We start from the raw sequence: 55,882 nt of genomic DNA on the forward strand, positions 1-55,882 counted from the left end.
AGGGCTTTTCGCGCAATCTCGGGGTGCGGCTGTCGCTCGCCGGCACGAGCGCGGACGGTACGTCGAGGGGGCTGACGGCAGGAACGGACGGCTCCGTGTACGATCTGTCGGCCCGTCCGATCTCCGGCTTCGATGCCGCGACCGCCGGCCTCACGCTGTTCGCGGCGCGCGCGACGCGGCTGCTGAATATCGAGCTATCGGCGCTCGAATCCGAGGGACATGGGAAAATCGTGTCGAGCCCGCGGGTCGTCACGGCGGACCGGATGAAGGCGATCGTCGAGCAGGGCACCGAGCTGCCGTATCAGGCGAAGGTCGGCCAGGGCGTATCGGGCGTGCAGTTTCGCCGCGCGACGCTCAAACTGGAGGTCGAGCCGCAGATCATGCCGGATGGCCGGGTGGTGCTCGATCTCGACGTCGCGAAGGACAGCGTCGGCGAGCAGACCGACGCCGGGCCCGCGATCAACACCAAGCACGTGCAAACGCGCGTCGAGGTCGAGGATGGTGGTACGGTGTCGATCGGCGGAATTTACGAGACCGACGACCGGGACGACGTCGAGCGGGTGCCCATTCTTGGCAAAATACCGGTTCTGGGCGCTTTGTTCCGCAATCGGACTCATCGCGACACGCGCAGCGAACTGGCTGTTTTCATCACGCCGCGGGTGGTGCGGGAAAATTAGGGCATATAGGGCACGCTTGCGCCGCCGTTCGCCGGCGGTGCGCAGGCTCGACAAGGCAGCCGCTTTGCCAGTAAGCTGCGGCACGAACTACACCGGATTAGCCAGAGGACACCGTTGCAAGCGCGGGACGCACACGCCAATGTTTTTTTCGTAGGGCTCATGGGGGCAGGAAAAACCACTGTGGGTCGGGCGGTTGCGCGCCGTCTCGAGCGCCCGTTCTTCGATTCCGACCATGAAATCGAGGCGCGCACGGGCGCGCGCATTCCCGTGATCTTCGAGCTCGAGGGCGAAGCGGGTTTTCGCGATCGCGAAGCGAGCGTGATCTCCGATCTGACCGGACGCGACAATATCGTGCTCGCGACCGGTGGCGGCGCGGTGCTGCGGCCGGAAAACCGCGAAGCGCTGAAAAGCCGCGGCCTCGTGATCTATCTGCGCGCCAATCCGCATGACCTGTGGCTGCGTACGCGGCGCGACAAGAATCGCCCGCTGCTGCAAACGGAAGACCCCAAGGCGCGCCTGGAAGCGCTCTACGAAGTGCGCGATCCGCTGTACCGCGAATGCGCGCACTTCGTGATTGAAACCGGCCGGCCGTCGGTCAACGGACTCGTCAACATGGTTCTGATGCAGCTCGAGATGGCCGGCGTCGCCAAACATCCTGCGTCATAATGGACCGTATGATTACCGTCAACGTCGAACTGGGCGAGCGCGCCTACCCCATCCATATCGGTGCCGACCTGATCGGCCAGACCGAGCTGTTCGCGCCGCACATCGCCGGCAACTCGGTCACGATCGTCACCAATACCACCGTCGACCCGCTTTACGGCGACAAGCTGCGCGCGGCGCTCGCGCCGCTGAACAAGCAGGTGTCCACAGTCGTTCTGCCGGACGGCGAAGCGCACAAGAATCTGCAGACGCTGAATCTGATCTTCGACGCGCTGCTCGGCTCGCGTGCCGACCGCAAGACCACGCTGATCGCGCTCGGCGGCGGCGTGATCGGCGACATGACCGGGTTTGCCGCGGCCTGCTACATGCGCGGCGTGCCGTTCATCCAGGTGCCGACCACGTTGCTGTCACAGGTGGATTCGTCGGTCGGCGGCAAGACCGGCATCAATCATCCGCTCGGCAAGAACATGATCGGCGCGTTCTACCAGCCGCAGGCGGTGATCGCCGACATCGGCGCGTTGCGTACGCTGCCCGGGCGCGAACTCGCGGCGGGCGTCGCCGAGGTCATCAAAACCGGCGCGATCGCCGACGCCGGTTTCTTTAGCTGGATCGAGGCCAATATCGAGGCTTTGAACCGCTGCGAACCGGAAGCATTGACCGAGGCGGTCAAGCGCTCGTGCGAGATCAAGGCGGCGGTCGTGGCGCAGGACGAGCGCGAAGGTGGTCTGCGCGCGATTCTCAACTTCGGCCACACGTTCGGCCATGCGATCGAAGCCGGACTCGGCTATGGCGAGTGGCTGCACGGCGAGGCAGTCGGCTGCGGAATGGTGATGGCGGCGGATCTGTCGGTGAGGCTTGGCCATCTCGATGAAGCGTCGCGCAAGCGGCTCGTCGACGTCGTGCTTGCCGCGCATCTGCCCACTCGCGCTCCCGCGCTCGGCGCGGACCGCTATGTCGAACTGATGCAGATCGACAAGAAAGCGGAAGGCGGTGCGATCAAGTTCATTCTGCTGAAGCGTTTCGGTGAAACACTGATCACCCGGGCGCCCGACGCCGACGTAAATGCAACGCTGGCCGCCGCCGTCTAGATCCACCACGGCCCTGCAGCCACGCTTTACGCACCCGCGTCACGAGGCGCCGCCCATGTTTCGGAGAACCCGGTGACCGACAGGCGCAGCGACGATATCCAGCTTGACTCGACGAGCGAGCGCGCAGCCGCCGGGAATGGCGCCATCGGCGCTGCCGCCGTCGCCACACCGGCCGTCCCCGCACCGACCCAGCAGGCGCTCGAAGCGCATCTCGCGCCGTACGCGGCCCATTCGAGCCAATCGCGTGGGCGTCGCTATCCGGAAACCGCGCCGAGTGCGCGCACCGAGTTTCAGCGCGACCGCGACCGCATCGTCCACTCCACCGCATTCCGCCGGCTCGAATACAAGACTCAGGTATTCGTCAATCACGAGGGCGATCTGTTTCGCACCCGGCTCACCCATAGTCTCGAAGTTGCGCAGATCGCGCGCTCGGTCGCGCGCAATCTGCGCGTCAACGAAGATCTCGTCGAAGCGATTTCGCTGGCACACGATCTCGGCCATACGCCGTTCGGCCATGCCGGGCAGGATGCGTTGAACGAATGCATGCGCGAGCATGGCGGGTTCGAGCACAACCTGCAGAGTCTTGCGGTCGTCGACGAACTTGAGGAGCACTACGGAGCCTTCAATGGCCTGAACCTGTGCTTCGAGACGCGCGAGGGCATTCTCAAGCATTGCTCGCGCGACAATGCGCGCCGGCTCGGCGAATTGGGCGAGCGCTTTCTCGAAGGGCGTCAGCCGTCGCTCGAAGCGCAGATCGCCAACGTCGCCGACGAAATCGCGTACAACAATCATGATGTCGACGACGGTCTGCGCTCCGGTCTGTTGACACTCGAGCAACTCGCCGAAGTGGAGCTCTGGCAAACGCACTGCGAGGCGGCGCGCAGCGACTACCCGCAGATCGAAGGGCGTCGGCTGATTCACGAGACGGTGCGGCGCGTGATCAATACGCTGATCGTCGATCTGATCGAGACGACGCGGGCCAATCTCGCGCGCTACACGCCGGCGTCGCTCGACGACGTTCGCGCGGCGCCCCCGCTTGTCGCGCACAGCGATGCGATCGCCGCGCAGGCTGCGGCGCTCAAGCGCTTTCTGTTCAGAAACATGTACCGCCACTATCGCGTGATGCGCATGGCCAACAAGGCACGCCGCGTCGTGGTCGGTCTGTTCGACGCGTTCACCGACGACCCGCGGCTGCTGCCGCCGGACTATCAGTCGACCGATGGGACGCGCCAGCCGCGTCTGATCGCGCATTACATCGCGGGGATGACCGATCGCTACGCGCTGAAGGAGTATCGGCGCCTGTTCGTGATCGACGATAACTAGGCGCTAGCGGCGGCTGGACGTGCGGCAAGGAGTGTGACGGTCAACGTCGCCGTATCGAAGCTGCCGTCGCGTCCCCTTGCCAACAGCATCAAACCGCGCAAGCCCGCGTCACCGCGAGCGCGACGCGAACAGCGCTCCCGCTATCAGCGCAAGCCCGCCGACGATCGCAATCGTCTGCCACGGATTTTCATGCACGTAGTGATCGGCGTCCGAGATCGCGACGCCCGCGCGGTCGCGCATCGCGTCGCGCGTTTCGTTCAGCCGCTCGCGCGCGGCGTCCAGCTGCTTGCGCAGCCTGCCGCGCAAGGCCACGGCGTCGGCCTGCGTGCCGTCGGCCAAAGTCGATTCGAGTTCCGACAGCAGGGTGCGCAACTCGACCGCGATATCTTCGGCCGCATGGCGGCTATGGCGAGCGATGCGCCGCGCACGGCGACTCGCGCTGGTCCAGGATTCGCCGAGGGCGTCTCGCGTATTTGGAAGTGCTGTCATGGTCGCTCCGTCGATGAGTTGAAAGGCCCCGCGCATCGTCGCGCGGACACGCTATGCGCAGACGTAGTATCACGTCGCAGCGTAGGAAACGCCATCTGAACGCAACTTCGATGCCAAGCGCCGCATCGCCCGCGACCTGCCATGCGCGCGGCTCGCGACAGGATGAGCGTGCCCGTCTCGTCGCCAGATATTGCACACTGGCGCGCCGAATCCGCGTCAAATTTACAAACGCCGATGCCGGATGACGCTGCCGTTCCGATGCAACGGAGATGCCAAACGAAAACGCCGTCATCGGCTCGATGACGGCGTTCGCCAGGGCGCGAAAATTCGACTACCCTAATTCAAGCCACCCGCTCTCGCGAAGCGTTAGAAACGGTAACCGATATTGACGTAGGTGACGATCGGGTTCAGCTTGATCTTGGTCTGCGATTGCACGGTCAGCGTGCCGACCGGGGTGGTCGATGCCGAACTGAGTTTCGCGGTCGTACTGAGCGGCAGGTACGAGACCGACACGCCGGCGAACCAGTGCTGATTGAAGGAGTAATGGAAGCCCGCATTAAACACAGGTTCCCACGAACTATCCGTCGACACACTGGTCGGACCATGCAGAACGTTGGCTTCGAATGCGCTGTTGGTAATCTGCTGGTCGGTGAACCAGATGCGGCTCACACCGATACCGAGATACGGACGGAACGCGGCGGTCGGCTCGTTGAAGTAGTACTTGAACAGCAGAGTCGGGCTCCACTGTTTGGCCTCCCCGATCTTGCCGAACTGCGCAAGGCTGCCCGTGCCGGACAGGTCGAACGTAGGGGGGACGCCAATGACGAATTCAGTCGCGATGTGGTCGGTGATGAAATAGCCGGCGGTGAAACCGATGGTGTCGGCGGAACTCAGCGAGGCGCCGGTGTTGGGTTCGGTGATGTTGGTTGGGCTACCGCCAATGCTGGTTATGGTCAGCGGGTCGCTGCTCGATTGGGGCGCCAGATGGAACCAGCCCGTCGTGACGTAAATGCTGCCGGCCGATTGTGCGTGTGCTGCCGTACTCATGCAGGCAAGCACTGCCATCCCCGTTACGGCCTGTTTTAATTTCATATGTGCTCCTCCAAAAAAGGCCCGCTCATTATGACTACAACGTTTGAAACAAACCATACGCGGCGGTTAGAGTTTTCTCCCTAAGCGCCGCGTGGTTTCTGGCTTCGCCGTATGGCGCCGAACCTTGCGCGCATGCGGATCTTCGGACCTTCGGGTATATACCAACGCGACTATTGGACACTCCAGCATGGCACGGCTTGCACGTCTTTATGTCCCCGACCAGCCGCAGCACGTCATCCTCCGCGGGCTCGATCAGCAGCCCGCTTTCGTCGACGACCAGGACTACGAGCTCTTCATCGACTGTCTGAAGGCGGCTTCCCGGGACCATCACCTTTCCATCCACGCTTACGCCTTGATGCCGGGCGCCGTGCAACTGCTCGTCACGCCCACCGAGGAGTCGAGCCTGCCCAAGGCGATGCAGGCCGTCGGGCGGCGCTACGTCGCGCACTTCAACCGGCGCTACGCGCGTCGCGGCACTTTGTGGGAGGGCCGTTATCGGGCCACGGTGATCGAGGGTGAGCGTTACTTCCTGCTTGCTAGCCGGGTCGTCGAAATGTGTCCGGTGCGCCTGCAGCTGGTCAACGCGGCCGAGGATTATCGCTGGTCGAGCTATCGTCATCACATCGGCCTCACCCTCGACAGCCTGATCACGGATCACCCCCTCTACTGGTCGCTCGGCAATACGCCATTCGAGCGACAGCGCGCCTACCGTGAACTGTGCGAGCAGCCGCTCGACGAGCGCGAGGCAAGCCAGCTCCAGCAAGCCACGTTGAAAGGCTGGGTGCTCGGCAGCGACACTTACCGCGAATGGGCGGCGCGCGCCGCGAACCGGCGGGTGTCACCTCTGCCGCGTGGCCGGCCGCGCAAGGTCCGCGAGACGCCGCATACGCAGTGAGGCGGCGGCGAGGCGACACCCCGGCGCCCTCGATAAAGCCGCTTTAAATCCGAAGAAAGCGTTTTGCATCAATGGGCTGCATGAAGACGGCATTTCATATGCCGTTTTCTTTTGCCCCAAAATGATATGGCACCAATAAAAAATAGCCGCAATGCACCAATTTGATAATCGGGGGCGGATCACAAGGTTTTATTTGCTATTTCCTTGATTCGTCGCGTATATTCCGATTTCCGACGCTTTTCATCCCGCGCAGTCCGGCTGCGAGAAGAGCGCCGTCGTGGTCGCGAAGCGCACTGCGGCAAAAAAACAATGGTTTAACGGCCTGTCCGGCCTCCTCACAGACGGTGTCCCCATGAACGACCACCAGCAACCGATTCACCCGGTTCCCGCCGCCCAAGGTCTGTACGACCCGCAAAACGAGCATGACGCCTGCGGCGTCGGCTTCGTCGCCCACATCAAGGGCCAGAAGAGTCACGAAATCATCCAGCAGGGTCTGAAGATTCTCGAGAACCTCGACCACCGGGGCGCCGTCGGCGCCGATCCGCTGATGGGCGACGGCGCGGGCATCCTGATCCAGATTCCGGACGGCTTCTATCGCGAGGAGATGGCCAAGCAGGGCGTGACGCTGCCGCCGGCTGGCGAATACGGCGTCGGCATGATCTTCCTGCCGAAGGAGCACGCGTCGCGCATCGCCTGCGAACAGGAGCTCGAGCGCACGGTGAAGGCCGAAGGTCAGGTCGTGCTCGGCTGGCGCGACGTGCCGGTCGACCACGCCATGCCGATCTCGCCGACCGTCAAGGCAAGCGAGCCGCTGATCCGCCAGATCTTCATCGGCCGCGGCAAGGACATCATGGTGACCGACGCGCTCGAGCGGAAGCTGTACATTATCCGCAAGACCGCGAGCCACCGCATCCAGGCGCTCAAGCTCAAGCACGGCAAGGAATATTTCGTGCCGTCGTGCTCGGCGCGCACGGTCGTCTACAAGGGTCTGCTGCTTGCGGGCCAGGTCGGCGTGTACTACCGCGACCTGCAGGACGACCGCACCATCTCGGCGCTCGCTCTCGTGCACCAGCGCTTCTCGACCAACACGTTCCCGGCGTGGGAACTGGCTCACCCGTACCGCATGATCGCCCACAACGGCGAAATCAACACGGTGAAGGGCAACGTCAACTGGCTGAACGCGCGTACCGGCGCGATCGCCTCGCACGTGCTCGGCGACGACCTGCCGAAGCTGTGGCCGCTGATCTATCCGGGGCAATCGGATACGGCATCGTTCGACAACTGTCTCGAACTGCTGGTGATGGCCGGCTACCCGCTCGTCCACGCGATGATGATGATGATTCCGGAAGCCTGGGAACAGCACACGCTGATGGACGAGAACCGCAAGGCGTTCTACGAATACCACGCCGCGATGATGGAGCCGTGGGACGGCCCCGCCGCGATCGCGTTCACCGACGGCCGCCAGATCGGCGCGACGCTCGACCGTAACGGTCTGCGTCCGGCGCGCTACATCGTCACCGACGACGACCTCGTCATCATGGCGTCGGAAGCCGGCACGTTGCCTATTCCTGAATCGAAGATCGTCAAGAAGTGGCGTCTGCAGCCGGGCAAGATGTTCCTGATCGACATGGAGCACGGCCGCATCATCGACGACAAGGAACTGAAGGACAACCTCGCGAACGCCAAGCCGTACAAGAGCTGGATCGACGCCGTGCGCATCAAGCTCGACGAGATCGAGCCGAAGGCCGAAGACGTTGCAACGGAACGCCGCGAAGCCGCCGCGCTGCTGGATCGCCAGCAGGCGTTCGGCTACACCCAGGAAGACCTGAAGTTCCTGATGGCGCCGATGGCGCAAGCGGGCGAGGAAGCCGTCGGCTCGATGGGCAACGACTCGCCGCTCGCGGTCATGTCCAACAAGAACAAGACGCTGTACCACTACTTCAAGCAGCTGTTCGCACAGGTCACGAACCCGCCGATCGACCCGATCCGTGAAAACATGGTGATGTCGCTGGTGTCGTTCATCGGCCCGAAGCCGAACCTGCTCGACACGAACAACATCAACCCGCCGATGCGTCTCGAAGTGTCGCAGCCGGTGCTCGACTTCAAGGACATCGCGAAGATCCGCGCGATCGATCAGTACACCGGCGGCAAATTCAGCTCGTACGAGCTGAACATCTGCTATCCGGTCGCCTGGGGCAAGGAAGGCATCGAGGCGCGTCTCGCGTCGCTGTGCGCGGAAGCCGTCGATGCGGTCAAGTCCGGCTACAACATGCTGATCGTGTCGGACCGCAAGACCGACCGCGACAACGTCGCGATTCCGGCACTGCTCGCCACCGCCGCGATCCACACGCACCTCGTGCAGCAGGGTCTGCGCACGAGCACGGGTCTCGTCGTCGAAACGGGTTCGGCGCGTGAAACGCACCACTTCGCGCTGCTCGCGGGCTACGGCGCGGAAGCCGTGCACCCGTACCTCGCGATGGAAACGCTGAGCCAGCTGGCGGCCGGCCTGAAGGGCGACCTGTCGGCGGAGAAGGCGGTCTACAACTTCACGAAGGCAGTCGGCAAGGGCCTGCAGAAGGTCATGTCGAAGATGGGCATTTCGACCTATATGTCGTACACCGGCGCGCAGATTTTTGAAGCGGTCGGGCTTGCCTCGGATCTGGTGTCGAAGTACTTCCACGGCACCTCGTCGAAGGTCGGCGGCATTGGTCTGTTCGACGTCGCGGAAGAAGCGATCCGCCTGCATCGCGAAGCATTCGGCGACAACCCGGTGCTCGCGAACATGCTCGACGCGGGCGGCGAATACGCCTACCGCGTGCGCGGCGAAGAACATATGTGGACGCCGGATGCGATCGCCAAGCTGCAGCACTCGGCACGCAGCAACTCGTACCAGACGTACAAGGAATACGCGCATCTGATCAACGATCAGACCAGGCGCCACATGACCTTCCGCGGCCTGTTCGAGTTCAAGTTCGATCCGACCAAGGCGATCCCGCTCGACGAAGTCGAACCGGCGAAGGACATCGTCAAGCGTTTCGCGACCGGCGCCATGTCGATGGGCTCGATCAGCACCGAAGCGCACGCCACGCTCGCCGTCGCGATGAACCGCATCGGCGGCAAGTCGAACACGGGTGAGGGCGGTGAGGACGCGAACCGTTATCGCAACGAGCTGCGTGGCATTCCGATCAAGAACGGCGACACGATGAAGTCGGTGATCGGCGACGAAGTGATCGTCGACATTCCGCTCAAGGACGGCGATTCGCTGCGCTCGCGCATCAAGCAGGTCGCGTCGGGCCGCTTCGGCGTGACGGCGGAGTACCTCGCGTCGGCCGACCAGATCCAGATCAAGATGGCGCAGGGCGCGAAGCCGGGCGAAGGCGGTCAGCTGCCGGGCCACAAGGTGTCGGACTACATCGGCAAGCTGCGCTACTCGGTGCCGGGCGTCGGCCTGATCTCGCCGCCGCCGCACCACGACATCTACTCGATCGAAGACCTGGCGCAGCTGATTCACGATCTGAAGAACGTGAACGCATCGTCGAGCATTTCGGTGAAGCTCGTGTCGGAGTCGGGCGTCGGTACGGTTGCAGCGGGTGTCGCGAAGGCGAAGGCCGATCACGTCGTGATCGCCGGTCATGACGGAGGCACGGGTGCGTCGCCGCTGTCGTCGATCAAGCATGCGGGCACGCCGTGGGAACTGGGTCTCGCCGAAACGCAGCAGACACTGGTGCTGAACCAGCTGCGCGGCCGTATCCGCGTGCAGGCCGACGGTCAGATGAAGACCGGCCGCGACGTCGTGATCGGCGCGCTGCTCGGCGCGGACGAGTTCGGCTTCGCGACGGCGCCGCTCGTCGTCGAAGGCTGCATCATGATGCGCAAGTGCCATCTGAACACATGCCCGGTCGGCGTCGCGACGCAAGATCCGGTGCTGCGTGCGAAGTTCCAGGGCCAGCCGGAACACGTCGTGAACTTCTTCTTCTTCGTCGCGGAAGAAGCGCGCGAAATCATGGCGCAACTCGGCATCCGCAAGTTCGACGACCTGATCGGCCGCGCGGAACTGCTCGACACGAAGAAGGGCATCGAGCACTGGAAGGCGAAGGGCCTCGACTTCTCGCGCGTGTTCTATCAGCCGCAAGTGCCGGCCGAAGTCGCACGCAAGCACGTCGACGTGCAGGATCACGGCCTCGACCGCGCACTCGATCACACGCTGATCGAGAAGGCGAAGGCCGCGATCGAGAAGGGCGAGCACGTCTCGTTCATCCAGCCGGTGCGCAACGTGAACCGCACGGTCGGCGCGATGCTGTCGGGCACGATCGCGAAGAAGTACGGCCATGAAGGTCTCGCGGACGACGCGATCCACATCCAGCTGAAGGGCACCGCGGGTCAGAGCTTCGGCGCGTTCCTCGCGAAGGGCGTCACGCTGGATCTGGTCGGCGACGGCAACGACTACGTCGGCAAGGGCCTGTCGGGCGGCCGCATCATCATCCGTCCGACCAACGATTTCCGCGGCAAGTCGGAAGAGAACATCATCTGCGGCAACACGGTGATGTACGGCGCGATCGAAGGTGAAGCCTTCTTCCGCGGCGTCGCGGGCGAGCGTTTCTGCGTGCGTAACTCGGGCGCGACGGCGGTCGTCGAAGGCACGGGCGATCACGGTTGCGAATACATGACGGGCGGCACGGTGATCGTGCTCGGCGAAACGGGCCGTAACTTCGCGGCCGGCATGTCGGGCGGTATCGCGTACGTGTTCGATCCGGACGGCACGTTCGCGAGCAAGTGCAACAAGTCGATGGTTTCGCTCGACCCGGTGCTGCAACAGGCCGAGCAGGAGCGCACGGTCGACCAGGGCGTGTGGCATCGCGGCACGACCGACGAAGTGCTGCTCAAGGGGCTCATCGAGCGTCACTTCCAGTTCACGGGCTCGCCGCGTGCGAAGGCGCTGCTCGAAAACTGGGACGCGGCACGCCGTCAGTTCGTGAAGGTGTTCCCGACCGAATACAAGCGCGCGCTCGGCGAACTCGCCGCGAAGAAGGCGAACAGCGAAGTGCTCGCCGCCTGACCCGTCGTCACGGAAGTCACACTTAGACGTACCCGCCGCGTTCCGATCGATCGACGCGCGGCGGGTCCAGATTACCCCTAGATACAGATAGAGAAGAGAACCACATGGGCAAGGCAACCGGTTTTCTCGAGTTCGAACGTCGCCACGAGACGTACGAGGCTCCGCTCACGCGTGTGAAGCACTACAAGGAATTCGTCGCGGCACTGACCGACGACGAAGCGAAGATTCAAGGCGCGCGTTGCATGGACTGCGGCATTCCGTTCTGCAACAACGGCTGCCCGGTCAACAACATCATCCCGGACTTCAACGACCTGGTGTTCCGTCAGGACTGGAAGAACGCGATCGAAGTGCTGCATTCGACCAACAACTTCCCCGAGTTCACGGGCCGCATCTGCCCGGCGCCGTGCGAAGCGGCGTGCACGCTCGGCATCAACGACGACCCGGTCGGCATCAAGTCGATCGAGCACGCGATCATTGACAAAGCCTGGACCGAAGGTTGGGTCGCGCCGCAAACGCCGAAGCACAAGACCGGCAAGAAGGTCGCCGTGGTCGGCTCGGGCCCCGCGGGTCTCGCGGCTGCGCAGCAGCTCGCGCGCGCCGGTCATGACGTGACCGTGTTCGAGAAGAACGACCGCATCGGCGGCCTGCTGCGTTATGGCATCCCCGACTTCAAGCTGGAGAAGTGGCAGATCGACCGCCGCATGCGCCAGATGGAAGCCGAAGGCGTGACGTTCCGCACCAACGTGTTCATCGGCAAGCCGGACACGCTGCCGGCGCACATCGGCAACACGGCGAAGGAAACCATCACGCCGGCCGATCTGAACGAACAGTTCGACGCAGTCGTGATCGCCGGCGGTTCGGAAACGCCGCGCGATCTGCCGGTACCGGGCCGCGAGCTCGAAGGCGTGTACTACGCGATGGAATTCCTGCCGCAGCAGAACAAGGTCAACGCCGGCGACAAGGTGCCGAACCAGCTGGTCGCGAAGGGCAAGCACGTCGTCGTGATCGGCGGCGGCGATACCGGTTCGGACTGCGTGGGCACCTCGAACCGTCACGGCGCGAAGAGCGTCACGCAGTTCGAACTGCTGCCGCAGCCGCCGGAAGAAGAGAACAAGCCGCTCGTGTGGCCGTACTGGCCGATCAAGCTGCGCACGTCGTCGTCGCACGAGGAAGGCTGCGAGCGCGATTGGGCGGTCGCGACCAAGCGTCTCGAAGGCAAGAACGGCAAGGTCGAGAAGCTGATCGCCGCGCGCGTCGAATGGAAGGAAGGCAAGATGGTCGAAGTGCCGAACTCGGAGTTCGAGATGAAGGCCGACCTCGTGCTGCTCGCGATGGGCTTCACGCAGCCGGTGTCGCCGGTGCTCGAAGCGTTCGGCGTCGACAAGGATGCGCGCGGCAACGTGCGCGCCGCGACCGAGGGTGACAAGGCGTACTACACGTCGGTGAACAAGGTGTTCACGGCAGGCGACATGCGCCGTGGCCAGTCGCTCGTCGTGTGGGCGATCCGCGAAGGCCGTCAGTGCGCGCGTTCGGTCGACGCGTTCCTGATGGGTCATTCGGAACTGCCGCGTTAAGCGTCTTCAGCCGGTGTGCGCGGGGTGTTTCAGACGGCGTACACCAGCCACGATTTGCAGGAAGGCGTGGAGACGACAAGGTGCCCCATGAAGGGCACCTGTAGCGGTAAAGCGATGCAGTGAAAAAAGAAACCGGGCTCGCCTGAAAGGGGGGCCCGGTTTTCTTTTGTGCCGGCTTCGACCGCCGCGCGTTATGCCCGTCTCATTTGCGATAGCGCGCGAGCGTCAGGCCATCGAGATCGATCTCCGGCTTGCGTTGCGTAATCAGATCCGCGACCACGCGCCCCGAGCCCATCGACATCGCCCAGCCCGTCGAGCCGTGCCCAAGGTTCAGCCATAAGTTGCCGAGGTTGCACGGGCCGAGCAGCGGCGCGCCATCGGGCGTCATCGGCCGGCGGCCGACCCAGAAGCACGCGGAAGTCGGCGTGGCGGCGTGCGGAAACCAGTCGCGCAGCACGGTGAGCAGCGTTTGCAGCGCCTGCTCGCGCAGCGTCGTCTGGCGGTTGCCGAGCTCCGCCGTACCCGCGATGCGCAGGTTGTTGCCGAAGCGCGTGATCGCCGTCTTCAGCGATTCGTCCATCAGTGCCGCACGCGGCGCTTTTTCCTCGTCGGTCACGGGCAGCGTGGCCGAATAGCCCTTCACCGGATAGAGCGGCACCCTCACGCCGAGCGGCGCGAGCAGCGCCGCGCTATCGACGCCGAGCGCGACGACCACCGCGTCGGCCGGCAATGTCTCCGCGCCGCGCTCGCATTGAATACGCACGCCGCGCACCGTCGCGCCCTCGATATCGAGTGACGTCACCCGCGTGTCGAAGCGAAAGCTCACGCCATTGCGCTCGCAGATCGCGCGCAGCTCGCGGGTGAAGCGCGCGCAGTCGCCGGCTTCATCGTCGGGCAGATAGAGGCCGGAGAACGGCGCCTGCTGCGCCCAGCGCAAACCCGGCTCGATCTCCACGCACTGCGCGGCGCTGACTTCCCGATGCACGATCCCCGCATCGCGCAGCACCGCGAGCGCCGGCTGCGCGAGTTCGACGTCGTACTCGCTGCGAAACAGTTGCAGATAGCCCTGGCTGCGGCCGTAGTCGAACGGATGACGGCCGCGGAATTCGTGCAGGCACGCGCGGCTGTAGTACGCGATGCGCTGCATCCGCTGCTTGTTCACGCGAAAGCGTTCGAGCTCGCACTCGCGCAGCCAGCGCGCGATCCAGCGCCATTGGGCCGGATCGAGCGTCGGCCGGAAGATCAGCGGCGAGGTGGGCTTGAACAGGTACTTGAGGATTTTCGCCGGCATGCCGGGCGCGGCCCACGGCGTCACGTAGCCCGGCGCGATCACGCCGGCGTTGCCGAAACTCGTGGACAGGGCGACGTCCGGCTCGCGCTCGATCACCGTCACGTCGCAGCCTTGCTGGGACAGATAGAAAGCAGTGGCGACGCCGATGACGCCGCCGCCGAGTACGATCGTTTTCATGATTGGGAACTGCGGTTTCAGACGATCTCAAGCGGCGGAGCCGGCCGCTCCGAGCACCTTGCCCTTCGTTTCCGGCAGGCACGACGCGGCGACGATCACGAGCAGATACCCCGAGCCCGCGACGATGCCCATCGCCTTCACGAGCGTCATCGTCTGCGCGGAGGTGCCGACGAGTATCGGGAAGAACGAGCCGAGTCCGCGCCCGAGGTTGTAGCAGAAGCCTTGTCCCGAGCCGCGAATCTCGTTCGGATACAGCTCGGACAGATACGCGCCGATGCCCGCGAAAATGCCCTGCACGACGATGCCGAGCGGGAAGCCGAGCGCGAGCATCATCGTGTCGGTGATCGGCAGCATCGTGTAGACCATGCCGAGAACGAACGAGCCGAGCGCGAACAGCACGAACGACGCGCGCCGGCCGATCCTGTCGCACAGGATCGCGCCGACGATATAGCCTGCGAACGAACCGACGATCAGCACGATCAGATAGCCGCTCGTGTTGAACACCGACAGATGGCGCTCCGTCTTCAGATAGGTGGGCAGCCACGTCGTGATCGCGTAGTAGCCGCCGAGCATGCCGGTGCACAGCGCGCTGCCGAGCAGCGTTGTCTTCAGATGCGCGGCCGAGAATATCTGCATGAAGTGCGATGTGTTGATACCGCTTTCGCGCGCGCGACGCGTCGCGAGAAAGATGTCGGGGTCGCTGACGTTGCGGCGAATATAGATGATCCATGCGGCGGGCAGCAGGCCCACCCAGAAGCACGCGCGCCACGCGTACTGTTCCGGCAGCAACGCGAAAGCCGCCCAGTAGACGATCGCCGCGGCCGCCCAGCCGAACGACCAGCTGCTTTGCACGGTGCCGACCGCCTTCGCGCGATGCTGCGGCGAGCGGATCGTCTCGGCCATCATGATCGTCACGACCGACCACTCACCGCCGAAGCCGATGCCCTGCAGCGTGCGGGTGGTCAGCAACTGCCAGAACGACTGCGTGAAGCCGGACAGGAACGTGAAGATCGCGAAGGTGGCGATCGTCCATTGCAATACACGGATGCGGCCATGGCGATCGGCGAGAATCCCGGCGAGCCAGCCGCCGATCGCCGACGAAATCAGCGAGCTGGTGGCGATCATGCCTGCTTGGCTTTTGCTCATGCCCCACGTCGCGATCAGCGTCGGAATGAGGAACGAGTAGATCATGAAGTCGAACGCGTCGACGGCGTAGCCGCCGAAACCGGCGTACAGGGTGCGGCGCTCGCGCTGGGTCAGCTCGGTGAACCATTGGAGAGAAGACATGTTTTGTTGTGGTCTCCAGGTTTCTTTTGCCTGCGGGGCTGGATGGGAGGGTGTCCGTATTCTACGGGGATGCCGCGACGTGAGGCCAGTTGGGGGCAAAAATGGCGGCGCTGCGGCAATGGCCGATAAGGCACCGCAAGCGAACGGAAATCAGTGATGAAAGCATGTGGCGCGACGAATCGTGTGCGTCGCTTGCTGGTGTGCCGCCGCGACCCGATCCGCGCGACTTTCATGGGTGGCCAACCGTCCCTCTTTTTTCTTACTAACCACTACGATGTAACGCAAAACTTATTGGTCAACGTTAAACTGCGTCTGCAGCCCGGGCTGCCCCACTCACTCCTCCAATACACCTGTCGCCCCCGATGTCCGTTACCGCGAAAAACCGTTCGCCTTTCCGCGCCCTTGCGAGCACGACCGTGCCCGTCGAGCGTGGCATGCCTGGCGAGGCGTCGGCGGCGCGGCGGCGCTTTCTGAAGGGCTCGGCGAGTGCGATGCTGGCGGCGGGTTTCGGCAGCACGCTGCTGTCCGCGTGCGGCGGCAGTCTCGAAGTCGATCAGCCGGCTACGCCGCGCCTCGTGTCGGTCAGCAATTTCCGCGATGTCGGCGGCGCGGGTGCCGGCTATCTGACCGTCGACGGCAAGCAGATGCGGCGCGGCGTGTTCTATCGCGCGAACGCGCTGACGCTGAGCGGCACCGACGCCGCGACGCTCGACAAGCTCGGCATCGTGTCGGTCTACGACCTGCGCACCCCCGCCGAAGTCGCGCGCAGCGCCGACGTGCTGCCGAACGGCGCGACATCGTCCGCACTGAACGTGCTCGGCACGAACGACTTCATCGTGCCCCCGGTCGATTCACCCGTCGACGCCGTCGCGTTCATGCAGGCGCAGGCGCGCGCGTATGTGACGGGCTGCCCGCAGCGAGCCGCCTATGGCGCGTTGCTGAGCGCGCTCGCCAACGGCACGGGCGCGCAGCTATTCCATTCGAACGCGGGCAAGGATCGCGCGGGCTGGGTCGCGGCGCTGCTGCTCAGCATCGCCAACGTCCCGCTCGACGTGATCATGCAGGACTACCTGCTGAGCAACGTCTATCTCGCGCCATCGATCGCCGCGCAAACCACCACGCTGCGTGCGCAGCAAGGCGTGGCCATCGCGACGGCGAGAGCGCCGTTGTTCGACGTCGACGAAAATTATCTGCAGGCGGGCTTCGACCAGGTGCAGGCGAGCTACGGCACGATGGCGAGCTACCTCACGCAAGGCCTCGGTCTTTCCATGGCGACGGTCGACGCGCTGCGCAATCGGCTCGTGCATTGACGCGTTTCGTGGTCGCGCTTCGCTAGTCTGGCGACAGTGCAAAAAAAGTCCGCCCCAGAGGTGCGGGCGGACCGGGAAGGGCGGCATCGAGGTTGCCGTGGACGACTATAAGGCCGCAACCCGCGCGACAGTCGATGCGGTAAGGGCAGGTAAGTGCCCCGGTCCGCGCCCCTTCGCCTGCGAGCATCCTTACGCTAGCGCCGGGTTCACCGGCAATTCGATCCGTACTTCGAGCCCGCCCTGCGCGTGATTGCGCACGAGGCAGCGTCCGCCGCGATCATGCGCGAGCCGAGCGACGATCGCGAGCCCGAGCCCGCAATGGCCTTCGCCGCCGCGCGCCGCGTCGAGCCGCACGAACGGCTTCATCGCCGCGGCGATGCGGTCGTCGGGAATGCCGGCGCCATGGTCGCGCACGCTGATCGTCCAATGACGGTCGTTGCACGAAGTTGAGATTTCCACCGGTGGCAGGCCGTGTTCGAGCGCGTTGTCGACGAGGTTCGTCACGAGCCGGTCGAGCAGCGTGCGCGGCAGCGTGAACAGGGGGCCAGCGCGCAAGTCGAGCGCGAATAGCGGGGTTTCGGCGGTGTCCGCGGCGTCCGCGGTTTCAGCGGCCTCCGCGTAGTCGCCCGAGGAAAACTGCTCGCGCAGAAACTCGTCGACCTCGACAGGCGGTCCGGCATCCGCCGATTGGCCCGCGAATTCTAGGAACTGCTGGACGATGTTGGTCAGCGAATCGACGTCGCGGATCAGGCCCGCGCGCTCGTTTTCATCGACCAGCACGCTTGCGCGCAGCTTCAGGCGCGTGAGCGGCGCCTTCAGATCGTGCGCGACGCCGGCGAGCATCACCGCCTGGTCGTCGCCGGCTTCGTTCAGGCGCCGCATCATGTCGTTGAACGAGCCGATCAGATCGCGCAGCTCGCGCGGGCCCTGCACCGGCACGGGTTCGGGCCGGCCGCCCGAGCCGAACGCGCGCGACGCATCGGCGACGCGCGACAGCGGCCGTTGCATCTGCCACACCGCGAACAGCGACAGGATCAACCCGGCGAGCAGCATCGAGACCGATTCGATCAGAAAGCGCGGCGGCGGTGGAACGTCGACCGGCACGACGACCCAGTTCGATTTGCCGGGAAACAGCACCCATAGTTGCGGCGGACGCAGATCGTCGACGGCGATCTGCGTGCCGGCCGGCAGGTTCTCGCGCAGATGCCGGCTCAGCTCGACCAGCATATGCTCGTGCGGCTCGCGCAGATGCACGCTGGTCGGCATGTTCCAGGTGGGCACCAGATGCACGCGCATCGCGGGCGCGAGCGCGGCGCCCTTGATCGGTTCGCCGTTGATCGCCTGCAGCACGAGCAGAATGCCGCGCGCGAAGCCGTCGATTTCATGGCGCGGCGGCTGCATCGTCACGAGCACGAACCAGCTCGCCTGAATCGCGAACAGCACCGCCGCCGACAGCAACGCCATTCTGCCGAATAGCGTGTTCAGCGGATTTCTCATGCGTTCGGGGCGGCCCCGTCCTCGAAAGGCGTGCCGTTGGCGTCGGGCACGAACACGTAGCCCTTGCCGCGTACCGTTTGCACGTAGCATGGATTCGACGGATCGTCCTCGATCACGCGGCGCAGGCGCCAGATCGGCACGTCGAGGCTGCGGTCGCGGAACGCGAGATTGTCGCGATGCACGAGATCGTGAATCAGCACGCGCGACAGCACCTTGTACGGATTGTTGACGAAGATCTTCAGCAGCGCGAATTCGCTGTCGCGCAGCGGCAGCTTGGCGTCGTCGCGGGTCAGCGAGCGCGTCGCGAAGTCGAGTTCGAACGGACCGAAGCGATAGCGCTTGCGCGCTTCGGGTGCGCTCGTGGTGGACGGCCCGCGCCGGCGTAGCACGGTCTGGATGCGCACCAGCAACTCGCGCGGATCGAACGGCTTGGTCAGATAGTCGTCCGCGCCGAGCGACAGACCGACGATGCGGTCGGCCACCGTGCCGCGCGCGGTCACGAAGATCACCGGGATGTCGTCGCCGGCGGCGCGCAACGCGGTGAGCGCGCGCAGGCCGTCGGTGTTCGGCATCATGATGTCGAGCACGACGACCGACGGCCGCTCACGCTCGAGACGACGCTGCAAATGGGTGCCGTCATGCAGCACGGACGCATCGAAGCCGTTCGACTGCAGAAACTTGCAAAGCAGATCGCGAACGACCGGATCGTCGTCGACGATAAGGACCTGTGGATTCATGGCGAAATTCTAGACTGGCGCGCCCGGCGCGCGACCGGGCATTTCCTTACCAACGCTTACTGTGCGCCTAGCGGCGCTGGCGGGCTCGCGCCGGGGGGCGGATCAACGAAGGCTCAGCGCTTACTTTAGCACTGCCCGATCCGGTTCTCCGCAACGACCGGCACGCGAGAACAACAGTTGGCAAGCACTCGAAAGCCCTCGCAAGCGCGCGGAACGGTTCGTAACAACCGCGCGAAAGCGTGCTTTGCTTCGCCCATCGTCGGTACCCGCGCGGCGCGATGATTCGTTCCGCAGCACGTCGCGCCGTCCGCCGAACGAGGTCCGCTGCCTCGGACGACGGCGCGCGGCGTTCAACCGATCCCGGTGCGCAGTGCGCGCCTTCGCGAGGCCCATCATGACGATCCACAACACGCTGAGTTCCACACCTTACTCCTCGCTGGCGAAGACAGCTGCCACGGAGAAGGCCTCCAGTTCGAGCGCGAGCGGCGCCGCGGCGAAATCGCAGCCGGCTGCCGCGCTCGAGCAGCCTACGCCACCGGCGGCCGGCACGGGGCTCGTCGGCCATCTGGTCAACACGACGGCGTGAGCTGACGAGGTCCGCGTGCCTTTATCAAGAACTACTGAGCATCGGCGCCGTGCCATGGCGTGGCTCGTTGCCGGCGCGCTGCTGCTGCCGCTCGGCGGCTGCGGCGCCGCGGCGCTGCCGTGCCGGGTCACCGCGGCGACCCTGAAAGTGCTGCCGGTCGTCGGCCATGCGGCGGCGACGCCGTTCGACATGTGCGCTTCCGCGATCGATTGAATCATGACGCTCACCCCGATGGTTTGTGCATTGATGCTGCTCGGCGCTGTGCTGACGTGCGCCGCGCATGCGCAGCCCGTCGCGCGCAGCGCGAAGGCGGCCAGCGCGGCATCGACTGGCGTTGTCACCGACTCGCACCGACGCTCGCCGGACGCGCCGTTTTCCTTTCGCGGCGTTGCGCTCGGCATCACGATCGACGAATTCCGCGCGGGCTCGGCCGTACGCGCGACGCCGGTCGGCAGCGTGCCGATCTGCGAGACGGACGTGCAGGCCGGAGCGCTCGGCATGCGGCTGAAGTCGCGCGATAGCCTGAGCGTCGCGTGCCGCTGGGCGCATCGCGATGATGAGCGCTGGGCCGTATCGCAGGCCGTGGTCGATGGCGCGCCGGCGCTCGAACACGTGATGCGCTTCACGCGCATCGACGGGCAGGGCGCGCTGCGTCTCTACGAGATGTCGTTCGTGATCGACGAGCTGACCGCCGAGGATCTGCGCGACGCGCTCGAAGAGCGTTACGGTCCGCCGCGTCTGGCGACGCGCAACGCCGCGGCGCCGGGCGCGATGCCGATGTACGTATGGGAGAACACGGTCAGTTCGATCACGCTGTGCTTTCTGCCGGGCAGCCGCAACGGCACGCTCACGTATCTGCTGAAGGGCTCCGATGCGTGGATGAAAGCGGTCGTGCGGCGGTGGCAGGCGAGCGGCGCCGACGCGGGCTGACTGCCTGGCATGCCTGAGCAATGCGGGCCCAACGCCGATACCGGGCGGCGCCGGCTAGCGCCGCCCGACTTCAACTCCATTTCATCTTTCTCGCCACGGAGCCAGCATGACCGCGCTACGTCTCACCCTCGTGCTCGGCGCCGCGAGCTGTCTCGCGGCCTGTTCGAGCACGCGGACCCAGTCGATCGTCGAAACGCCGATGGCGCCGCCGCTCGCGTCCGCGCCTTTGAACGTGAACACGCAGGGCGCGATCTATCAGGCCGGCGCGCCGCTGCTGCTGTATGAGACGCCGCGCGCGCAGCACATCGGCGACGTGCTGACGATCCGGCTGTCGGAATCGTATAGCGGCAACAACAGCGCGAGCGCGTCGGCGAACCGCGCGAGCAGCATCACCGCGACCGCGGCGGACCAATCGACGAACGCCGCCGCGCGACTCGCGAAACTGTTCAACATCGGCTCGGCCAGCACCGATTACAAAGGGCAGGGCAATCTGAGCGACATCAGCGACATGACGGGCACGCTGGCCGTAACCGTGATCGGCACGGTGTCGGGCGGCAATCTCGTCGTGTCGGGCGAGAAGGTGATCGCGATGAGCGGTACCCGCGACCGTCTTCGGCTGTCGGGCATCGTCAATCCCAAGGATATCGAAGCGGGCAATTGCGTTGCGTCGGGCAAAGTCGCGAACGCGCGCATCGAACAGGCGGGCCTCGGCATGGTGAACGATGCGACGACGATGGGCTGGCTGCAGAGGATGTTTCTTAGCGTGCTGACGTTTTGACGGTCAGCCGCGTCAGCGCGGTGCGCACGGCGCGGCGTGTTACGTGCGAACGCGTGGTCCGGCTTCGACCGGCAGCACGCCGCTAGCCGAGCGGCGGCGCAAGCCCGCGTTCGGCCGCACCGATCTCACCGTCCGGCACGAACACATAGCCGCGTCCCCACACCGTTTGCACATAGCGCGGTTCCGACGGGTCCACTTCGATCAGCCGGCGCAAGCGCCAGATCGACACATCGAGGCTGCGATTGCGATGCGCTTCGCTATTGCCGTGCAGTTTTTCGAGCAACTGCGCACGTGTGAGCACGGTCATCGCGTGCGTGACGAAGACTTTCAGCATCGCGAATTCGCTCGAACGCAGCGTGATGCGCTCGCCGTCGCGGCGCAGTTCGCGCGCGGGGAAGTTCATTTCGAAGCGGCCGAAATGATAGGGCGCGCGCTGCTCGGGCGCGCCCGGTGCGATCGAGCCGCGACGCCGCAGCACCGTGCGAATCCGCGCGACGAGCTCGCTCGGTTCGAACGGCTTGCCGAGATAGTCGTCGGCACCGAGTTCGAGGCCGATCACGCGATCGATCGGATCGGCGCGCGCGGTCAGCAGGATCACGGGAATGTCGTCGTCGGCGACCCGCAACGCGCGCAGCGCGCTGATGCCGTCGAGCTCCGGCATCATGATGTCGAGCACGACGAGCGCGGGACGCTCCTGCTGCAATCTGCGCTGCAACGCCAAGCCATTTTCGAGCGTGCCGACCTTGAAGCCGCGCCCGTGCAGATAATCGCTGACGAGCTCGCGTACGACGGGATCGTCATCGACGATCAGGATGGTCTGGTTCATTCAGGTGATCTTAGTGATGCGCACGGGCCGCGCAAAGCGCATACCGCTTTCCAATCCTTTCCCCTGTAAGGCGCTGCAAGCAGGAACGAAGCTGCTGGGACTCAGTGGGTTGGCGGGAAGGCCTGCGAGGTTTGCAGGGTCTGCTGTTGCTGCGCTTGCCGCGCAAAGTCGGTTCGATCGACGACCATCCGCTCGATCAGACCGCCGAGCTTCACCGAGGCCGACGAGAAGCGATCGGTGTTCAGGCCGCCGGTCTGATAGCGCGCGGTGACGAGAATGCGGCCGCTCTGGATCAACGTCAGATCGATGATCGACAGGTACTGGATCGATTCGTCGCTGAACGAGCGACGACCGTAGTCGATCGCGGCGTTGTAGACGAGCCGCGCCTCGCAGCCGGCCGGTGAGGTGCCCGGATTGTAGACGTCCGAACGAATCCCGCGCCGCTCGAGCGCGAGCTGCAGCGCCGGCACGAAATCCCCGACCGACACCGTCGGATTCACTTCGATGCAGACGTGCTGCACATCCGCGGGACGGCCGTTGACGAAAGTCGGCGACGAGTAGTTCGAGGCGATCGCGTAGCCGGCCTGGATCACCGAGCCGGTCGCGTCGGCGGCCTGGATCAGCGTCCACGCGCAGCCGTCGAGCGCGAGCGTCAGCGTCGCGGCGCAGGCGGCGAGGGCGGCTCGCGCGCAACGCCGCCGGGAGATCACCGCAGCAATCAGACATGTGCGCGACTGCCTGAATGCCGCTGGCGCGCGCACGATCGGCGACGAGGTCATGAGGCAGCGCCCGATGGCGGTCTCGAGAGAATGCGATCAGTCATCAAAAGCAACGACGGCCGCGCGCTCAGCGCGTCACGCGCAGTCGCAGTTCGTTCGGACCTTGCACGCTCGCGGTGACGTTCACGCGGCGTGCGTCGGTGGTGACGACGAAATGCTGGCGCACCGGCGTATTGACGTCGTGCACGACGCGCGGAAAGCAGGCGGCGATATCGGCGCCGAGTTCTTCGAGCGGATCGTTGATGACGCCGTCGGCTTGCCAGTGCGCGCGCCAATGGCAGTCGTACGTGTGCGGGCTGGCGCGGCAATCGTCGGTAGCGGAGACGCCCGGCAGGTGCGCGGCGCTCTCGTTCGGCAGCTGCCGGAAATCGCTCGCATCGACGATGTGCGTGAGCGCCGCGCAGATATCGGCGGGCTGGTTCGGCTCGGCCGTTTGCGCGGCATCGGCCGCGTTCGTGAGCAGCAGCGCCGCGCCGCAGGCGAGCGCGATGCTTGAGAGCAAGGACGGGAGCAAAGGTGAAACACGGCGAGCGAATGACATGGGCGAGGAATCCGAAGAGCGGTTGCGATGAAAGGCGTGACTGACATCAACGAAGGCCGACGCATGGCGCGGCCGGTACGACTATCGTCGCTGCCCACGGGCATTTTCAAAGCGCGGAACAGCTTGCGCGCTTCGCAAGTGCTTTCGAACTCTTCTCGTGTCTTTCCGGATGTTGCGCCGGCTCGTCGCCGGCGCGCGGGCGAGGCTTAACCGAGCGTCAAGCCGCCATCGATGTGAATCACCTGGCCGGTGATGTGGCGTGCCGCGTCGGACAGCAGGAATGCAATCAGCGAGGCGACGTCGTCCGGTTCGGCGACGTGACCGAGCGGCGTCGCTTCGGCCGCGTGCGCCCACACGGCCGCGTTGTCCGCGCTTGGGCCGCGATCCTTGCGCGTGTAGCCTGGCGCCACGCAGTTGACGGTCACGCCGAGCGGCGCGAGCTCCGCGGCCGCGGTTTTCGCGAGCGCTTCGAGTGCCGCTTTGGCGGCCGCTGTCGCCGCGAACGGCGCATCCGCACGATAGCGATGCGCGACGAACGAGCTCAGCGCGACCACGCGACCGCGCTTCGACGTTTCGAGCGCGGGCATCGCGCGCCGCACCAGCGCGGCGAAGGCGGCCGGCATCGCGGCGAACGCGGCATTGAACGTATCGGGATCGAGTGCGGCGAGCGTTTGACGCTGCGCATGGCCGGCGTTCGCGACCAGCTGATCGAGCGCGTCGAAGCTCGCGAGCGTCTGATGGATCAGGTGCTCCGCGGCGCCGCGCTCGGCGAGGTCGCCGAACACGGTCGCGCAGCGTGCGCCGCTTGCCGTGCAGTCGGCGGCAACCTGCACGAGCCGTCGACGGGAGGTGTCGTCGGCGCCGCGAGCGTGCAGCATCAACGACGTATGCGGCGCCGCGAGGCGCCGCGCCAGCGCCGCGCCGATGCCGGAACCGGCGCCGGTGATCAGCACCACGCGAGGGGCGGCGCCGTGCGCTTCGCCGATGTGAGCGCCGCGCGCGTCGCTCACGCCGCTACCGCTTCGGCCGAACGCTCGACGTCGAGCGTTTCGTCATGGAACGCCGCGAGCGACTCGCGATGCGCGACGCTGACGATTGCCGCCTTCGGCAGCCGCTCCGTGAACAAGCGATAGAGCCGCGCCTCGTTTTCCGCGTCGAGCGCGCTGGTCGCTTCGTCGAGGAACAGGTAGTCGGGCTTGTGCAGCAGCACGCGTGCGGCGGCGAAGCGTTGCTGCTCACCCGGCGACAGCACACGGGTCCAGTGCGCCGTTTCCTGCAGACGGTCCGCGTATTCCGACAGATGGCAGGTAACGAGCGCGTCGCGGCATTCATCGTCGCTATAGGTGTTCGCCGCCGACGGATACGCGAGCGCCGCCTTCAGCGTGCCGATCGGCATGTAGCTGACCTGCGGGATGAACATCATGCGGGCGTTGACCGGCGCATCGATCGAGCCGTCGCCGAACGGCCACAGACCTGCGAGCGCGCGCATCAGCGTGCTCTTGCCCGCGCCCGACGGACCGCGCACGAGCCAGCGCGAGCCCGGCAGGATCGCGATATCGCGAATGCGCGACAGCGGGTGGCCATTCGGCAGAGCGAGCTTGAGGTTGTCGGTAGTCAGCGTGTTGCTGTCGACGAAATGCAGGTTGATGCCGCCGTGTTCCGTGGCCGGCGACACCGATTCCTTCAGACGCGGCGAATGCACGACACGCTTGAATTCGCGCAACCGGTTCACGGTCGCGCGCCATTCGACGAGGCTCGTATAACTGTTGATGAACCACGAGAACGAATCGCTGACGGTGCCGAACGCGCTCGAGATCTGCATCAGCACACCGAACGTGAACGCGCCCGCGAAATAGCGCGGCGCCGCGACGACGATCGGGAAAATGATCGCGATCTGGCCGTAGAAGCTCAGCACGAAGGTCAGGCGCTTCGTGTACTTCATCACCTGCCACCAGTTGTCGCGGATGCGGCCAAACAGCGTGCGCGCGTTCGTCTTCTCGGTTTCCATGCCGTTGTAAAACGCGATCTGCTCGGCGTTCTCACGCAGCCGGATCAGGCCGAAACGGAAATCCGCCTCGACTTTCTGCGCCTGATAGTTGATCGACACGAGTGGATGGCCGACCTTCTGCATAACGAGCGAACCGACCACCGCATACAGCGCGGCGGCCCACACCATGTAGCCGGGGATATGCAGCGGCATGCCGCCGAGCGAAATGCTCAGCGCGCCCGCGAGCGACCACAGGATCGTGATGAACGACACGAGCGTGACGACGGTCGACAGCAGATCGAGCGTCAGCGACAGTGTGGTGGTCGCGAACGACTGCAGGTCATCGCTGATCCGCTGGTCGGGGTTGTCGGCGAGGCGGTCGCGCTCGATGCGGTAGAACGCGCTGTCGTCGAGCCACTCGTTCAGGTAGCGGGTGGTCAGCCACTGGCGCCAGCGGAAGCCGAGCATCTGACGCAGATAGCGTCCATACACGGCGAGGATGATGAAGCCGAACGCGAGCCCGGTGAAAATCATCAGCAGGTGCGGGAAGTCGTGGACGTTCTTTTGCTGCAGCGCGTTGTAGAAGTCCGCGCTCCAGCGGTTCAGGCGCACGTTGATCCAGACGACGATCAGGTTCATCACGATGATCGCGACGAGCAGCGCCCACGCGATGCCTCGTTCCTCGGAAACCCAGTAAGGCTTGATCAGGCTCCAGGCGGAGACCTTGTCGTCGGGTGGCAGCGCGGGGCTGGCAGAAGTATGTGATGTCATGAGCGTCCTGATGAAGTGCTGACCCGAAGTGTCATTTCGGCGTACGGGTCCGATCTGGTTGACCCATGTCGGGCGATCCCGCGCACAGCCGGCCCTTTTGCGGGGCCGCCGCTGCGGCGGGTCTGCGATACCTGGCCGGGCATCGCGCTATCGCGATCGATCAACGCGAGTCCGGACGGGCGCCCGATTCTGGCGTGACGCCCTTAAGCGAAAATTAATTTTCGGGGCTCGCGTCCGCTGGGTATCCGCCGCCACGCATGCGGCCGCGAGCGCCGCGTGCGCCGCGTTTTTGCGGCACCTGTCATGGCATTGTGCCAGAGCGTAGGGTCGCTTCGCAGCGGCATCACGACAGACGGTGCCAGATCAAAATCGCGGCAACGACGACAGACCGCTGGTTTGCGGGCGCCGCGCCTTTTATGGTCTAATGACCTTCGACGAAACAGGGGTGCTTCGCCCACAGACGGCATGACTTTCATGCCGGGGCGGCGAGGCTGAGAGAGACCCTTTGCACCCGATCCGGGTAATACCGGCGCGGGAAGTTTCCGGAAGCAACCGTCTTCCATTCCCCGCCGGGCGGCGAGCGCAACTCACATGCGTACGTCGTGACCGGCCGGCTTCACCCGCCGGTTTCGTCCTGGGTACGTGCGTTTTTGGCCGTACGGAAAGGACTCGATGACCGCCTATTCTTCAGACATGTATTTTTCTCTTCGTCACGCCGCCTCGGGCGCGCCGTGCCGCCTTGGCTTTGCTCGCCGCATTCAAACGGAGCGTGTGCGATGAACCGTTCCGCTCGACCCGATTTCGCCGTGCTCGGCGGCGGTTTGTGCGGCCGGCTGGTCGCGTGGCGCCTGACGGGCGACGGGTATCGCGTGGCGCTCTACGAGCGCGGCGATGCCGCCGGTTCGCAGGCTGCCGCATGGATCGCCGCGGCGATGCTCGCGCCGCTGGCAGAAGCCGCGAGTGCCGAACTGCTGATCACGCGGCTCGGCGCCAGTTCGCTCGAAAGCTGGCCGCGCGTGCTCGCCGAACTGCCGGAGCCGGTGTTTTTCCAGCGCAACGGCACGCTCGTCGTCTGGCATCACGCGGATCGCACCGAGGCGCCGTTGTTCGAGCGCCGCGTCCGTGCAAACGCGCCGGCCGAGTTGCTCGACGGCGGCTTCGTCGCGCTTTCGGGCGCGCAGCTCGGCGCCGCCGAACCCGCGTTGGCCGGCCGCTTCAACCAGGGCTGGCTGCTACCGCGCGAAGGGCAACTCGACAACCGTCAGGTGCTATCCGCACTCGCGGCGGGGCTTGTCGAGCGCGGCGTCGACACCCACTGGAACACGCCGATCGACGAAGCGTCGCTGCCCGACGCCGGTATCACGATCGATTGCCGCGGGCTCGGCGCGAAGCCGGTGCTGCCGACGCTGCGCGGCATCCGCGGCGAAGTTGCGCGCGTGCATGCGCCTCATCTGCAGCTGACGCGCCCGGTGCGGCTGCTGCATCCGCGCTACCCGCTGTATATCGCGCCGAAGCAGAACGGCCTCTATGTGATCGGTGCGACCGAGGTGGAGGGCGAGGACATGTCGCCCGTCAGCGTGCGCTCGGCGCTCGAGTTGCTGAGCGCTGCGTTTTCGGTGCACCCGGGCTTCGGCGAGGCGCGCATCCTCGAGTTGAATTCGCAGTGCCGGCCGACCCTGCCCGATCACCGTCCCGCGCTGCTGTGGGACGGCGCGCGCACGCTGCGCGTGAACGGCCTGTACCGGCACGGCTATATGATCGCGCCCGAAGTCGCCGACGAAGCCGTGCGCTTCGCGAGCGCGCTGCTCGACGGCCGCGTCGCTGATGCCGACGCATTCGCCGGCTGGCGGCGCGACGCACGCTGGAGCGAGCTGTTCCAGCAGCATTTGGCGCGGGAGCCAGCCTGAGCGTAGCGGCCAGCCTGCCGCGCGCGATGCCGCTTTCGCCATCGATTGAACCGTATTCGAACACCATGAACATTCATATCAATCAGAAGCCGTTGTCGCTGCCCGAGGGCGCGACTGTCGCCGATGCGCTCGCCGCCTTTGGCGCGCGTCCACCGTTCGCGGTCGCGCTCAACGGCGATTTCGTCGCGCGTGCGCAGCATGCGGCGCGCGCGTTGCAAGCTGGCGACCGGCTCGACGTCGTGCAACCGGTCGCGGGGGGCTGAGCGCGCTCGCGCCAGCCTGTCGCTTACCGACCGCAACAACCGTCGCCGAAAACCCATTGCCGCAACACCGTCGGTGCCAGGCCGCGGCGGCAAACCAGGATGATGCAAATGACTTCTCACGAGACCGCCGACGCTCTGACGCTATACGGTCAAACTTTCGCAAGCCGCGTGCTGCTCGGCACGTCGCGCTATCCGTCGCTGCAATCGCTGTCCGATTCGATCGACGCCGCGCGACCCGGCATGGTGACCGTCGCGCTGCGCCGGCAGATGAACGAGGGCAACGCCGAAGCCGGCTTCTTCGATCTGCTCAAGCGCCACGGCGTGCCGCTATTGCCGAACACCGCCGGTTGCCTGAGCGTCGGTGAAGCGGTGACGACCGCGCACATGGCGCGTGAAATCTTCGAGACTGAGTGGATCAAGCTCGAACTGATCGGCGACGACTACACGCTGCAGCCCGACCCGGTCGGCCTGATCGAGGCCGCCGCGCGGCTCGTCAAGGATGGCTTCAAGGTGCTGCCGTACTGCACCGAAGATCTGGTGATCGGCCGTCGTCTGCTCGATGCCGGCTGCGAGGCGCTGATGCCGTGGGGCGCGCCGATCGGCACCGGCAAGGGCGTGATCAATCCGTACGGGCTGCGCGTGTTGCGCGAGCGGCTGCCGGACGTGCCGCTGATCGTCGATGCCGGGCTCGGCGTGCCGTCGCATGCGGCCCAGGTGATGGAGTGGGGCTTCGACGGCGTGCTGCTGAACACGGCGGTGTCGCAGGCGACCCATCCCGACGCGATGGCGCGCGCGTTCGCGCTGGGCGTCGAGGCGGGCCGGCAAGCGTATCTGGCGGGCCCGATGGCCGAGCGCGAGAGTGCGCACGCGAGCACGCCGGTGGTCGGCATGCCGTTCTGGCATCAGGATGGAGGTGCTGCATGACTCAGTCGTTGACACTGAAAGATCGCGATCTGTTCTGGCCGACGGCCGACGAACTCATCGAAGCCGCCGAGCGTATCCGCACGCGGCTCGGCGACTGGCCGCCGACGCACGCGCCGTGGCGTATCTGCCTGACCGCGCCGGACGAACCGAACGGTGGCGACCTGATCGTGATCGCCGACGCACAGCAACACGGCGAGCAGATCGCGCGCTGGCTGACGCGGGGCGCGGGCGTGATCGTCGCCGCGGAAAATCGCGCGACACTGCATCTGGGCGGTGAGAAGTACGGTCTCGAAGGCCATCTGGCGGAAGACTGGATCCCCGCGCTGGCCGCGTTCCTCGACTGCGGTTTCGATCCGCACGACGCGCTGGTGCTCGCGCTCGCATGGCGCGACGGCGACGAGACCCGCGCCGACGACGCGTTCCCGGCCGACCTCGGCCGCTTTCCGCGCCTTACCGGCCTGCCGCCGGCACCCGCCAGGGCGTTCCCGCGCTGCCCGGACAAGCTCGGCCTGTACCCGGTGCTGCCGACCGCGGACTGGGTCGAACGGGTGGTCGGCTTCGGCGTGAAGACGGTGCAGTTGCGCCGCAAATCGGCCGAACCCGCTGACGAGCTGAAGCGTGAAATCGCCCGCTGCGTGGCGGCCGGCCGCGCGCACGACGCGCAGGTGTTCATCAACGATCACTGGCAGGCGGCGCTCGAGGCGGGCGCGTACGGCGTACACCTCGGCCAGGAAGACGTGCATACCGCCGATCTGTCGGCGCTGGCGGACGCGGGCATCCGCCTGGGGCTGTCGACTCACGGCTTCTACGAAATGCTGAGGGCGCTGCATTTCCGTCCGAGTTACATTGCGTTGGGGGCGGTGTTCCCGACCACTACAAAGGTCATGCCGACCGCTCCGCAGGGCTTGCGGCGCCTCGCACGCTACGTGCGGCTGCTCGACGGCGTAGTGCCGCTCGTCGCGATCGGCGGGATCGATCTGCAGGTGCTGCCCGACGTGCTCGCAACCGGCGTCGGCTGCGCGGCCGTGGTGCGCGCGGTGACCGAAGCGGCCGATCCGGCCGCCGCCGTTTCTGCGCTGCAACACGGGTTTACGCGATAATCGTCAGGCATAGTAAAGGGACGGGGCACCTCACGGCAGCTTTTGCATGATGGCCCTATAATTCGGCCTTCCCTGTAAAAGGATTGTCAGTTTGGTGCCTTCCTCCCCCGAGACCTTACTCGAGTTGCGCGACGTCGACTTCGGTTACGGCGACCGGCTCGTCCTGTCGAATCTGAATCTGCGCTTTCGTCGCGGTCAGGTCGTCGCGGTCATGGGCGGCTCGGGTTGCGGCAAGACCACGGTGCTGCGGCTGATCGGTGGCCTCGTGCGCGCGCAGCGCGGCCAGGTGCTGTTCCATGGCCAGGACATCGGCGCACAGACGCGCGAAGGTCTTTACGCGCTGCGCCGCAAGATGGGCATGCTGTTCCAGTTCGGCGCGCTGTTCACCGACATGTCGGTGTTCGAAAACGTCGCTTTCTCGCTGCGCGAGCACACCGATCTCCCCGAAGAACTGCTGCGCGACCTCGTGCTGATGAAGCTCAACGCGGTCGGCCTGCGCGGTGCGCGCGATCTGCTGCCGTCGGAGATTTCGGGCGGCATGGCGCGGCGCGTGGCGCTGGCGCGCGCAATCGCGCTCGACCCCGAACTGATGATGTACGACGAGCCGTTCGCCGGCCTCGACCCGATCTCGCTCGGCATCACCGCGAACCTGATCCGCACGCTGAACCAGGCGCTCGGCGCGACGTCGATTCTGGTCACCCACGACGTGCCGGAATCGTTCGCGATCGCCGACTACGTGTATTTTCTCGCCAACGGCGGCGTGCTCGCCGAAGGCACGCCGAACGAACTGCGCGCGTCGACCGATCCGACCGTGCGGCAGTTCATCGACGGCGCGCCGGACGGCCCGTTCAGATTCCACTATCCGACGAAAGCCCCGCTCGCCGCGGACTTCGGCATCGGCGGAGACCAGTCATGATCAGTACGCTCGGTCGCTCGGTCATCACCGGGCTCGGTACCGCCGGCTACGCGACGCGCTTCTTCCTGCGCCTTTTGCTCGAATTTTTCCCGCTGCTGCGCCGCCCGCGTCTTGTCACGAAGCAGATCCACTTCGTCGGTAATTATTCGCTCGTGATCATCGCGGTGTCGGGGCTGTTCGTCGGCTTCGTGCTCGGATTGCAGGGCTATTACACGCTGAATCGTTACGGCTCCGAGCAGGCGCTCGGGTTGCTGGTCGCGCTGTCGCTCGTGCGCGAGTTGGGGCCGGTCGTGACCGCGCTGCTGTTCGCCGGGCGCGCGGGCACGTCGTTGACCGCCGAAATCGGCCTGATGAAGGCGGGCGAGCAGCTCACCGCGATGGAAATGATGGCCGTCGATCCGGTCAAGGTCGTGATCGCGCCGCGCCTGTGGGCGGGCATTATTTCGATGCCGATCCTCGCCGCGATCTTCAGCGCGGTCGGCGTGCTGGGCGGTTACGTGGTGGGCGTGCTGCTGATCGGCGTCGATGCCGGCGCGTTCTGGTCGCAGATGCAAGGCGGCGTCGACGTGTGGAAAGACGTCGGCGCCGGGGTCGTCAAGAGCGTGGTGTTCGGCGTCGCGGTGACCTTCGTCGCGCTGTTTCAGGGCTACGAGGCGAAGCCCACGCCGGAAGGCGTGTCGCGCGCGACGACCCGCACGGTCGTGTACGCGTCGCTGGCGGTACTCGGGCTCGATTTCCTGCTGACCGCACTGATGTTCAGCTAAGACCGCGCAGCGTGCCGGCTACCGGCGGCGCATGATGCGCTTTGCACGGCGGCAAATGGCGGCGGCGCGGCGGATTCACTTTGGGATGACGATGAAAAAGAATGTTCTCGACTTCTGGGTCGGCCTGTTCGTGGTGCTGGGTTTCGTGGCGTTGCTGTTTCTGGCGCTGAAGGCCGGCAACATGAGCTCGTTGTCGTTCCAGGCAACCTACCCGGTCAAGCTAAAGTTCGACAACATCGGCGGACTGAAGCCTCGCGCGCCGGTGAAGAGCGCGGGCGTGACGGTCGGCCGGGTCGCGTCGATCGGCTTCGATAGCAACGCCTACCAGGCGCTCGTCACGATCGATATCGACAAGCAGTACCAGTTTCCGCGGGACACCTCGGCGAAGATTCTGACCTCGGGTCTGCTCGGCGAGCAGTACATCGGGCTCGAGCCGGGCGGCGACTCGGAAATGCTGAAGGCGGGCGATACCATTTCGATGACGCAATCGGCGATCGTGCTGGAAAATCTGATCGGGCAGTTCCTGTATAGCAAGGCCGCGGATTCCGGCGCGGCGAAGCCTGCTGCATCGGCCCCCGCGCCGGCGCCGGGCGCGCCGGCCTCCGGCGCTGCCGGCCAATGAGGCCAACAAGGAGAACAACGATGCAGACGACACTGCAGACCTCGCGTAGCGGTGCACGCGTCCTACAGTTCGGCAAGATTGCCGTGGCGGCTGCGCTGCTCGCCGGTTGCACGACCGTGCAGACGCCGACCAAGGGCGACCCGTTCGAAGGGCTGAACCGCACGATCTTCACCGTCAACGACAAGATCGACCAGTACGCGATCAAGCCGGTCGCGCAGGGCTACGTGTTCGTCACGCCGCAGCCGGTACGCGACAGCGTCACGAACTTCTTCTCGAACATCGGCGACATCTATATCGCGGCGAACAATCTGCTGCAGTTGCGTATCGCGGACGGCGTGTCCGACATCATGCGGATCGTGATCAACACGTTGTTCGGCGTCGGCGGCCTGTTCGACGTCGCAACGCTCGCGAAGCTGCCCAAGCACGACAACGACCTCGGTCTGACGCTCGGCCACTACGGCGTGCCGTCGGGCCCTTACCTCGTGCTGCCGCTGTTCGGGCCGAGCACGGTGCGCGACGCGTTCGGCTCGCTCGGCAACTACTACGTGAACCCGATCAGCTACATCGATCCGCCGGGCCTGAGCTGGGGCCTGTGGGGCCTGAACATCGTCAGTACGCGCGCGAACCTGCTCGGCGCGAGCAACTTGCTGGAAGGCGCGGCGCTCGACAAATACTCGTTCGTGCGCAATGCGTATCTGCAGCGCCGTCAGTATCTGCTGTCGGATAATCGCCGGCGTCCGCAGGAACTGCCGAGCTACGACGAGGAAGCGCCGCTGCCGAAGTACGACGAAGGCGAGACGGGCGGTGCTGCGGGTGCGGCCGCGGGTACGCAGGGTACTGCGGCCAAGGCGACACCCGCATCCGGCGCGGCCGTGGCCACGCCGCAGGGTGCGTCGGCACCGGAGGCCGCGTCGGGCACCGGAACACCTCCGCTCGACCTGAACGGTGGCCCCGAAACGCAGATCCCGGCCGGTCAGTTGGTGCCGCCCTCGCGCTTCAACTTTCCGTCCTTCCGATTGCATTGAACGTGCAGCCGTAACAGATCGATACGACTCTCGCAGTTTGCGCATGGATTGCCGTCAAACTCGCGTGATAAGGTCGGTCACACTGTTGCACTATTTTTGAGGCAAAGCTCGATATGAAAAAATTCTTCCTGATTCCTTTGTTTGCCGCGTTGCTTTCATTCGTCAGCGTCGGCGCATCGGCGCAAACCGTCGACACCAACACACCCGACGCGCTGATCAAGACCGTCACCCAGCAGGTGATGGACTCGATTCGCGGCGACAAGTCGATCCAGCAGGGCGACATCACGCGCATCACGGCGCTCGTCAACGAAAAGATCCTGCCGTACACCGATTTCCGCCGCACCACGCAGCTCGCGATGGGCCGCAACTGGCGCACCGCGACGCCCGAGCAGCAGAACCAGGTGGTCGAGCAGTTCAAGACGCTGCTGATCCGCACGTACTCGGGCGCGCTCGCGCAGGTGCGCGACCAGCAGATCCAGTACAAGCCGTTCCGCATGAACGCGGACGATACCGACACGGTGGTGCGCTCGGTCGTGATGAACAACGGCCAGCCGATCGAACTCGACTACCGCCTGTACAAGACGCCGCAAGGCTGGCGCGTATATGACATCAACGTGCTTGGCGCGTGGCTGATTCAGGCATATCAGCAGCAGTTCAACGAGCAGATCCAGCAGAAGGGCGTGGACGGACTGATCCAGTTCCTCACGCAGCGCAATCAGCAACTCGCCGCGGGCAAGCAGTCGTGAACGACGCGCGGAAAACGGTCGCGAGCCGCTTCGACAGCGGTGCGACACTGACCCACGCGAGCGCGAAGGCTGCGCTCGCCGCGGGTCTGCAACGTATCGCGGCGGGCGCGGGCGGCGTCGATTGCGCGCCGCTCACGCAGTTCGATTCGTCGGCGCTCGCCGTGCTGCTCGCGTGGGTGCGGGCCGCCGCGACGCGCGGTGCCAGCTTTGAAATCATCAATCTGCCGGCTGGTCTCGCCAGCCTCGCGCAGGCCTACGGCGTCGATACGCTTCTCACTCCCGGCGACCCCAGCATGGTTGCGTCAGCGCGACATTGACGCTGCTCTAGCGTCGTCTCCCCCCTTCCGGCCAGGCCGGGGGTGTCAGTTTTTGCCCTATAATCAAACGTTTTTTTGGGGCGTTGAACTGGCCCCCTAATGGCCCAAGTTCCGTTTCTTCCAGCATTTGCTCGTCCCCAGGCTCCATCGGGGCTACTTCAGGCGCCGCGACGCACGCGGCCCATAGTCATGTCAGCCATAGAAATTCGTAACGTCAAGAAGCGCTACAAGGACTTGCAGGCGCTCAAGGGCGTCAGCCTCACGGTCGAAGAAGGCGAGTTCTTCGGACTGCTCGGTCCGAACGGCGCGGGCAAGACGACGCTCATCAGCATACTCGCGGGTCTCGCGCGCGCCGACGAGGGCAGCATCGCGGTGCGCGGTCACGACGTCGTCGACGATTTCCGCAACGCGCGCCGCGCGCTCGGCGTGGTGCCGCAAGAACTCGTGTTCGATCCGTTCTTCACGGTTCGCGAAACCTTGCGCATCCAGTCCGGCTACTACGGGCTGCGCAACAACGACGCGTGGATCGACGAGATCATGGCCAATCTCGATCTCACCGAAAAAGCCGATGCCAATATGCGCGCGCTGTCGGGTGGCATGAAACGCCGCGTGCTGGTCGCGCAGGCGCTCGTGCACCGTCCGCCGGTGATCGTGCTCGACGAGCCGACCGCGGGCGTCGACGTCGAATTGCGCCAGACGCTGTGGAAGTTCATCTCGCGCCTGAATCGCGAAGGCCACACGATCGTGCTGACCACGCACTACCTGGAAGAAGCGGAATCGCTGTGCGACCGCATCGCGATGCTGCGCCGTGGCGAGGTGGTTGCGCTCGATCGCACCAGCACGCTGCTGCAGCGCTTCGCCGGCATGCAGCTGTTCGTGCGCTTCGCGCAGGGCGTACTGCCCGCCGAGCTCCGGCCACTCGAAGCGGAAAGCGGCGCGGGCAACGGTAACGGCCGCCAGCATCTGCTGCGTCTGACGAGCTACGACGACGTCGAGCGCATCCTCGCGCAATGCCGCGCGGCCGGTTGTACATTCGAAGAAATCGAGGTCCGCAAGGCCGACCTCGAAGACGTATTCGTTCAGGTGATGAACGGTCCGGAAGTGATCGAGGGGCTCGCATGAGCGGCTACAGTGGTTTCAGCACGCTGTTTTATAAAGAACTGCTGCGTTTCTGGAAGGTGTCGTTCCAGACCGTGCTCGCGCCGGTCATCACCGCGCTGCTTTACCTGACCATCTTCGGCCACGCGCTGCGCGGCCACGTGCAGGTCTATCCGGGCGTCGAATACACGAGCTTCCTGATTCCGGGCCTCGTGATGATGAGCGTGCTGCAGAACGCGTTCGCGAATAGCTCTTCGTCGCTGATTCAATCGAAGATCACCGGCAACCTCGTGTTCGTGCTGCTGCCGCCGCTGTCGCACTACGAGATGTTCGCGGCCTACGTGCTCGCGGCCGTGGCGCGCGGGCTGTGTGTCGGCTTCGGCGTGTTCATCGTGACGATCTGGTTCGTGCCGCTCGCCTTCACCGCGCCGCTCTACATCATCTTGTTCGCGATGTTCGGTGCGGCGATCCTCGGCACGCTCGGTCTGATCGCCGGCATCTGGGCCGAGAAATTCGACCAGCTCGCCGCGTTCCAGAACTTCCTGATCATGCCGCTCACGTTCCTGTCGGGCGTGTTCTACTCGACGCATACGCTGCCGCCCGTGTGGCGCGAAGTATCGCGGGTCAATCCGTTTTTCTACATGATCGACGGCTTTCGCTATGGCTTTTTCGGCGTGTCGGATATCGACCCGCTCGTGAGCCTCGCGATCGTCGCCGGTTTCTTCGTGGTGCTGGCCGCCGTGGCGATGCGCATGCTCGCCACCGGCTACAAGCTGCGCCACTGACGAGGAGCTTCTCTGATGTTGCCGACTCCCGAACAGGTCAAACAGTACATAGCGGCTGGACTCGCGTGCGAGCATCTCGAAGTCGAAGGCGACGGTCAGCATTTCTTTGCGACGATCGTCTCGCCGAACTTCGAAGGCAAGCGCCTGATCCAGCGTCACCAACTCGTGTATGCGGCGCTCGGCGACCGCATGCGCGAAGAAATCCACGCGCTCAGCATGAAGACGCTGACGCCCGCCGAATGGCAGAACGCGTAATCTGGAAATTTAGTGCGAATTACTCAGGAAGGGCGCGACACCGCTAGCGGCGCGCCGAACACAGACAAAGCAGGTCCGGGCGCGAACCGGGCCGATCAGGAACCGACAGGCATGGATAAACTCATCATTGAAGGTGGCTACCCGCTCTCCGGTGAAGTTGTCGTCTCGGGTGCGAAGAACGCGGCATTGCCGATCCTGTGCGCAGGTCTGCTGAGCGCCGATCCGGTGCATCTGGAGAACGTGCCGGATCTGCAGGACGTGCGCACGATGCTCAAGCTGCTCGGTCAGATGGGCGTGCGTATCGAGGCAGGCGAAGGGCGCGTCGCGCTCGACGCGTCGAAGGTCGACAACCTCGTCGCGCCGTACGAGATGGTGAAGACCATGCGCGCATCGATTCTCGTGCTCGGTCCGCTGGTCGCGCGCTTCGGTCATGCGCGCGTGTCGCTGCCGGGCGGCTGCGCGATCGGCGCGCGTCCGGTCGACCAGCACATCAAGGGTCTGCAGGCGATGGGCGCCGAGATCACGATCGAGCACGGCTTCATCGAAGCGCGCGCGAAGCGTCTGAAGGGCGCGCGCATCGTCACCGACATGATCACCGTGACCGGCACCGAGAACCTGCTGATGGCGGCGGTGCTCGCCGAAGGCGAGACGGTCATCGAGAACGCCGCGCGCGAACCCGAAGTGGTCGACCTCGCGCATCTGCTCGTCGCGATGGGCGCGCAGATCGACGGCATCGGCACCGATCGCCTCGTGATCCATGGCGTCGACAAGCTGCACGGCGCGAAGCACACGGTGATTCCTGACCGCATCGAAGCGGGCACCTTCCTGTGCGCGGTCGCGGCGGCCGGCGGCGACGTCACGCTGCGCAAGATGCGTCCGCTGCTGCTCGAAGCCGTCACCGAAAAGCTGCGCGAAGCGGGCGTCACGGTCGAGGAAGGCGCCGACTGGATGCGCGTGCGCATGGACAAGCGCCCGAGCGCGGTCACGTTCCGCACCTCCGAATACCCGGCGTTCCCGACCGACATGCAGGCACAGTTCATGGCGCTCAACACGATCGCGGACGGTACGTCGCAGGTCGTCGAGACGATCTTCGAAAACCGCTTCATGCACGTGCAGGAGCTGAACCGTCTCGGCGCGAGCATCACGATCGACGGCAACACCGCGCTCGTCTCGGGCGTCGAGAAACTGTCCGGCGCCAAGGTGATGGCCACCGATCTGCGCGCGTCCGCGAGTCTCGTGATCGCCGCGCTGCGCGCCGAAGGCGAGACGCTGATCGACCGCATCTATCACCTCGATCGCGGCTATGACCGCATGGAAGCGAAGCTCAACGCGATCGGCGCGAAGGTGCGCCGCGTTTCCGGGAGCGAGGCATGAGTTCGATGCCGCAAACGTCGTCGTCGCCGGCGGTGAGCGCGCCGCTCACGCTCGCGTTGTCGAAAGGGCGTATCTTCGAGGAAACGCTGCCGCTGCTCGCGGCGGCCGGCATCGAAGTCGCGGAAGACCCTGAAACGTCGCGCAAGCTGATCCTGCCGACCACCGACCCGAACCTGCGCGTGATCATCGTGCGGGCGACCGACGTGCCGACCTATGTCGAGTACGGCGCGGCCGACTTCGGCGTGGCCGGCAAGGACGTGCTGCTCGAGCATGGCGGTAGCGGCCTGTATCAGCCGGTGGATCTGGACATCGCGCGTTGCCGGATGTCGGTCGCGGTCGCGGCGGGTTTCGATTATGCGAACGCGGTGCGCCAGGGTGCGCGTCTGCGGGTCGCGACCAAGTATGTTGAAACGGCACGTGAGCATTTCGCCGCCAAGGGCGTTCACGTCGATCTGATCAAGCTGTACGGGTCGATGGAACTCGCACCGCTGGTCGGCCTGGCCGATGCGATCGTCGACCTGGTGAGCTCGGGCAATACGCTGCGTGCGAACAATCTTGTCGAGGTGGAGGAGATCATGCAGATTTCGTCGCGCCTCGTCGTGAACCAGGCAGCGCTGAAGCTCAAACGCGCCGCGTTGCGGCCGATTCTCGACGCGTTCGCCAACGCGTCGTCGCCAGCCGGTGCCCCGGCGGCCTGACTGACGATGGCGATGTGACGTCGCTCTGATAGCGCGCCTTACCGAAACGGATACCTGTATGTCTACCAAGATTCGCAAACTCGATTCCACCGCTCGCGACTTTCACAAGTCGCTGCATGCGGTGCTCGCGTTCGAGGCGAGCGAAGACGAAGCCATCGAGCGCGCGGTCGCGCAGATTCTGAACGACGTGAAGGTACGCGGCGACGAGGCGGTGCTCGAGTACACGAAGCGCTTCGATCGCATCGATGCGAAAAGCGTGGCCGCGCTCGAGCTGCCGATGTCGGAGCTCGAAGCGGCGCTCGAAAGTCTCGAGCCGAAGCGGCGCGCTTCGCTCGAAGCGGCGGCGGCGCGCGTGCGCGGCTATCACGAGAAGCAGAAGATCGAGTGCGGCAGCCATAGCTGGCAATACACCGAAGCCGACGGCACGGTGCTCGGTCAGAAGGTCACGCCGCTCGATCGCGCAGGGATCTACGTGCCGGGCGGCAAGGCCGCGTATCCGTCGTCAGTGCTGATGAATGCGATCCCGGCGCGGGTGGCCGGCGTACGTGAAATCGTGATGGTCGTGCCGACGCCGGACGGTGTGAAGAATCCGCTCGTGCTCGCGGCGGCTCTGCTGGGCGGTGTCGATCGCGTGTTCACGATCGGCGGCGCGCAAGCGGTGGGCGCGCTCGCGTACGGCACGCAGACCGTGCCCGCGGTCGACAAGATCTGCGGCCCCGGCAATGCGTACGTCGCGTCGGCGAAGCGTCGCGTGTTCGGCACGGTCGGCATCGACATGATCGCCGGGCCGTCGGAAATCCTCGTGCTGTGCGATGGCACGACCGATCCGCGCTGGGTCGCGATGGACCTGTTCTCGCAGGCCGAGCACGACGAGCTCGCGCAGTCGATCCTGCTGTGCCCGGACGACGCGTTCATCGCGCGCGTGCAGGAAGCGATCGACGAACTGCTGCCCACGATGCCGCGCCAGGACGTGATTCGTACGTCGCTCGAAAACCGCGGTGCGCTGATCAAGGTGCGCGACATGGCGGAAGCCTGCGCGATCGCCAACGACATCGCGCCGGAGCACCTCGAAATTTCGGCGCTGGAGCCGCATCAGTGGGCGCAGCAGATCCGTCATGCGGGCGCGATCTTCCTCGGCCGCTACACGAGCGAAAGCCTCGGCGACTACTGCGCGGGCCCGAACCACGTGCTGCCGACGTCGCGTACCGCACGGTTTTCGTCGCCGCTCGGCGTCTATGATTTCTTCAAGCGTTCGAGCCTGATCGAGGTCAGCGCGGAAGGTGCGCAGACGCTCGGCGAGATCGCTGCTGAACTCGCATATGGCGAAGGTCTGCAAGCGCATGCACGCAGCGCCGAATACCGGATGCGGCAGAACAACGAACGCGGCTGAGGCAGACTGCCGATCACGCGGGCGCGCGGCGGAACTCAAGCGGGCATGAGCGGGAGCAGGAGAAGCGGCGAGGGCGGAACCCGCCGCATCAACCTCCATATTTTCCTGCTGCCACCCGCGCGAGCGACGGATCGAGCCCACCCGGCCCGTTCAATAACGACCACAGAGACCAACCCGAGCGCCCTGCGCCGACGACGCCGATCCGGCGTTTTTCGCACGGCTGTGCCCCGAAGCTATGACGACACCTCAAGACATCATCCGCAGCGACGTGCTCGCAATGACGAGCTATCCGGTTCCGGACGCCACCGGCTTCATCAAGCTCGACGCGATGGAAAACCCGTTTCCGCTGCCGCCGGAACTCGCCGCGCATCTTGGCGAACGTCTCGCCGGCGTCGCGCTGAACCGTTATCCGGCGCCGCGCCCCGAGCAGTTGATCGAGCGCATCCGTCACGTGATGGGCGTGCCGGCGGGGTGCGACGTGCTGCTCGGCAATGGCTCGGATGAAATCATCAGCATCATGTCGGTCGCGTGCGCGAAGCCGGGCGCGAAGGTGCTCGCGCCGGTGCCGGGCTTCGTCATGTATCAGATGTCGGCGAAGCTGGCGCATCTCGAATTCGTCGGCGTGCCGCTCAAAGCCGACTTCACGCTCGACACCGACGCGATGCTCGCGGCGATCGCCGAGCATGAACCGGCGATCATCTATCTCGCGTATCCGAACAACCCAACCGGCACGCTGTTCGATGACGCCGAAATCGAGCGCATCATCGCCGCGGCGGGCAAGAGCCTCGTCGTGATCGACGAGGCGTATCAGCCGTTCGCGCAGAAGAGCTGGCTGCCGCGCGCCGACCAGTTCGACAACGTCGTCGTGATGCGCACGGTGTCGAAGCTGGGCCTCGCCGGCATCCGCCTCGGTTACCTGGTCGGCAAGCCCGCGTGGCTGACCGAGTTCGACAAGGTGCGTCCGCCGTACAACACCAACGTGTTGACCCAGGCCGCCGCCGATTTCCTGCTCGACCATATCGGCGTGCTCGACGCGCAAGCCGCGCAATTACGCGACGAACGCGAGAAACTCGCGCAGGCGGTGGCCGCGCTGCCGGGCGCCGAAGTGTTCGCTAGCGCGGGCAATTTCCTGCTGGTGCGGGTGCCCGATGCGTCGGTGATGTTCGAAACCCTGCTAACGGCGCGGATTCTGATCAAAAACGTGAGTAAAATGCATCCATTGCTCGCCAATTGCGTGCGTTTGACCGTCGGTTCGCCGAACGAGAACGCCCAGTTGCTCGCCGGCCTTAAACTCGTGTTGCGGTAACCCGCCGCATTGAACGGCTGCCCTGCGCAGCCAGCCAGTTTGCCCACCCCACATTACTAGCGCTTTTAAGCCAGATTCGAGGAATTGCCATGCGCCTTGCGGAAGTCGTTCGCAACACCAGCGAAACGCAGATCCGTGTGAAGATCAACCTGGACGGCACCGGCCAGCAGAAACTGGCCACCGGTGTGCCGTTCCTGGACCACATGCTCGACCAGATCGCCCGCCACGGGCTGTTCGACCTCGAGATCGAAGCGCATGGCGACCTGCACATCGACGATCACCACACGGTCGAAGACACCGGCATCACGCTCGGCCAGGCCGTCGCGAAGGCGATCGGCGATCGCAAGGGCATCCGCCGCTACGGTCATTCGTACGTGCCGCTCGACGAAGCGCTGTCGCGCGTCGTGATCGATTTTTCCGGCCGTCCGGGCCTCGAATTCCACGTGCCGTTCACGCGCGCGCGCATCGGCACGTTCGACGTCGACCTGTCGATCGAATTCTTCCGCGGCTTCGTGAACCATGCCGGCGTGACGCTGCACATCGACAACCTGCGCGGCATCAACGCTCACCACCAGCTCGAAACGGTGTTCAAGGCGTTCGGGCGCGCGCTGCGCATGGCCGTCGAGCTCGATGAGCGCGCGGCCGGACAGATTCCGTCGACCAAGGGCAGCCTCTGACCTAACGGCCATAGCAGGCTTTAATACGGGTTTCACCGCCTCCAACGTCTTCAGGCCACTCACCTTCAAGCGATTCATCGGGCAGCACCGCATTTGCCGGCACGTCGTTCGACGCCGCGCGGCGACATCGATGGATCGAGGGCAGAGCGGCCAAACTTGAAATGAAAACTTCGATAGCGATTGTGGATTACGGAATGGGCAACCTGCGCTCGGTTGCCCAGGCACTGCGCAAAGCGGCTCCGGAAGCGGACGTGGCGATCGTCGATCGTCCGGAAGCGATCCGCGCGGCCGACCGCGTGGTGCTGCCGGGCCAGGGTGCGATGCCCGACTGCATGCGCAGTCTTGGCGCGTCCGGATTGCAGGAAGCGGTCGTCGAGGCGTCGCGCAGCAAGCCGCTGATGGGCGTGTGCGTCGGCGAGCAGATGCTGTTCGACTGGAGCGCCGAGGGCGACACGCCAGGTCTTGGTCTGTTGCCCGGCAAGGTGGTGCGCTTCGAGCTCGAAGGCCAGGTGCAGGACGACGGCTCGCGCTTCAAGGTCCCGCAGATGGGCTGGAACCGCGTGCGTCAGGCGCAGCCGCATCCGCTGTGGGATGGCGTCGCCGACAACGCATTCTTCTACTTCGTGCATAGCTACTACGTGGTGCCGGACAACCCGGCGCATACGGCGGGCGAGACGGTCTACGGCGTGCCCTTTACCTCGGCGGTAGCGCGGGATAACATCTTCGCCACCCAGTTCCACCCTGAAAAGAGTGCCGAGGCGGGTTTGCGCGTTTACCGCAACTTCGTGCACTGGAACCCGTGAACGCCTTTCATCCCGTTGCCGCGCGTGCGTCGCGCGGTGCCGCGGTCCCGCATCCGACCGGCGCTCCACTGGAGCGCCGAACGAGTTGTACTAAACTAGCGAGACGGTATTGCGGCGGGCTCACTCGCCAGCCGCTGCCGCCGACCTTCAATCCACTCCCAGATAACACCCGATTGCTATGCTGCTGATTCCCGCCATCGACCTGAAAGACGGTCAGTGTGTACGCCTCAAACAAGGCGATATGGACCAGGCGACGATTTTCTCCGAGGAACCGGCGGCAATGGCCCGACATTGGGTCGACCGCGGCGCGCGTCGTCTGCATCTCGTCGATCTGAATGGCGCGTTCGCCGGCAAGCCGAGGAACGGCGACGCGATCCGGGCGATCCTCGATGAAGTGGGCGGTGAAATCCCGGTTCAGCTCGGCGGTGGCATTCGCGACCTGAACACGATCGAGCGCTATCTGGACGACGGTTTGTCGTACGTGATCATCGGCACGGCGGCGGTGAAGAACCCCGGTTTCCTGCAGGACGCGTGCACCGCGTTCGGCGGCCACATCATCGTCGGTCTCGACGCGAAAGACGGCAAGGTCGCGACCGACGGCTGGAGCAAGCTGACCGGTCATGAAGTGGCCGACCTCGCGCGCAAGTTCGAGGACTACGGCTGCGAGTCGATCATCTACACCGACATCGGCCGCGACGGCATGCTGCAGGGTATCAACATCGAAGCGACGGTGCGCCTCGCGCGCGCGGTCAAGATTCCGGTGATCGCGAGCGGCGGACTGTCGAACCTCGCGGACATCGAATCGCTGTGCGAAGTCGAAGGCGAGGGCATCGAAGGCGTGATCTGCGGTCGCGCGATCTATTCGGGCGACCTCGACTTCGCGGCCGCGCAGACGCTCGCGGACAAGCTGCGCGAAGCGGACGACGCTTAAGGCGCGGCATCGGCTGCGCTTGCTGGGAGGATGCGTTGCGCGCCGGCGTGGCGCTCACCTCGGCTTGCGACATTCGCTCGACCGAGGCTGGCCGGTAGCGCGCGTCGCACGATCACGCAACCGGAACCTCGTCAGCTTGCGGCCAGTACACCACTCGCGGCGCGATGCAACCGCTCGCGCCGGCACCGTGCCGCTTGCCTGCAAGCGAGCGGCCTCATCAGCGGCATTGGCAGAATTGCACGATCATGGCTCTAGCTAAACGCATCATCCCCTGTCTCGACGTCACCGCGGGCCGCGTGGTCAAGGGCGTCAACTTCGTCGAACTGCGCGACGCGGGCGACCCGGTCGAAATCGCGCGCCGCTACGACGATCAGGGCGCCGACGAACTGACGTTCCTCGACATCACCGCGACCTCGGATCAGCGCGACCTGATCCTGCCGATCATCGAGGCGGTCGCCTCGCAGGTGTTCATTCCGCTGACGGTCGGCGGCGGCGTGCGCGCGGTCGAAGACGTGCGGCGCCTGCTGAACGCGGGCGCCGACAAGATCAGCATGAACTCGTCGGCGGTCGCCAATCCGCAGCTCGTGAAGGATGCGACCGACAAATACGGCTCGCAATGCATCGTCGTCGCGATCGACGCGAAGCGCGTGTCGGCCGACGGCGAGACGCCGCGCTGGGAGGTGTTCACGCACGGCGGCCGCAAAGCCACCGGCCTCGATGCGGTCGAATGGGCGCGCAAGATGGCCGAGCTCGGCGCCGGCGAAATCCTGCTCACCAGCATGGATCGCGACGGCACCAAGAGCGGCTTCGATCTCGCGCTGACGCGCGCAGTGTCGGACGCGGTGCCGGTGTCGGTGATCGCCTCGGGCGGCGTCGGCAATCTGCAGCATCTCGCCGACGGTATCAAGAGCGGTCACGCCGACGCGGTGCTCGCCGCGAGCATCTTCCACTATGGCGAACACACGGTCGGCGAAGCCAAGCGCTTCATGGCCGATCAGGGTATTTCGGTGAGGTTGTGACGTGACGAATCCCTCGGCAGTGAACTGGCTAGACAAGGTCAAATGGGACGCGAACGGCCTCGTGCCGGTGATCGCGCAGGAAGCGTCGACGAACGACGTGCTGATGTTCGCGTGGATGAACCGCGAGGCCTTGGCGAAGACCGTCGAGACCGGCCGCGCGGTGTATTTCTCGCGCTCGCGCCAGCGCCTGTGGTTCAAGGGCGAGGAATCGGGCCACGTGCAGCACGTGCATGAAATGCGACTCGATTGCGACGAAGACGTCGTGCTGCTGAAAGTCGAGCAGGTGTCGGGCATCGCCTGCCACACCGGCCGCCACTCGTGCTTTTTCCAGAAATTCGAAGGCTCGGTGGACGACGGCGACTGGCAGGCCGTCGATCCCGTGCTGAAAGACCCCGAACACATCTACAAATGACGCAATCCACGCAAAACCCGTCGTCCATCGAGGCTTCCACGCTCGATACGCTGTTGCGCCTCGCGGCGGTGATCGATAGCCGCAAGGGCGGCGATCCGGACCTCTCGTACGTATCGCGCCTGTTCCACAAGGGCGACGACGCGGTCCTGAAGAAGATCGGCGAAGAAGCCACCGAAGTCGTGCTGGCCGCCAAGGACGTGCGCCAGGGCGGCGCGCCGAAGGCGCTGGTCGGCGAGGTCGCGGACCTGTGGTTCCACTGCCTCGTGATGCTGTCCCATTTCGATCTGAGCCCCGCTGAAGTGATCGCCGAACTCGAGCGTCGCGAAGGCCTGTCGGGCATCGAGGAAAAGGCGCTGCGCAAGAGCCGCGAGCGCGAGGAAAACGGCGACTGAGCAGCTGGAGCGGAAACCCGGCGTTTCCGCTTGAAGTCGCGCGCGTCGGCACCTAAATAGCGGTAACCTCACCTTCGGGAGGACGCAAGCATGGAACAGCCGCAAGGAAGCTATCCGCCGCCGGTCTACCGCCACGCGATGGAGCCTGAACGCGAGCGCAGCCTGCGCACGCTCACGCACGTGCTGTACGCGCTGTATGCGGTTCACTGGCTGACCGGCGGGCTCACCATTCTGGTCGCGATCATCATCAACTACATCAAGCGGGCGGACGTGGCCGGCACGCCGTACGAAGCGCACTTCGAATGGCAGATCCGCACGTTCTGGCTGGGCCTCGTCGGGTACGCGATCGGCGCGTTGCTGTTGCTCGTCGTGATCGGCATTCCGGTGCTGTGGGCCGTCAGCATATGGATGTTGTACCGTATTATCAAAGGCTGGCTGTATCTGTACGATAACAAGCCGTTCGCGAATCCGGCCAGTTGGGTCTGAACGCCAGCCGGTCCGGATGGGCGGGCCGGCTTTCGGGTCGAACTTCGGCGCATGCGGATTCGCTCGCCTAAGTCATACCGCGTCAGGAATACGATGAGTCACGATCCGAACTGTCTTTTCTGCAAGATCGCCGCTGGCGAAATCCCGTCGACCAGGGTCCACGAAGACGACGAGTTCGTCGCCTTCCGTGACATCCGTCCGGCGGCCGAAACGCATGTGCTGGTGATTCCCCGCAAGCACATTGCAACGCTGTCGAACTGCACCGAAAGCGACGCGCCTCTGCTTGGTAGAATGCTTGTCCTTGCCGCGCGCCTGGCCGAGCAATTGGGAGTCGCGTACAGCGGCGGACAAACGGGCTTTCGGACGGTAATCAATACCGGTCCGGGCGGCGGTCAGGAGGTGTATCACCTGCACGCGCACATTCTCGCGGGACCGCGCCCCTGGCAACGCATGGGTTGAGCGCGGGTTCGCGTGTCATGCGCGCTGCGTGGCTCGTGCACACCGCCGCGAGTTTTGGTCGAGGACAATAGCTCCGCCGTTGTTTTTTACCGCTGTGTAATAACGTCGACGCGATCGTCTGTCCACAATGGCAGCCGTGCAGACGACGGTCGCGACGCAAGCGAGGCGGGGCGAGCTGCGGTAACGTAGAGAGATATGGAGACGAAGCGCACGCGCTTCAGGTTATGCAAAATTGCCGCATCGAGATGCGGCGTCGGGGTTAAGGAGAGTAGTCATGGGTTCGTTGAGTATTTGGCATTGGTTGATCGTTCTGTTGATCGTCGCACTCGTGTTCGGCACGAAGAAGTTGCGCAACATCGGCACCGATCTGGGCGGCGCGGTGAAGGGCTTCAAGGAAGGCATGAAGGAAGCCGATTCGCCGTCGGCCGACGCGCAACAGCAGCGCGAGCTGCCGCGCAACGGCGCAGTGGACGTCGAAGCGAAAGAAAAGTCGCCGCAATCGGGCGACTACCGCTAAGCCGCGGCCCTCGAGCCGTTCCCGCGTTTCTGACGGACATTCCACTTCATGCTGGACCTCGGTCTAACCAAGATGGCGCTGATCGGCGTCGTCGCGCTGGTCGTCCTCGGGCCTGAGCGCCTGCCGCGTGTCGCCCGCACGGCCGGCGCGCTGTTCGGCCGTGCCCAGCGGTACATCAACGACGTGAAGGCCGAAGTCACGCGCGAAATCGAGCTCGACGAATTGCGGCGCATGAAGACCGAGTTCGAGAAGGCCGCGAGCAATGTGGAAACGGCGGTTCAGGACAATCTGCGCAAGCACGAGAATGAACTGAACGAAGCATGGAATGGCGGTACGTCGGTGTCGCCGAGCATCGCCGGCGGGGCGCTCGAAGACGCCGCCGGCGGGGCCAGCGGCAACACCGGCGCCACCTCCTGGCCGATCACGACGCCGGCCACCACGCCCAAACGCAAGAACTGGCGCGTCCAGCAGAGCGCCATGCCCACGTGGTACAAGCGAGCGAACCTGCGCCGCACGCGTGTGCAGTCGGGCGCCGCGCGCGTTGCGCGGCACACACCTGTCAACCTGCGTCGTCCGACGCGGTTTTTCTGATGTTCAGATCGACAATCTCTAACCGAGGGCCGGTGTGAGCGACCCCCAGCAATCCCAGAACGAAGGCGCTGAAGAGACCTTCATTTCCCACCTCGTCGAACTGCGTGACCGCATCATCCGTGCGGGGCTTGCCGTCATCGTCGTGTTCATCGGGCTCGTGTACTGGGCGCCGGACATCTTCAGACTGCTCGCGCGTCCGCTGATGATGAATCTGCCGAAGGACGGCAAGATGATCGTCACCGACGTCACCGGCTCGTTCTTCGTGCCGATGAAGGTGACGATGCTGGTCGCCTTCGTGATCGCGCTGCCGGTCGTGCTGTACCAGATCTGGGCGTTCGTCGCGCCGGGGCTCTATCAGCACGAGAAGAAGCTGGTCGCGCCGCTCGTCGCGAGCAGCTACACGCTGTTCCTGTGCGGCATGGCGTTCGCGTACTTCGTCGTGTTTCCGACCATCTTCCGCGTGATGGCGCACTACAACGCGCCGCTCGGCGCGGAGATGACAACCGATATCGACAATTACCTGAGCTTCGTGCTGACGATGTTCATCGCGTTCGGCGTCACGTTCGAGGTGCCGATCATCGTCGTGCTGCTGGTGCGGATGAACGTGGTGACGCTGAAGAAGCTGAAGGAGATCCGGCCGTATGTGATCGTCGGCGCGTTCGTGGTGTCGGCTGTCGTGACGCCGCCGGACGTGTTTTCGCAGCTGATCCTCGCGGTTCCGCTGATTCTGCTGTACGAAGCAGGCATCGTCGCGGCGCGGTTGATCGTCGGCAAGCAACCGGTGGTCGTCGAGGATGCGAGTCCGCCGTCGAGTTGAGGTGTCGCGAGTCGATGTCGTCGATCAAATGAAAAGGGCAGTCCATCGCGGACTGCCCTTTTTTCGTTGCGTGGCGTGCTGCGTGGCGTCGCCGCCTTGGCCTCAACCGCCTTCGTCATCCGGCTGATCGCCGCCGTTTTCGTCTTGCGCCTGTTTCGGCGGCGGCGGGCGTTTGCCGATCATCACGTCGAGATCGATCTGATGACCCTTGCGCACCAGATGCACTTTCGCCGCCGTGCCCGGCTTGATCTGCGCGATCACGTTCAACAGGCGTGTGGTATCGGTGATCTCCTGGCCGTTCACGCTCGTCAGGATGTCGCCGGGCTTGATGCCCGCGCGGTCGGCCGGACCGCTCTTCAGCACGCCCGCGACGATTGCGCCTGACTTCTGATCGAGCCCGAACGACTCCGCGATTTCCGGCGTCACGTCCTGCGGTTCGACGCCGATCCAGCCGCGCGTGACCGTGCCGGTCGTGATGATGCTCTCGAGCACGCTGCGCGCGGTCGACACCGGAATCGCAAAACCGATGCCGAGCGAGCCGCCCGAGCGGGAGTAGATCGCGGTGTTGATGCCGAGCAGATTGCCGTTCACGTCGACGAGCGCACCGCCCGAGTTACCGGGATTGATCGGCGCGTCGGTCTGGATGAAGTTTTCGAACGTATTGATGCCGAGATGGTTGCGGCCCAGCGCGCTGACGATGCCCATCGTCACGGTTTGTCCGACGCCGAACGGATTGCCGATCGCGAGCACGACGTCGCCGACGCGAATCTGGTCCATCCGGCCGAGCGTGATGGTGGGCAGATTGGTCATGTTGACCTTGAGCACGGCCAGATCGGTTTCGGGGTCGATGCCGATGACCTTTGCGCTGGCGGTGCGGCCGTCGGCAAGCGCGACTTCGATCTGATCGGCGCCGTCGACGACATGCTGGTTCGTTAGAATGTAACCTTCCGAACTCACTATCACGCCTGAGCCGAGATTCGAGGCAGGCTGCTCCTGCTGCTTGCGATTGTTCCTGTCGCCGAAGAAGTAACGGAACAGCGGATCTTTGGCGCGCGGGTCGGGAGGCAGTGAGCCATCCTTGCTGGAGAACACGTTGACGACCGCGGGCATGGCCTTTTGCGCGGCGTCGGCGTATGACGTTTCGGCATGGCCATGGCTGATGCCCGGCGCCACTTCCCGCAGCGCGACGATCGGTTCGGCGAGTTGTCTGCCGAATTGCCCTTGACGCTGCAGCCACTGCGGTTTGAGGGTCGCAATGATGAACATCAGCGCCAACAGCACCGTCACCGCTTGGGCAAATAACAGCCAGAAGCGTCTAAGCATCTGAAGACTAGAGGTCTATATGGATCGGATAGAACTTGAATTGTACTTGAACAATCTCCTTGAAACCGCGCGCTTCAAGGACTATTGCCCGAACGGTTTGCAGGTCGAAGGACGCCGCCGGATCAACAAACTCGCGACCGGCGTGACCGCGTCGGTGGCCTTTCTGGAGGCCGCGCTCGACTGGGGCGCGGACGCCGTGCTGGTCCATCACGGCTACTTCTGGCGCAACGAGGCACCGCAGATCACCGGCCGCAAACATGCGCGTTTGAAGCTGCTGCTCGCCAACGACCTGAACCTGTTCGCCTACCATCTGCCGCTCGACGATCACCCCGAGTTCGGCAACAACGCGCAGATCGGCGAGAAGATGGGCTGGATCAGCGACGCGCGTTTCGGCGACAACGATCTCGGCTGGCTCGCCACGTTGCCGATGCCGATCACGCTGTCGCACCTGACCGCGGAAATCGAGCAGACGCTGGGCCACACGCCGCTCGTATTCGGCGATCCGGATATGGAGCTGCGCCGCATCGGCTGGTGCACGGGCGCCGCGCAAGGCATGTTCGACGCGGCGATCGACGCGGGCGTCGACGTCTACGTGACCGGCGAGGTATCGGAGTCGGTGATGCATACGGCGGCGGAAAGCGGCGTCGCGTTTCTGGCTGCCGGCCACCACGCGACCGAACGCTTCGGCGTGCAGGCGGTGGGCAAGCATCTGTCCGAATCGTTCGATATCGAACACCTCTTTATCGATATCCCCAATCCGGTTTGAATTGCGAATTGCATTACCAAAAGAAAGGGCATGAATACCGCAGAAGGCACTTAAAAGGAGGTGCGAAAAAGTTTGCAATCGGTACGGACAAACCCTGAGTTATCAAGGGCTTCGCACGGTTTTTGGCAATCGGCCCTTGTAAATGGCGACTCCATTCGAGCAAACTAGCGGCGGTAGAAGCGACGTGAAGGAAAAATCCAACTCAGAAGTGGGGCGTGTGATGCGAGACAAAGAAGAGGAACGCGTCGATGGCAGCCGCCGTAACTGGCTGGTAGCGACGACCGTAGCAGGCGGCATAGGAGGAGTAGCCGTTGTCGTACCCTTTGTTAGTTCGTTTGCACCATCCGAAAAGGCCAAGGCAGCAGGTGCCCCGGTCGAAGTCGATATCAGTAGTCTGAAGCCCGGCGACATGATGACGGTCGCCTGGCGTGGCAAGCCGGTGTGGATCATCAACCGCACGGACCGCATGCTCGCCGATGTTCAAAAAGCCGATAACCAGGTCGCGGATCCCCACTCGCTGAATCCGTTCTCGATGCCGCTGCCGGACTACTGCAACAACGAATTCCGTTCACGCGCCGAGAACAAGCATCTGCTGGTTGCCGTCGCCGTTTGCACGCATCTGGGCTGCACGCCGACGCCGCGCTTCCAGGAAGGCCCGCAGGCCAACCTCCCCGACGACTGGCCAGGCGGCTTCCTGTGCCCGTGTCACGGCTCGACCTACGACATGGCCGGCCGCGTCTTCAAGAACAAACCCGCTCCGCAGAACCTCGACATCCCGCGCTTCATGTTCACCTCGGCGACGGCCCTTGTGATCGGGAAGGACGAAAAAGGAGAAGCGTAATGGCGAGCGAACACGAAGTAGAGACGACTGGGCTGGCTGGTTGGATCGACCAGCGCTTCCCGATGACGGCCACGTGGAAGAAACACGTTTCCGAGTACTACGCGCCGAAGAACTTCAACTTCTGGTACTTCTTCGGTTCGCTTGCGTTGCTGGTGCTGGTCAACCAGATCGTCACCGGCATTTTCCTGACGATGAACTACAAGCCCGACGCGACGCTCGCGTTCTCGTCGGTCGAGTACATCATGCGCGAGGTGCCGTGGGGTTGGCTGATCCGCTACATGCACTCCACAGGCGCGTCGATGTTCTTCGTCGTCGTGTATCTGCACATGTTCCGCGGGCTCATGTACGGCTCGTACCGTAAGCCGCGCGAACTCGTGTGGATTTTCGGCTGCCTGATCTTCCTGTGCCTGATGGCCGAGGCGTTTTTCGGCTACCTGCTGCCGTGGGGCCAGATGTCGTTCTGGGGCGCACAGGTGATCGTGAACCTGTTCTCGGCGATCCCGTTCATCGGGCCGGATCTGTCGCTGTGGATTCGCGGCGACTACGTGGTCTCCGACGTCACGCTGAACCGCTTCTTCGCGTTTCACGTGATCGCGATTCCGCTGGTGCTGGTCGGTCTCGTGATCGCGCACCTGGTCGCGCTGCACGAAGTCGGCTCGAACAACCCGGACGGCATCGAGATCAAGGCGAAGAAAGGTCCGGATGGCGTGCCGCTCGACGGCATTCCGTTCCACCCGTACTACTCGGTGCACGACTTCATGGGCGTGGCGATCTTCCTGCTGATCTTCGCGGCGATCATCTTCTTCGCGCCGGAAATGGGCGGGTACTTCCTCGAAGCGAACAACTTCGTTCCCGCGAACCCGCTGCAGACGCCGCCTGAAATTGCGCCGGTCTGGTACTTCACCGCTTTTTATGCGATGCTGCGCGCCACTACCGATCCATTCAAGATCGTGCTGATGATCGTCATCGCGCTGCTTGGGTTGCTCGCGCTGGTGCGGGCCCGCGGCAAGTGGAAGCTCGGTTTGCCGGTGCTCGCGGTGCTGGTGATCGTCGCGATGGCGTTCACCGAATCGAAGTTCTGGGGCGTCGTGGTGATGGGCACCGCGGTGATTTCGCTGTTCTTCCTGCCGTGGCTGGACCGCTCGCCCGTCAGGTCGATCCGCTACCGGCCGTTCCTCCACAAGGTATTTTTCGGGATCTTCGTGATCGCGTTCCTGACCCTCGGCTTCCTCGGCACTCGACCGCCATCACCGGCCTCGACGCTGATCGCCCAGATCTGCGCGCTGATCTACTTCGCGTTTTTCCTCGGCATGCCCTTCTGGACGCGGCTTGGCAAGTTCAAGCAACCGCCGGAACGGGTGCGGTTCAAGCCTCACTAATCGCGAGCCAGGAGAACAGAAGATGAAAAAACTGCTTTCGATGTGCGCGCTGGTCGGCGCAACCGTGCTTGCGCTGTTAGCCGCCCCGGTCCACGCGGACGAGAATTTCCCGCTCGACCGCGCGCCGGACAACACGAACAATTTCGCTTCTTTGCAGCGCGGCGCGCAATTGTTTGTAAACTACTGCCTGAATTGCCACAGCGCGAACCTGATGCGCTACAACCGCCTGACCGATCTCGGCATCACGCCGACCGAAATTCAGGCGAACCTGCTGTTCACCACCGACAAGGTCGGCAACACGATGACCGTGGCGATGCGCCCGGATGACGCGAAAGCGTGGTTCGGCGCGACGCCGCCGGATCTGTCGGTGGAGGCGCGGGCGCGCGGCACGGACTGGCTGTACACGTATCTGCGCAGTTTTTACCGCGACGATACGCGGCCGACCGGCTGGAACAATCTGGTGTACGAAAACGTGAGCATGCCTCACGTGCTGTGGCAGCTTCAGGGGCAGCGGGCGGCGAAATTCGGGGATGAAACCGACGAAAAAACCGGCGAAACGGTACACAAATTCCTCGGCTTCCAGCAACTGACTCCGGGGACGGTGTCGCCGGTAGATTATGATTCTGCTGTGGCCGACCTCGTGTCGTACCTGTCATGGATGTCCGAACCGACGCAGCAAACCCGCAAGCAACTTGGCGTGTGGGTGCTGTTGTTCCTCGGTATCCTGAGCTTTTTCGCCTGGCGACTGAACGCCGCGTACTGGAAACATATCAAATAATCACGCCGCTACACGGCGTGGGGCCGGCGCCAGGAAAGACCTGCTGAACGGTTTTTCCGCGTGCTGGCCCTTCAGCTTTTTGAGGAAACGTAAACATGATGGTTCTGTATTCCGGCACTACTTGCCCGTTCTCCCAGCGTTGCCGGCTGGTGTTGTTCGAAAAGGGCATGGACTTCGAGATCCGCGACGTCGACCTGTTCAACAAGCCGGAAGACATCGCCGTGATGAATCCGTATGGTCAGGTGCCGATTCTCGTCGAACGGGACCTGATTCTGTACGAATCGAACATCATCAACGAGTACATCGACGAGCGCTTCCCGCACCCGCAGCTGATGCCGGCCGATCCGGTGCAGCGCGCGCGGGCCCGCCTGTTCCTGCTCAACTTCGAGAAAGAGCTGTTCGTCCACGTCGGCACGCTCGAAAACGAGAAGGGCAAGGCTGCTGAGAAGAATCACGAGAAGGCGCGCCTCGCGATCCGCGATCGCCTGACGCAGCTCGCGCCGATCTTCCTGAAGAACAAGTACATGCTTGGCGAAGAGTTCTCGATGCTCGACGTCGCGATCGCACCGCTCTTGTGGCGCCTCGACCATTACGGTATCGAGCTGTCGAAGAACGCCGCGCCGCTGATGAAGTACGCCGAGCGCATTTTCAGCCGCCCGGCCTATATCGAAGCGCTGACGCCGTCGGAAAAGGTGATGCGTCGTTGAGTTTGGCTTTGGCGCGCGGGCGCCGCATCGTTTTGATGCGCGCCCGCGCCCGCAAGAGGACTGTTGATGCAAGAGATTTCCACGAAGCCTTATCTGCTGCGCGCGCTCTACGAGTGGTGCACGGATAACGGCTACACACCGCACATCGCGGTCCGCGTCGACAATCAGACGCGCGTGCCGCGTCAGTTCGTGCGCGACAACGAGATCGTGTTGAACATCAGCTTCGAGGCGACCAGCCAGCTGCAGATGGGCAACGAGTGGATCGAGTTCAACGCGCGGTTTTCCGGCAAGTCGCACAAGATCGAAGTGCCGGTCGCCAATATTCTCGCGATCTACGCGCGCGAAAACGGCCAGGGCATGGCGTTCCCGGTCGAATCGGCGGGCGGTGAGGCGCAGGATTCGGGCGCGGATGCCGCGGACGAAACCGACACGCCTACGGCCCCGCACGCTGTCGAGACCGCGCCGGCCGACCCGGCCCTGTCCACCGAGGCTGACGCCGACGACAAACCGCAGCCCGACGACGATGGCTCGAAAGGCGGCGGAAGGGCTCGCCTTAAGATCGTGAAATGAAGTAGAATCACGGCCTCATGCCGGCTTAGCTCATCAGGTAGAGCGCTTGACTTGTAATCATGAGGTGGCGGGTTCGAGTCCTGCAGCCGGCACCAGATTGCGTTATCAGCAGTAACTGGTAATGCTGGAAAACCCCGTCGAAGCACACGTTTCGGCGGGGTTTTTCTTTTCTTGGCGTACGAACCGCCGAGCTAGATCGATTTGACCTCGCCGCCGTCCATCCGCAACGTCGAGCCGGTCATCCAACGTGCCGCGGGCGACACGACGAAAGCCATCAGCTCCGCGATCTCCTCGGCCGTGCCATAGCGCGAGATGCCTGCTTCGGCGGGAAACTTCGCGGTCGCCTCTTCGACGCTCATGCCATGCAACGGCGCCCAATGCTCGAGGTACGAGTGGCGTCGGCCGGTCATCACCGCTCCGGGCAGCACGCTATTGACCTGTACGCCATCCGCGATGCCGCGATCCGAAAAGGCCTTGGCGAGCGCTACGATCGCCGCGTTGATCGTGCCGACCGCCGCATATGGCGCTTTCGGGAACAGCGCCGAGTTGCCGGACATCAGCACGACCGAC

At 64.6% G+C, this 55,882-nt stretch carries 59 protein-coding genes, 1 tRNA gene and 1 riboswitch (2 of these 61 only partly in view); of the genes, 47 read left to right on the top strand and 13 right to left on the bottom strand.

The window, feature by feature from the left end; genetic code table 11:
• The 4 genes from pilQ to EVC45_RS16060 all read left to right on the top strand — a co-directional run.
• Positions 1–677, top strand: the 3' portion of a protein-coding gene (gene pilQ, locus EVC45_RS16045) for a type IV pilus secretin PilQ (RefSeq protein ID WP_129958931.1). The gene continues 1,042 nt to the left of window position 1, outside the view; 677 of the gene's 1,719 nt are visible here — the last part of the coding sequence; its start codon lies beyond the left edge, outside the window; it ends in the stop codon at positions 675–677.
• A gap of 114 nt (positions 678–791) precedes the next feature.
• The gene (locus EVC45_RS16050) at positions 792–1,343 is read left to right on the top strand and encodes a shikimate kinase (RefSeq protein ID WP_129958932.1); all 552 of its coding nucleotides are present in this window, start codon (positions 792–794) and stop codon (positions 1,341–1,343) included.
• Positions 1,343–2,428: a 3-dehydroquinate synthase gene (aroB, locus tag EVC45_RS16055; RefSeq protein ID WP_129958933.1), complete on the top strand. Its 1,086-nt coding sequence runs from the start codon at positions 1,343–1,345 to the stop codon at positions 2,426–2,428. Before EVC45_RS16050 ends, aroB begins: the two co-directional genes overlap by 1 nt.
• A gap of 144 nt (positions 2,429–2,572) precedes the next feature.
• The gene (locus EVC45_RS16060) at positions 2,573–3,751 is read left to right on the top strand and encodes a deoxyguanosinetriphosphate triphosphohydrolase (RefSeq protein WP_248295153.1); all 1,179 of its coding nucleotides are present in this window, start codon (positions 2,573–2,575) and stop codon (positions 3,749–3,751) included.
• Between the two features lie 108 nt (positions 3,752–3,859).
• Here the strand turns inward: EVC45_RS16060 and EVC45_RS16065 are convergent, their stop codons facing one another.
• Positions 3,860–4,240: a YqjD family protein gene (locus EVC45_RS16065; RefSeq protein ID WP_129958935.1), complete on the bottom strand. Its 381-nt coding sequence runs from the start codon at positions 4,238–4,240 to the stop codon at positions 3,860–3,862.
• Positions 4,241–4,606: 366 nt separating this feature from the next.
• Positions 4,607–5,332 (bottom strand): OmpW family protein, encoded by a 726-nt coding sequence (locus EVC45_RS16070; protein WP_129958936.1) that lies wholly within the window; start codon positions 5,330–5,332, stop codon positions 4,607–4,609.
• Between the two features lie 187 nt (positions 5,333–5,519).
• On the opposite strand from EVC45_RS16070, the gene EVC45_RS16075 reads away from it, so the two are divergent.
• The 3 genes from EVC45_RS16075 to EVC45_RS16085 all read left to right on the top strand — a co-directional run bounded on the left by EVC45_RS16075 (position 5,520) and on the right by EVC45_RS16085 (position 12,857).
• Positions 5,520–6,227 carry a transposase gene (locus EVC45_RS16075; RefSeq protein ID WP_013090727.1) on the top strand — a complete coding sequence of 236 codons (708 nt, stop codon included), beginning with the start codon at positions 5,520–5,522 and terminating at the stop codon, positions 6,225–6,227.
• Positions 6,228–6,579: 352 nt separating this feature from the next.
• Complete coding sequence (locus EVC45_RS16080) at positions 6,580–11,283, top strand: glutamate synthase-related protein (protein ID WP_129958937.1); 4,704 nt, start codon at positions 6,580–6,582, stop codon at positions 11,281–11,283.
• Between the two features lie 104 nt (positions 11,284–11,387).
• Complete coding sequence (locus tag EVC45_RS16085) at positions 11,388–12,857, top strand: glutamate synthase subunit beta (protein ID WP_129958938.1); 1,470 nt, start codon at positions 11,388–11,390, stop codon at positions 12,855–12,857.
• Positions 12,858–13,059: 202 nt separating this feature from the next.
• Here EVC45_RS16085 and EVC45_RS16090 read toward each other — a convergent pair whose 3' ends face one another.
• Both EVC45_RS16090 and EVC45_RS16095 read right to left on the bottom strand, forming a co-directional pair.
• Positions 13,060–14,325: a D-amino acid dehydrogenase gene (locus EVC45_RS16090; protein WP_129958939.1), complete on the bottom strand. Its 1,266-nt coding sequence runs from the start codon at positions 14,323–14,325 to the stop codon at positions 13,060–13,062.
• Between the two features lie 27 nt (positions 14,326–14,352).
• Positions 14,353–15,612 (bottom strand): MFS transporter, encoded by a 1,260-nt coding sequence (locus EVC45_RS16095; RefSeq protein ID WP_129958940.1) that lies wholly within the window; start codon positions 15,610–15,612, stop codon positions 14,353–14,355.
• A gap of 434 nt (positions 15,613–16,046) precedes the next feature.
• Between EVC45_RS16095 and EVC45_RS16100 the strand changes: the two genes are divergently transcribed.
• Complete coding sequence (locus EVC45_RS16100; RefSeq protein ID WP_129959032.1) at positions 16,047–16,922, top strand: tyrosine-protein phosphatase; 876 nt, start codon at positions 16,047–16,049, stop codon at positions 16,920–16,922.
• 189 nt (positions 16,923–17,111) lie between these two features.
• Here the strand turns inward: EVC45_RS16100 and EVC45_RS16105 are convergent, their stop codons facing one another.
• On the bottom strand, positions 17,112–18,419 hold the full coding sequence (locus EVC45_RS16105) for an ATP-binding protein (RefSeq protein WP_129958941.1): 1,308 nt from the start codon (positions 18,417–18,419) through the stop codon (positions 17,112–17,114).
• On the bottom strand, positions 18,416–19,156 hold the full coding sequence (locus EVC45_RS16110) for a response regulator (RefSeq protein ID WP_129958942.1): 741 nt from the start codon (positions 19,154–19,156) through the stop codon (positions 18,416–18,418). The genes EVC45_RS16105 and EVC45_RS16110 overlap by 4 nt, the downstream gene beginning before the upstream one ends.
• A 394-nt stretch (positions 19,157–19,550) precedes the next feature.
• On the opposite strand from EVC45_RS16110, the gene EVC45_RS16115 reads away from it, so the two are divergent.
• The 4 genes from EVC45_RS16115 (at position 19,551) to EVC45_RS16125 (ending at position 21,450) form a co-directional block, all read left to right on the top strand.
• A complete protein-coding gene (locus EVC45_RS16115) occupies positions 19,551–19,742 on the top strand; it encodes a hypothetical protein (RefSeq protein WP_129958943.1) in 192 nt (63 codons plus the stop codon).
• A 54-nt stretch (positions 19,743–19,796) separates the two neighbouring features.
• Entirely contained in the window at positions 19,797–19,955 is a 159-nt protein-coding gene (locus tag EVC45_RS45640) for a DUF6726 family protein (RefSeq protein WP_041734448.1), read from the top strand.
• 3 nt (positions 19,956–19,958) lie between these two features.
• Positions 19,959–20,672, top strand: a complete 714-nt coding sequence (locus EVC45_RS16120) for a hypothetical protein (RefSeq protein WP_129958944.1) — start codon at positions 19,959–19,961, stop codon at positions 20,670–20,672.
• A 106-nt stretch (positions 20,673–20,778) separates the two neighbouring features.
• Entirely contained in the window at positions 20,779–21,450 is a 672-nt protein-coding gene (locus EVC45_RS16125; protein WP_129958945.1) for a flagellar basal body L-ring protein FlgH, read from the top strand.
• Positions 21,451–21,532: 82 nt separating this feature from the next.
• On the opposite strand, the gene EVC45_RS16130 is transcribed toward EVC45_RS16125, so the two are convergent.
• The 5 genes from EVC45_RS16130 to EVC45_RS16150 form a co-directional block, all read right to left on the bottom strand.
• Positions 21,533–22,276 carry a response regulator gene (locus EVC45_RS16130; RefSeq protein ID WP_129958946.1) on the bottom strand — a complete coding sequence of 248 codons (744 nt, stop codon included), beginning with the start codon at positions 22,274–22,276 and terminating at the stop codon, positions 21,533–21,535.
• A 101-nt stretch (positions 22,277–22,377) separates the two neighbouring features.
• The gene (locus EVC45_RS16135) at positions 22,378–23,055 is read right to left on the bottom strand and encodes a hypothetical protein (RefSeq protein WP_129958947.1); all 678 of its coding nucleotides are present in this window, start codon (positions 23,053–23,055) and stop codon (positions 22,378–22,380) included.
• Between the two features lie 67 nt (positions 23,056–23,122).
• The gene (locus EVC45_RS16140; RefSeq protein ID WP_129958948.1) at positions 23,123–23,596 is read right to left on the bottom strand and encodes a hypothetical protein; all 474 of its coding nucleotides are present in this window, start codon (positions 23,594–23,596) and stop codon (positions 23,123–23,125) included.
• A 206-nt stretch (positions 23,597–23,802) separates the two neighbouring features.
• Positions 23,803–24,606: an SDR family NAD(P)-dependent oxidoreductase gene (locus tag EVC45_RS16145; protein ID WP_211193425.1), complete on the bottom strand. Its 804-nt coding sequence runs from the start codon at positions 24,604–24,606 to the stop codon at positions 23,803–23,805.
• The gene (locus tag EVC45_RS16150) at positions 24,603–26,354 is read right to left on the bottom strand and encodes an ABC transporter ATP-binding protein/permease (protein ID WP_129958949.1); all 1,752 of its coding nucleotides are present in this window, start codon (positions 26,352–26,354) and stop codon (positions 24,603–24,605) included. Before EVC45_RS16150 ends, EVC45_RS16145 begins: the two co-directional genes overlap by 4 nt.
• 431 nt (positions 26,355–26,785) lie before the next feature.
• A riboswitch (TPP riboswitch) is annotated at positions 26,786–26,909 on the top strand.
• Positions 26,910–27,130: 221 nt separating this feature from the next.
• Here EVC45_RS16150 and EVC45_RS16155 point away from each other — a divergent pair.
• The 28 genes from EVC45_RS16155 to tatC all read left to right on the top strand — a co-directional run bounded on the left by EVC45_RS16155 (position 27,131) and on the right by tatC (position 48,948).
• Positions 27,131–28,261 carry an FAD-dependent oxidoreductase gene (locus EVC45_RS16155; RefSeq protein WP_129958950.1) on the top strand — a complete coding sequence of 377 codons (1,131 nt, stop codon included), beginning with the start codon at positions 27,131–27,133 and terminating at the stop codon, positions 28,259–28,261.
• A gap of 65 nt (positions 28,262–28,326) precedes the next feature.
• Complete coding sequence (gene thiS / locus EVC45_RS16160) at positions 28,327–28,524, top strand: sulfur carrier protein ThiS (RefSeq protein ID WP_129958951.1); 198 nt, start codon at positions 28,327–28,329, stop codon at positions 28,522–28,524.
• A 108-nt stretch (positions 28,525–28,632) separates the two neighbouring features.
• A complete protein-coding gene (locus tag EVC45_RS16165; protein WP_129958952.1) occupies positions 28,633–29,448 on the top strand; it encodes a thiazole synthase in 816 nt (271 codons plus the stop codon).
• Positions 29,445–30,548 (top strand): thiamine phosphate synthase, encoded by a 1,104-nt coding sequence (gene thiE / locus EVC45_RS16170; protein ID WP_129958953.1) that lies wholly within the window; start codon positions 29,445–29,447, stop codon positions 30,546–30,548. The genes EVC45_RS16165 and thiE overlap by 4 nt, the downstream gene beginning before the upstream one ends.
• A 94-nt stretch (positions 30,549–30,642) precedes the next feature.
• Positions 30,643–31,464 (top strand): ABC transporter ATP-binding protein, encoded by an 822-nt coding sequence (locus tag EVC45_RS16175; protein ID WP_129958954.1) that lies wholly within the window; start codon positions 30,643–30,645, stop codon positions 31,462–31,464.
• Complete coding sequence (gene mlaE, locus EVC45_RS16180) at positions 31,461–32,228, top strand: lipid asymmetry maintenance ABC transporter permease subunit MlaE (protein WP_129958955.1); 768 nt, start codon at positions 31,461–31,463, stop codon at positions 32,226–32,228. The genes EVC45_RS16175 and mlaE overlap by 4 nt, the downstream gene beginning before the upstream one ends.
• Before the next feature lie 91 nt (positions 32,229–32,319).
• On the top strand, positions 32,320–32,850 hold the full coding sequence (mlaD, locus tag EVC45_RS16185; protein WP_035470668.1) for an outer membrane lipid asymmetry maintenance protein MlaD: 531 nt from the start codon (positions 32,320–32,322) through the stop codon (positions 32,848–32,850).
• 20 nt (positions 32,851–32,870) lie between these two features.
• Positions 32,871–33,875 carry a VacJ family lipoprotein gene (locus tag EVC45_RS16190; RefSeq protein WP_129958956.1) on the top strand — a complete coding sequence of 335 codons (1,005 nt, stop codon included), beginning with the start codon at positions 32,871–32,873 and terminating at the stop codon, positions 33,873–33,875.
• 113 nt (positions 33,876–33,988) lie between these two features.
• Positions 33,989–34,621 carry a phospholipid-binding protein MlaC gene (locus tag EVC45_RS16195; protein ID WP_129958957.1) on the top strand — a complete coding sequence of 211 codons (633 nt, stop codon included), beginning with the start codon at positions 33,989–33,991 and terminating at the stop codon, positions 34,619–34,621.
• The gene (locus EVC45_RS16200; protein WP_129958958.1) at positions 34,618–34,938 is read left to right on the top strand and encodes a lipid asymmetry maintenance protein MlaB; all 321 of its coding nucleotides are present in this window, start codon (positions 34,618–34,620) and stop codon (positions 34,936–34,938) included. Before EVC45_RS16195 ends, EVC45_RS16200 begins: the two co-directional genes overlap by 4 nt.
• Positions 34,939–35,127: 189 nt before the next feature.
• Entirely contained in the window at positions 35,128–36,060 is a 933-nt protein-coding gene (locus tag EVC45_RS16205) for an ABC transporter ATP-binding protein (RefSeq protein ID WP_090802100.1), read from the top strand.
• Positions 36,057–36,821 (top strand): ABC transporter permease, encoded by a 765-nt coding sequence (locus tag EVC45_RS16210; protein WP_129958959.1) that lies wholly within the window; start codon positions 36,057–36,059, stop codon positions 36,819–36,821. Before EVC45_RS16205 ends, EVC45_RS16210 begins: the two co-directional genes overlap by 4 nt.
• A gap of 15 nt (positions 36,822–36,836) precedes the next feature.
• Positions 36,837–37,076, top strand: coding sequence for a BolA family protein (locus tag EVC45_RS16215; RefSeq protein ID WP_008918725.1), 240 nt, complete (start codon positions 36,837–36,839; stop codon positions 37,074–37,076).
• A 111-nt stretch (positions 37,077–37,187) separates the two neighbouring features.
• Positions 37,188–38,450: a UDP-N-acetylglucosamine 1-carboxyvinyltransferase gene (gene murA, locus EVC45_RS16220; RefSeq protein WP_129958960.1), complete on the top strand. Its 1,263-nt coding sequence runs from the start codon at positions 37,188–37,190 to the stop codon at positions 38,448–38,450.
• Positions 38,447–39,148 carry an ATP phosphoribosyltransferase gene (hisG, locus tag EVC45_RS16225; protein WP_129958961.1) on the top strand — a complete coding sequence of 234 codons (702 nt, stop codon included), beginning with the start codon at positions 38,447–38,449 and terminating at the stop codon, positions 39,146–39,148. The genes murA and hisG overlap by 4 nt, the downstream gene beginning before the upstream one ends.
• A 58-nt stretch (positions 39,149–39,206) precedes the next feature.
• Complete coding sequence (gene hisD, locus EVC45_RS16230) at positions 39,207–40,538, top strand: histidinol dehydrogenase (RefSeq protein WP_129958962.1); 1,332 nt, start codon at positions 39,207–39,209, stop codon at positions 40,536–40,538.
• Between the two features lie 235 nt (positions 40,539–40,773).
• Complete coding sequence (gene hisC / locus EVC45_RS16235; RefSeq protein ID WP_129958963.1) at positions 40,774–41,844, top strand: histidinol-phosphate transaminase; 1,071 nt, start codon at positions 40,774–40,776, stop codon at positions 41,842–41,844.
• 89 nt (positions 41,845–41,933) lie between these two features.
• Entirely contained in the window at positions 41,934–42,521 is a 588-nt protein-coding gene (gene hisB / locus EVC45_RS16240) for an imidazoleglycerol-phosphate dehydratase HisB (protein ID WP_013090696.1), read from the top strand.
• A 161-nt stretch (positions 42,522–42,682) separates the two neighbouring features.
• Complete coding sequence (hisH, locus tag EVC45_RS16245) at positions 42,683–43,324, top strand: imidazole glycerol phosphate synthase subunit HisH (protein WP_129958964.1); 642 nt, start codon at positions 42,683–42,685, stop codon at positions 43,322–43,324.
• Between the two features lie 178 nt (positions 43,325–43,502).
• Positions 43,503–44,255, top strand: coding sequence for a 1-(5-phosphoribosyl)-5-[(5-phosphoribosylamino)methylideneamino]imidazole-4-carboxamide isomerase (hisA, locus tag EVC45_RS16250; RefSeq protein WP_129958965.1), 753 nt, complete (start codon positions 43,503–43,505; stop codon positions 44,253–44,255).
• A 245-nt stretch (positions 44,256–44,500) separates the two neighbouring features.
• The gene (gene hisF / locus EVC45_RS16255) at positions 44,501–45,274 is read left to right on the top strand and encodes an imidazole glycerol phosphate synthase subunit HisF (RefSeq protein WP_062128440.1); all 774 of its coding nucleotides are present in this window, start codon (positions 44,501–44,503) and stop codon (positions 45,272–45,274) included.
• A gap of 1 nt (position 45,275) precedes the next feature.
• The gene (hisI, locus tag EVC45_RS16260) at positions 45,276–45,686 is read left to right on the top strand and encodes a phosphoribosyl-AMP cyclohydrolase (RefSeq protein WP_129958966.1); all 411 of its coding nucleotides are present in this window, start codon (positions 45,276–45,278) and stop codon (positions 45,684–45,686) included.
• Positions 45,683–46,078, top strand: a complete 396-nt coding sequence (locus EVC45_RS16265; protein WP_129958967.1) for a phosphoribosyl-ATP diphosphatase — start codon at positions 45,683–45,685, stop codon at positions 46,076–46,078. The genes hisI and EVC45_RS16265 overlap by 4 nt, the downstream gene beginning before the upstream one ends.
• Positions 46,079–46,168: 90 nt before the next feature.
• On the top strand, positions 46,169–46,564 hold the full coding sequence (locus EVC45_RS16270) for a hypothetical protein (protein WP_129958968.1): 396 nt from the start codon (positions 46,169–46,171) through the stop codon (positions 46,562–46,564).
• 93 nt (positions 46,565–46,657) lie between these two features.
• On the top strand, positions 46,658–47,023 hold the full coding sequence (locus tag EVC45_RS16275) for a histidine triad nucleotide-binding protein (protein ID WP_129958969.1): 366 nt from the start codon (positions 46,658–46,660) through the stop codon (positions 47,021–47,023).
• A 274-nt stretch (positions 47,024–47,297) separates the two neighbouring features.
• Positions 47,298–47,540, top strand: coding sequence for a Sec-independent protein translocase subunit TatA (tatA, locus tag EVC45_RS16280; RefSeq protein WP_129958970.1), 243 nt, complete (start codon positions 47,298–47,300; stop codon positions 47,538–47,540).
• 48 nt (positions 47,541–47,588) lie between these two features.
• The gene (tatB, locus tag EVC45_RS16285; protein ID WP_129958971.1) at positions 47,589–48,131 is read left to right on the top strand and encodes a Sec-independent protein translocase protein TatB; all 543 of its coding nucleotides are present in this window, start codon (positions 47,589–47,591) and stop codon (positions 48,129–48,131) included.
• 34 nt (positions 48,132–48,165) lie between these two features.
• On the top strand, positions 48,166–48,948 hold the full coding sequence (gene tatC, locus EVC45_RS16290) for a twin-arginine translocase subunit TatC (RefSeq protein WP_129958972.1): 783 nt from the start codon (positions 48,166–48,168) through the stop codon (positions 48,946–48,948).
• A gap of 102 nt (positions 48,949–49,050) precedes the next feature.
• On the opposite strand, the gene EVC45_RS16295 is transcribed toward tatC, so the two are convergent.
• Positions 49,051–50,271 carry a Do family serine endopeptidase gene (locus EVC45_RS16295; protein WP_129958973.1) on the bottom strand — a complete coding sequence of 407 codons (1,221 nt, stop codon included), beginning with the start codon at positions 50,269–50,271 and terminating at the stop codon, positions 49,051–49,053.
• A 19-nt stretch (positions 50,272–50,290) separates the two neighbouring features.
• On the opposite strand from EVC45_RS16295, the gene EVC45_RS16300 reads away from it, so the two are divergent.
• The 7 genes from EVC45_RS16300 to EVC45_RS16330 all read left to right on the top strand — a co-directional run bounded on the left by EVC45_RS16300 (position 50,291) and on the right by EVC45_RS16330 (position 55,407).
• Entirely contained in the window at positions 50,291–51,037 is a 747-nt protein-coding gene (locus EVC45_RS16300; protein ID WP_129958974.1) for a Nif3-like dinuclear metal center hexameric protein, read from the top strand.
• 220 nt (positions 51,038–51,257) lie between these two features.
• Positions 51,258–51,878, top strand: a complete 621-nt coding sequence (petA, locus tag EVC45_RS16305; RefSeq protein WP_129959034.1) for a ubiquinol-cytochrome c reductase iron-sulfur subunit — start codon at positions 51,258–51,260, stop codon at positions 51,876–51,878.
• Complete coding sequence (locus EVC45_RS16310) at positions 51,878–53,257, top strand: cytochrome bc complex cytochrome b subunit (protein ID WP_129958975.1); 1,380 nt, start codon at positions 51,878–51,880, stop codon at positions 53,255–53,257. The genes petA and EVC45_RS16310 overlap by 1 nt, the downstream gene beginning before the upstream one ends.
• A gap of 22 nt (positions 53,258–53,279) precedes the next feature.
• Positions 53,280–54,035 (top strand): cytochrome c1, encoded by a 756-nt coding sequence (locus tag EVC45_RS16315; protein WP_129958976.1) that lies wholly within the window; start codon positions 53,280–53,282, stop codon positions 54,033–54,035.
• Between the two features lie 95 nt (positions 54,036–54,130).
• Positions 54,131–54,742: a glutathione S-transferase N-terminal domain-containing protein gene (locus EVC45_RS16320; RefSeq protein ID WP_006052302.1), complete on the top strand. Its 612-nt coding sequence runs from the start codon at positions 54,131–54,133 to the stop codon at positions 54,740–54,742.
• A 66-nt stretch (positions 54,743–54,808) separates the two neighbouring features.
• The gene (locus tag EVC45_RS16325) at positions 54,809–55,312 is read left to right on the top strand and encodes a ClpXP protease specificity-enhancing factor (protein WP_129958977.1); all 504 of its coding nucleotides are present in this window, start codon (positions 54,809–54,811) and stop codon (positions 55,310–55,312) included.
• Positions 55,313–55,331: 19 nt separating this feature from the next.
• Positions 55,332–55,407 (top strand) — tRNA-Thr (locus EVC45_RS16330).
• Between the two features lie 96 nt (positions 55,408–55,503).
• Here EVC45_RS16330 and EVC45_RS16335 read toward each other — a convergent pair.
• Positions 55,504–55,882, bottom strand: partial view of an SDR family oxidoreductase gene (locus EVC45_RS16335; RefSeq protein WP_129958978.1) — the end only. The gene runs 392 nt beyond the window's last position; the window shows 379 of its 771 coding nt (coding positions 393–771); the start codon falls outside the window, past its right edge; it ends in the stop codon at positions 55,504–55,506.

It is taken from the genome of Paraburkholderia sp. UYCP14C, assembly GCF_004197395.1.
GTDB lineage: Bacteria > Pseudomonadota > Gammaproteobacteria > Burkholderiales > Burkholderiaceae > Paraburkholderia.

Bases quoted from the DNA above. Each gene is read 5' to 3' on its own strand.
- aroB (WP_129958933.1), top strand. From the start codon at position 1,343: ATGGACCGTATGATTACCGTCAACGTCGAACTGGGCGAGCGCGCCTAC.
- EVC45_RS16065 (WP_129958935.1), bottom strand. From the start codon at position 4,240: ATGACAGCACTTCCAAATACGCGAGACGCCCTCGGCGAATCCTGGACC.
- EVC45_RS16070 (WP_129958936.1), bottom strand. From the start codon at position 5,332: ATGAAATTAAAACAGGCCGTAACGGGGATGGCAGTGCTTGCCTGCATG.
- EVC45_RS16075 (WP_013090727.1), top strand. From the start codon at position 5,520: ATGGCACGGCTTGCACGTCTTTATGTCCCCGACCAGCCGCAGCACGTC.
- EVC45_RS16080 (WP_129958937.1), top strand. From the start codon at position 6,580: ATGAACGACCACCAGCAACCGATTCACCCGGTTCCCGCCGCCCAAGGT.
- EVC45_RS16085 (WP_129958938.1), top strand. From the start codon at position 11,388: ATGGGCAAGGCAACCGGTTTTCTCGAGTTCGAACGTCGCCACGAGACG.
- EVC45_RS16090 (WP_129958939.1), bottom strand. From the start codon at position 14,325: ATGAAAACGATCGTACTCGGCGGCGGCGTCATCGGCGTCGCCACTGCT.
- EVC45_RS16095 (WP_129958940.1), bottom strand. From the start codon at position 15,612: ATGTCTTCTCTCCAATGGTTCACCGAGCTGACCCAGCGCGAGCGCCGC.
- EVC45_RS16100 (WP_129959032.1), top strand. From the start codon at position 16,047: ATGCCTGGCGAGGCGTCGGCGGCGCGGCGGCGCTTTCTGAAGGGCTCG.
- EVC45_RS16105 (WP_129958941.1), bottom strand. From the start codon at position 18,419: ATGAGAAATCCGCTGAACACGCTATTCGGCAGAATGGCGTTGCTGTCG.
- EVC45_RS16110 (WP_129958942.1), bottom strand. From the start codon at position 19,156: ATGAATCCACAGGTCCTTATCGTCGACGACGATCCGGTCGTTCGCGAT.
- EVC45_RS16115 (WP_129958943.1), top strand. From the start codon at position 19,551: ATGACGATCCACAACACGCTGAGTTCCACACCTTACTCCTCGCTGGCG.
- EVC45_RS45640 (WP_041734448.1), top strand. From the start codon at position 19,797: ATGGCGTGGCTCGTTGCCGGCGCGCTGCTGCTGCCGCTCGGCGGCTGC.
- EVC45_RS16120 (WP_129958944.1), top strand. From the start codon at position 19,959: ATGACGCTCACCCCGATGGTTTGTGCATTGATGCTGCTCGGCGCTGTG.
- EVC45_RS16125 (WP_129958945.1), top strand. From the start codon at position 20,779: ATGACCGCGCTACGTCTCACCCTCGTGCTCGGCGCCGCGAGCTGTCTC.
- EVC45_RS16130 (WP_129958946.1), bottom strand. From the start codon at position 22,276: ATGAACCAGACCATCCTGATCGTCGATGACGATCCCGTCGTACGCGAG.
- EVC45_RS16135 (WP_129958947.1), bottom strand. From the start codon at position 23,055: ATGACCTCGTCGCCGATCGTGCGCGCGCCAGCGGCATTCAGGCAGTCG.
- EVC45_RS16140 (WP_129958948.1), bottom strand. From the start codon at position 23,596: ATGTCATTCGCTCGCCGTGTTTCACCTTTGCTCCCGTCCTTGCTCTCA.
- EVC45_RS16150 (WP_129958949.1), bottom strand. From the start codon at position 26,354: ATGACATCACATACTTCTGCCAGCCCCGCGCTGCCACCCGACGACAAG.
- EVC45_RS16155 (WP_129958950.1), top strand. From the start codon at position 27,131: ATGAACCGTTCCGCTCGACCCGATTTCGCCGTGCTCGGCGGCGGTTTG.
- thiS (WP_129958951.1), top strand. From the start codon at position 28,327: ATGAACATTCATATCAATCAGAAGCCGTTGTCGCTGCCCGAGGGCGCG.
- EVC45_RS16165 (WP_129958952.1), top strand. From the start codon at position 28,633: ATGACTTCTCACGAGACCGCCGACGCTCTGACGCTATACGGTCAAACT.
- thiE (WP_129958953.1), top strand. From the start codon at position 29,445: ATGACTCAGTCGTTGACACTGAAAGATCGCGATCTGTTCTGGCCGACG.
- mlaE (WP_129958955.1), top strand. From the start codon at position 31,461: ATGATCAGTACGCTCGGTCGCTCGGTCATCACCGGGCTCGGTACCGCC.
- mlaD (WP_035470668.1), top strand. From the start codon at position 32,320: ATGAAAAAGAATGTTCTCGACTTCTGGGTCGGCCTGTTCGTGGTGCTG.
- EVC45_RS16190 (WP_129958956.1), top strand. From the start codon at position 32,871: ATGCAGACGACACTGCAGACCTCGCGTAGCGGTGCACGCGTCCTACAG.
- EVC45_RS16195 (WP_129958957.1), top strand. From the start codon at position 33,989: ATGAAAAAATTCTTCCTGATTCCTTTGTTTGCCGCGTTGCTTTCATTC.
- EVC45_RS16205 (WP_090802100.1), top strand. From the start codon at position 35,128: ATGTCAGCCATAGAAATTCGTAACGTCAAGAAGCGCTACAAGGACTTG.
- EVC45_RS16210 (WP_129958959.1), top strand. From the start codon at position 36,057: ATGAGCGGCTACAGTGGTTTCAGCACGCTGTTTTATAAAGAACTGCTG.
- EVC45_RS16215 (WP_008918725.1), top strand. From the start codon at position 36,837: ATGTTGCCGACTCCCGAACAGGTCAAACAGTACATAGCGGCTGGACTC.
- murA (WP_129958960.1), top strand. From the start codon at position 37,188: ATGGATAAACTCATCATTGAAGGTGGCTACCCGCTCTCCGGTGAAGTT.
- hisG (WP_129958961.1), top strand. From the start codon at position 38,447: ATGAGTTCGATGCCGCAAACGTCGTCGTCGCCGGCGGTGAGCGCGCCG.
- hisD (WP_129958962.1), top strand. From the start codon at position 39,207: ATGTCTACCAAGATTCGCAAACTCGATTCCACCGCTCGCGACTTTCAC.
- hisC (WP_129958963.1), top strand. From the start codon at position 40,774: ATGACGACACCTCAAGACATCATCCGCAGCGACGTGCTCGCAATGACG.
- hisB (WP_013090696.1), top strand. From the start codon at position 41,934: ATGCGCCTTGCGGAAGTCGTTCGCAACACCAGCGAAACGCAGATCCGT.
- hisH (WP_129958964.1), top strand. From the start codon at position 42,683: ATGAAAACTTCGATAGCGATTGTGGATTACGGAATGGGCAACCTGCGC.
- hisA (WP_129958965.1), top strand. From the start codon at position 43,503: ATGCTGCTGATTCCCGCCATCGACCTGAAAGACGGTCAGTGTGTACGC.
- hisF (WP_062128440.1), top strand. From the start codon at position 44,501: ATGGCTCTAGCTAAACGCATCATCCCCTGTCTCGACGTCACCGCGGGC.
- EVC45_RS16265 (WP_129958967.1), top strand. From the start codon at position 45,683: ATGACGCAATCCACGCAAAACCCGTCGTCCATCGAGGCTTCCACGCTC.
- EVC45_RS16270 (WP_129958968.1), top strand. From the start codon at position 46,169: ATGGAACAGCCGCAAGGAAGCTATCCGCCGCCGGTCTACCGCCACGCG.
- EVC45_RS16275 (WP_129958969.1), top strand. From the start codon at position 46,658: ATGAGTCACGATCCGAACTGTCTTTTCTGCAAGATCGCCGCTGGCGAA.
- tatA (WP_129958970.1), top strand. From the start codon at position 47,298: ATGGGTTCGTTGAGTATTTGGCATTGGTTGATCGTTCTGTTGATCGTC.
- tatB (WP_129958971.1), top strand. From the start codon at position 47,589: ATGCTGGACCTCGGTCTAACCAAGATGGCGCTGATCGGCGTCGTCGCG.
- EVC45_RS16295 (WP_129958973.1), bottom strand. From the start codon at position 50,271: ATGCTTAGACGCTTCTGGCTGTTATTTGCCCAAGCGGTGACGGTGCTG.
- EVC45_RS16300 (WP_129958974.1), top strand. From the start codon at position 50,291: ATGGATCGGATAGAACTTGAATTGTACTTGAACAATCTCCTTGAAACC.
- petA (WP_129959034.1), top strand. From the start codon at position 51,258: ATGCGAGACAAAGAAGAGGAACGCGTCGATGGCAGCCGCCGTAACTGG.
- EVC45_RS16310 (WP_129958975.1), top strand. From the start codon at position 51,878: ATGGCGAGCGAACACGAAGTAGAGACGACTGGGCTGGCTGGTTGGATC.
- EVC45_RS16315 (WP_129958976.1), top strand. From the start codon at position 53,280: ATGAAAAAACTGCTTTCGATGTGCGCGCTGGTCGGCGCAACCGTGCTT.
- EVC45_RS16320 (WP_006052302.1), top strand. From the start codon at position 54,131: ATGATGGTTCTGTATTCCGGCACTACTTGCCCGTTCTCCCAGCGTTGC.
- EVC45_RS16325 (WP_129958977.1), top strand. From the start codon at position 54,809: ATGCAAGAGATTTCCACGAAGCCTTATCTGCTGCGCGCGCTCTACGAG.